We start from the raw sequence: 57,671 nt of genomic DNA, 5'->3' as shown, positions 1-57,671 counted from the left end.
CCGCGCTCGCGCTGCCGATGACCTGCCCGGTGCCGGACCGGGTGCCGTCGGCGGTCTTCATGGCGACCTCGGCCCGCCCGTCGCCGTCGTAGTCGAAGACCTGGAACTGCGTGTAGTGCGCGCCGGCGCGGATGTTGCGGCCCAGGTCGATCCGCCAGAGCCGCGTGCCGTCGAGCCGGTAGGCATCGACGTAGACGTCACCGGTGTAGCCGGACTGCGAATTGTCCTTGGCGTTGCTCGGATCCCACTTCAGCACCAGCTCGTACTGGCCGTCGCCGTCGAGGTCACCGACGCTCGCGTCGTTCGCGCTGTAGGTGTAGCTCTCCCCGGACGGCGTCGTGCCGCCCGGCGGAATCTGGATCGGCACGTCCCGGGTGCTCGCCGCGGCCGTGCTGTCGAGCGTCAGCGAATCCTCGGCGGCGAAGGCCGACATCCGCTCGACGCCGCCGACGACGGCGCGAACGGTGTACTTCGCCCCCGCGGGAGCCCCGGCGTCCAGGTAGCCGGTCGGCCCGCCCGCCGGAGTCCGGGTCACCCTCGTGCCGTCGCGGTAGACGGCGAACGTCACGCCGGCGGGGTCGTCGGCGAGCAGCCGCCAGCCGACCTGGTTCCCGGCCGCGGTGTGGACGCTGACCACCCCGCGGTTCAGCCGGTCGAACCGCGGCGCGGTCTCCCCCGCCGCGGTGGCGGGGATCAGCCCCACCAGCAGGACACCCACGGCGGCCACGACCAGCCGCCGGCTTCGCGCGAACTTGCGCATGCTTCTCTCCTTGTCTGAAGTGGACGGACTCAGCTGGTCGTGCAGGTGCTTCCGTTGAGGGTGAACGAAGCCGGCGCCGGGTTGGACCCGCTGAACGTGCCGTTGAAGCCGATGCCGGTCGACGCGTTCGGGGCCAGCGTGCCGTTCCAGGCCAGGTTGGTGGCGGTGACCGCGGCGCCGGTCTGCGCGAAGTCGGCGCCCCAGCCGGGCAGGGTCACGCGCTGGCCGGCGGTGTAGGTGAAGGCGAGGGTCCAGCCGGTGAGCGTGCTCGTGCCCGTGTTCGTGATGGTCACGGAGGCGGTGAAGCCGTTGCCGCCGCCCCAGGCGGGCGCGGAGTAGCCGATCTTGCACGTCCCCGTGCCGCCTGCGCTGGTCGTCACCGTGGCGGCCGCGGAGTTCGCCGAGACGTTCCCGGCGGCGTCGCGGGCCCGCACCTGGTAGCGGTAGGTCGTCGACGCCGTCAGGCCGGTGTCGGTGAAGGTGGGGGTGCCGGTCGAGCCGACCTGGCTGAACGTGCCGCTGCCGGTCGCCCGGAGGACGTCGTAGCCGGTGACGCCGACGTTGTCGGTCGAGGCGCTCCAGGTCAGCGTGGCTCCGGTGGCCGTCACGGCCGAGGCGGACGGCGTGCCCGGCGTGGTCGGTGCCACCGTGTCCGCGCTGCCCCCGCCGTAGATCGTGGCTTCCTTCGAGGTCTGGCGGACGCCGTTCGCGCCGTTGAGAAAGCGCTCTCCCCAAGCGGTGAGACTCGCCGGGTTGAAGCCGTTGACCAGGTCGAGGTAGGCGACGTCACTGCTGTTGCCGCTCCACGACCAGCCGAGGTAGCCGAGGCCCCTGGCCTGCGCCTGGGCCATGATCGTGTCCTCGTCGGGGTTGCCGTCGGTGTGCATGTTCCCGAACTCGCCCACCACCAGCGGCAGGCCGGCGGTGCGGAAGGCGTCGAAGTACCCGGTGATCTCGGCCGCGGTGTCGTAGACGCCGTACATGTGGATGGAGAACACCGTGTTGTGCTGCGGATCGGCGGCGAGCACCGAAGCGGCGTTGTCGCGCATGATGTTCTGCCAGTCCTGGCCCCACATCGGCGCGTCGGCCATCAGCAGGTGCTGGAGCCCCGCGCCGCGCAGCCGGGTGATCGCGCTGCTGGTCGCACTCGCCCAGGTGGCGCTCACCTGCTGGTTGTTGCCGAACGGCTCGTTGCCCAGGTTGATGACGACGTAGTTCTCCTGGCCCTTGAGGGCACTGGCCACGCTGATCCAGTAGCTCGCGGCCTGGTCCAGGCTCGCGGCCGCGCTTTCCTCGCCGTAGCCGGTGGTGTCGTGGGCTTCCAGCACGCAGATCAGCCGGGACTGCTTGCACAGCGAGATGACGTTCGTGACCTCGACCGCGGAAGTCGGTCCCCACCGCTGGCCGCTGCCGAGCACGACGCGCACGGTGTTGGCGCCGAAGGACTTGATGTCCGCGAAGGCGCCGGTCTGGCTGGGGTACCAGGCGTACGGGTGGTTCACGCCGCGCATCACGAAGGCCGCGCCGTTCGCCTCGGCGACCTGGGTGCCGCTGACGTGCAGGCCGGCGGCCGCCGTGGCGGTGGGCAGGGCCGCGACCAGGGCCGGGTACCAGCGGCTTTCCATCTTCTGGATGCCGGTGGTGCTGTTCGGGTGCACGCCGTCGGTGGTGTCGGCCGCGGTGTCGAACCCGGTCCACTGGTCGGCGACGGTGATCGGCGACGCGGCGGTGCTGTGCGCCTGGGCCCAGGCGGGGATGGCGCCGTTGAGATCGACGACCCGCTGGGCGCAGGCGGCGCAGTTGGCCGGGTTCATCGGGATGATCTTGGCGACGACGAGCTTCGTCGCCGGGTTGCTCGCGCGCATCTGGCCGAGCAGCGTCGTGTAGGCGTCGAGGATCGTGCTGGCCGGGATGTTGTTCCAGACGTCGTTGGTGCCCAGGTGCATCAGGACGATGTCCGGGCGGGTGGCCGAGAGCCAGCCGGGCAGCTGGTTGTCCCGCACGATGCCGGTGGCGAGGAACCCGCCGTGGCCTTCGTTTTCGCCGTCGTAGGTGAAGCCACAGCCCTGGGCGGGGAGCGTCCCGACGAAGTCGACGTCGGTGTGGCCGGTGTCCTGCAGGTGCTTCCACAGCAGTGCGCGCCAGCACCCGGGCGAACCGGTGATGGAGTCGCCCAGCGCCATGATCCGCGTGGGCGCGGCGGCTGCTGTGCTTGGGGTGTGCGGCAGGGCGACGAAGCAGGCGGCGAAGAGCAAGCCGACCACGAGCGCCCGGAGAACACGCCGGGTCATACCGACCTCCTGGAGAAATACGACAGGGACAGTCGACCTGGGAGCGCTCCCAGCACGGGAGTGTAACGGCTCGGCCGCCTCGAGCGAAAGTATCGGCTGATTCGACCACGTCGTCGAAAGCGCTTTCAGTCCACAATGGACGTTTCGGCTGCCCGCGCGCCAGCGGTCCGACGCCGGCCTGGCCGAAGCACCCGGGCACCGGCGCCGGGAGAGCATCCCCGCGTCAGCGCATGATCGTGGTGAGCACGTCGACGCCGAGCTGCATCAGGCGCGGGAGGTCCAGGCGGTGCTGGATCATCCGGCCGTCACGCCGGGAGACCAGCAGGCCCGCCTCGCGCAGGCGGCCCAGGTGGCGGGAGACCTGCGGGACCGTCATCCCGGTGCGGGCGGCCAGGTCGGACGTCGTGATCGGCTCGTTGACCAGGTGGCGGCACAGGGACAGCCGGGCCGGGTCGGCGAGGATCGCCAGGCGCAGGCGGACCTGGGCCAGGGTGTCGCGGGCGCCGTCGCCCTCGACCGGGAAGTGGACCACCACCGGGAACCCCGGGTCGATCTTGACGATCAGGTGGGGCCGGGCGTGCACGGACGGCACCAGCAGGCAGCGGCGGCCGCGCAGGTCGGCGTGCAACGACTGCAGCTTGTCGAACACCACCGACGGCGGGTCCTGCCGCGCCGCCGCGTTCGGGCTGAGCGAGGCCAGCGCCTCGGCCACCGGCAGGGCACTGACCCGCGCCCGCACCGTCGCGCACTCGCTCTCCAGCCGGTGCGCGACGCGCGCCCACTCGTCGGCGAAGAACTCCTCCGCGCAGGCGCGCAGCACGTCCAGCAGGTCCGCGCGGAACGCCTCCGGGTCGCCGACGAGGTGCCGGGCCAGCTCGCCGCGGGCGAACGACCGCCGCTCGCACGCCACGACGTACGCCTCCCTCGCCGCCGCGTCACCCAGCAGGTCGCCGATCTCCACGAAGCCGCCGTGGATCGCCTCGGCCGCGGTCGCGGCGAAGGTGCCCACCGGGAGCTGCTCGATCCGGCCCAGCTCGTCCTCGAACGTCCGGCCCAGCGGCAGCTCGAACGGCAGCAGCAGCCGGCAGCGGCGGCGCGCCCACAGCGGCGCGTAGGTCTTCAGCCGGCTGTGCAGGGCCGCCGAGGTGTCCGCGCGGACCCGGGTGAGCCACGGCCGCACCTCGAAGTGGTGCTCCGGCTCGGCGATCGAGTGCAGGCACGCGAGCAGCTCGGCCAGCGGCGAGACCCCCGCGACGAGGTCGGCCGCCCGGGCCCCTTGCACGGTCAGCACCACCGACATGCGCCCAGCTTAGGCCCCATGCTTACCGCGGTCGCGGTAAGCGTCGGCGGCGGTGCGGGGAATCGGACCTAGCCTTCCGTGATCCGGCCGCCACCGCGACACGAGAGGCCAGGTCATGCTCGACTTCCTGCGCACCTTCTTCGACCTGCACGAGATCCTGGACGTCCTGCCCGCGCTGCTCACCGAAGGGCTGCGCAACACCCTGCTGATCGCCGCGCTGGCGATCGTCTTCGGCGTCGTCGCCGGGGTGCTGCTGGCGATGCTGCTGCTGTCCCGGCGGCGGCTGGTCCGGCTGCCCGCCCGGATCTACGTCGACGTCTTCCGGGGACTGCCGGCGATCGTCACCGTCAGCCTGGTCGGCGTCGGCCTGCCGGCGGCCGGCCTGCGCCCGTTCGGCCGCGAGCCGCTCGGGTACGCCGTGCTCGCCATCGCCCTGATCTCCGCCGCCTACTCGGCCGAGATCTTCCGCTCCGGCATCCAGGCCGTCCCCGCCGGGCAGCTGCACGCCGCGCGCAGCCTCGGCATGCCCTACCTCACGGCCATGCGGGTGGTCGTCGTGCCCCAGGGCGTGCGCAACGTCCTGCCCGCGCTGGCCGGCCAGTTCATCATCGACATCAAGGAGAGCGCACTGGTGTACCTGCTCGGGCTCGGCTTCGGCCAGCGGGAGCTCTACTTCATCGCCCAGGAACGGCAGGCGGCGACCTACAATTCGTCGGCGCTGGTCGCCGCGGGCCTCTGCTACCTGCTGCTGACCATCCCGCTCACCTACGCGGTGAACAAGCTCGACCGGCGCATGCGCGAAGGCCGCCGCTTCACGGCGGTCCCGGCGGCGGTCGCGCCCGTCCCGGCGAAGGCGGCCGTCTGATGACCGCGGTGTCCGTGCGCGGCCTGCACAAGAACTACGGCCCGATCGAAGTGCTCCGCGACGTCGACCTCGACGTCGCCGCCGGCGAGACCGTCTGCGTGATCGGGCGGTCCGGCTCCGGCAAGTCGACCCTGCTCAAGTGCCTCAACCTGCTGGAGGAGCCGACGTCCGGGGAGATCCGGATCGGCGGCACCGAGATCACCGGCGCCCGGGTGGACGTCGACGCCGTCCGCGCCCGCGTCGGGATGGTGTTCCAGCACTTCAACCTGTTCCCGCACATGAGCGTGCTGAAGAACGTCACGGCCGCGCTGCGCCACGTCCGGGGCCTCGGCAAGGAAGCCTCCGAAGCCTCGGCGATGACCCAGCTCGAGCGGCTCGGCCTGGCGCACCTGGCGCAGCAGCGGCCCGGGCGCCTGTCCGGCGGGCAGCAGCAGCGCGTCGCGATCGCCCGGGCCCTCGCCGTCGAACCCGAGGTGATGCTCTTCGACGAGGCCACCTCCGCCCTCGACCCCGAGCTGGTCAAGGACGTCCTCGACGTCATGCGCACCCTCGCCGGCTCGGGCATGACCATGCTCGCCGTGACCCACGAAATCGGCTTCGCCCGCGAGGTCGCCGACCGCGTGGTGTTCATGGACGACGGCCGCATCGCCGAATCCGGTCCCGCCCGCGCCACCCTCGACGATCCGGAAACCCCGCGGCTGCGCGACTTCCTCGCCCGCGTCCTGTGACCGCCTTCCGAAAAGTCCGGAAAGGACAGACCATGTTCCGCATCGCTTTCGCCGCGTTCGCCGGCGCCCTGGTGCTCGCCGGCTGCGGCAGCACGTCGTCCGCCGACGACCCGTACGGCCTGCTCGAACCCGGCACCATCCGCGCCGCCACGCAGACCAGTCAGCCGCCGTTCGCCTACGGTGATCCCACCGGGAAGCCGGTCGGGTTCATCATCGACGTCACCGACGAAGCCGCCAAGCGGCTCGGGCTGAAGGTGGACTACAAGTCGACTTCGGTGACGTCGTCGCTGGCCGGGCTGACCAGCCACCAGTACGACCTCGCCGCCGCCGGCCTGGGTGTCACCGACGAACGCCAGAAGAGCGTTTCCTTCACCAAGCCCCTGTTCTGGAGCACCACGGCCGTGCTCACCACGGCGAACTCGGCCGCCGCGAAGCTCACCGACTTCGCCGGCCGGAAGGTCGGCGCGGTCACCGGGTCGACGCAGGAACCGTTCGTGCCGGCCAAGATGCCCGGCGCGCTCCCGATCGGCTTCCCCAACGCCAACGCCGCGGTGAGCCAGCTGCTCAACGGCGCCCTCGACGCGTTCGTCGTCGGCGGGCCGGACGCCGAGCAGTTCCTCAAGCAGTACCCCGCGCTGCGGCGGGCCGCCTCGGCCCCGGTGGAGCACCCGACGTCGATGGCCGTGCCCAAGGACCACGGGGCGCTGCTGACCGCGCTCGACCAGCAGATCGGCGCGATGGTCGCCGACGGCACCTACGCCCGGCTCTACCGCAAGTACTTCACCACCGCCCCGCTGCCCCAGCTCGTCGCCGCCTGGCCCGCGCTCGGCGCGCAGTTCGCGGGCGGGCTCTGATGGGCGGCTGGGAACGGCTGGCGCTGCCCGGCGGCCGGGACTGCTGGCGGCTCGTGCTCGACGTGCCGGCCCGCGACGGCGTCGTCCTGGTCGCCGACCTCTACGCCGACCGGCCCGATCCCCCGCCCGGCCCGGTGCTGCTCGAGCGCACCCCGTACGGCCGCCGGCTGGCCCGGCCGTCCGACGGCGTCCTCGGCCCCGACCACCCGCCGGCACCCGAGGTGGCCGCGCAGCGGTTCGTCGAGGGCGGGTACCTGGTCGTGCGCCAGGACTGCCGCGGCCGCGGCGACTCGGGCGGCACGTTCACCAAGTACCTCAACGAGGCCGAGGACGGCTACGACACCGTCGAGTGGATCGCGGCGCGGGACTGGTGCGACGGCCGGGTCGCGACGATGGGCGTCTCCTACTCCGCCCACGCGCAGGCCGCCCTGGCGTCACTGGGCGCGCCCCACCTGGCGGCGATGTTCCTCGACTCGGGCGGCTTCGCCAGCGCCTACGAAGCCGGCACGCGGATGGGCGGCGCGTTCGAGCTGAAGCAGGTGACCTGGGCGTTCCACCGCGCCCGCACCAGTGCGAAGGTGCTCGCCGACCCGGTGCTGCGGGCCACCCTGGAGGCCGAGGACCTGCGGGCGTGGTTCACCCGGATGCCGTGGCGGCGCGGCGCGACGCCGTTGCGGTTCGTCCCGGACTACGAGGACTACCTGCTGGAGCAGTGGGAGCACGGGGTGTTCGACGAGTACTGGCGCCGGCCCGGCATCTTCGCGCGCGGCTTCTACGACCGGTTCCCGGACGTCCCCAGCCTGCACATCTCCAGCTGGTACGACCCCTACATCCGCACCGCCACGGAGAACTTCCGCGAGCTGGGCCGCAAGAAGCACAGCCCCGCCTACCTCGTGCTCGGGCCGTGGACCCACGGCGCCCGCAGCGCGCGGCACGCCGGCGACGTCGACTTCGGCCCCGAGGCACCGCTCGAGGGGAACCTCGACGACGACTACGTGACGATGCGGCTGCGCTGGTTCGACGCGCACCTCGCCGCGTCCGGCGAGGCCCCGCCGCCGGTGCGGTACTTCCTGATGGGCGGCGGCTCCGGGCGCCGGACCCCCGACGGACGGCTCGACCACGGCGGCCGGTGGCGCACCGCGTCCGCGTGGCCCCCGGAAACCGCCGAGGACCAGGTCTTCCACCTGGGCGCCGACGGCAGCCTCGCACGCACACCGGCTTCGGCGGACGAGGCGTACCTGGAGTACGACTTCGACCCGGCCGACCCGGTGCCCACCCTCGGCGGCCAGGTCACCTCCGGCGAGCCGGTGATGAGCGGCGGCGCGTTCCACCAGCACCCCGACGAGCGCTTCTTCGGCGCGTCGCAACCATTTCTGCCGCTGGACAGCCGCCCGGACGTGCTCGTGTTCCAGACCCCGCCGCTGACGCGGGACGTCGCGGTCGCCGGGCCGGTCACGGTGCGGCTGGCCGTGTCGTCCACGGCGGCCGATACCGACTTCACGGTGAAGCTGATCGACGTCCACCCGCCCAGCGCGGACTATCCGCAGGGCTTCGCGATGAACCTGACCGACGGCATCCTGCGCTGCCGCTACCGCGACTCGTTCGCCGAACCGGCGCCGATGGTCCCGGGCGAGGTGTACGACATCACGGTCGAGGCCCCGGACACGGCGAACCTGTTCCGGGCCGGCCACCGCATCCGGCTCGACGTGAGCTCGAGCAACTTCCCCCGCTTCGACGTCAACACGAACACCGGTGCCCGGGAGGTCGGCGACCGCCGCAAGGTGGTGGCGACCAACCGCGTCCACGTGGGCGGGCGGTCGTGGCTGACGCTGGCCGTGCTGCCGGACGACACCGATGCGTGAACCGCGGCCGATTACTCCGAGTGCACCAATACCCGGCGTCCCCATCACCGGTTCGTGTGATTCAGGACGGCTTTGGGTATGTGGGCACCATGGCTGTCAGAGCACCGGAGAGACCCACGGCGACGCCCGTCGTGTCCACGCCCCGGCGGATCAACCAGTTCGCCCACTGCGTTCCGCTGTTCGACGAGCACAGCCGGCTGGCGGCCGAAGACCCCCGCCGGACCGGCCTGCGTGACCGGCTGATCACCGAGCACCTCGAACTCGCCGAGAACATCGCCAAGCGCTTCGGCGGCCGCGGCGAGTCCTTCGACGACCTCGTGCAGGTCGCCCGGACCGGCCTGATCCACGCCGTCGACCGCTACGACCCCGGCAAGGGCCGCGACTTCCTGTCCTTCGCCGTGCCGACGATCATGGGTGAGGTCCGCCGGCACTTCCGCGACACCGCCTGGTCGATGCGCGTGCCCCGCGGGCTCAAGGAGCTGCAGCAGACCCTCGCCCGGGCGACCGGCGAGCTGGCCCACGACCTGGGCCGCTCCCCCACCCCGAGCGAGCTCGCAGCGCACCTCGACATCGACGTCGAGACCGTCCGGGAAGGACTGCTCGCCGCGGAGGCCTACAAGCCGGCGTCGCTCGACGCCCCCACCCGCGGCGGCGACCACGGCACGGTCGCCGACCAGCTCGCCGATCGCGAATCCCCGTACTCCAAGGCCGACGACCACCTGACGCTGCAGGCCGCGATGGCGGTCCTCCCGCCCCGCGAACGCGCGATCATCGAGATGCGGTTCGTCGAGGAGCTCACGCAGAGCCAGATCGCCGAGCGGGTCGGCGTTTCGCAGATGCAGGTTTCCCGGCTGCTGACCAAGACGCTCCAGCAGCTGCGCGGCCGCATCGTCGAGGAGTAGCGGGAGAAGAGCCGCACGGGGACAGGATTCGCAGGATGGCGGACATGTCCCCGCCGCGCCGGCCGCAATCGCGCCATGCTTCCGGAAGTCCCGGGTCGTCGTGCTCTCGACCGCGGCCCGCCGACCTTCGAACCCGTAAGCACACCAAGGAATCGGAGCACGGGCGTGAACTTTCGGAAGCACGGTTTCTTCGTCGTGGCACTACCCGCACTGGTGCCCGCCTTCGGAGACTTCGCCACCGGACGGCAGGTCGATCTCGTGGCCTGCGACCCCGGATTCAGTGGCGCTCCTTGAGGTAGCCGGCCAGCTCGGTCACGGTGGGCCGGTCGAAGACGACCGTGGCCGGCAGGTCCCTTCCCGACAGCGCGGCGAGGCGGGTGCGCAGCTCGATCACCGTCAGCGAGTCGAAACCCAGCTCCGGGAACGGCTGGTCGTCGGCGATCACCGCCGCGTCCGGGTGGCCGAGCACCGCCGCCACCTCCGCGCGTACCAGCTCGCGCAGCTCGGGCTCGGCCGGGTTCTCCGGCCACGCGGGCGGCGGTGCGGCCGCGCGCGAACCGCCGGCCGGCGGGGCCATCGCCGCCGACGGGTCGAACCGGACCGGCACCAGCACCGGTTCGGCCGAGCCGAGCGCCGCGTCGAACAGCGCCAGGCCCTGCTCCGCCGTGAGTCCGCCGACGCCGGACGCGTGGATCCGGCGCCGGGCCGCCGCCGAGATCCGGTCGCCGAGGCCGGTGCCCAGCTCCCACAGCCCCCACGCCAGTGACAACGCGGGGAGCCCCGCGGCCCGGCGGCGGCAGGCCAGCGCGTCCAGCGCCCGGTTGGCGGCCGCGTAGTTGGCCTGCCCCGCCTTGCCGAACACGCCGGCGATCGACGAGAACAGGACGAACGCGGTCAGCGGCAGGTGCCGGGTCAGCTCGTCGAGCACCAGCGCCGCGTCCACCTTCGGGCGCAGCACCGTGTCCAGGCGCTCCGGCGTCTGCGCGGCCAGGACACCGTCGTCCACCACGGCCGCGCTGTGCACGACGGCCGTCAGCGGCGGGTCGCAGCTCTCGACCAACGCCGTCACGGCGGCCCGGTCCGCGACGTCGGCCGCGACGATCCGCACCTGCGCGCCCAGCTCGTCCTGCAGCTCTTGCGCGCCGGGGGCCGCCGGCCCGCTCCGGCTCACCAGCAGCAGGTGCCGGACGCCGTGCGCGGTCACGAGGTGCCGGGCCAGCGCCCGGCCGAGCGCGCCTGTCCCGCCGGTGACCAGCACCGTCCCTTCCGGACCGAACGGCCGTCCGTCCGACGGCGCCGCCCGCGCGATCCTCAGCACGTGCGGAATCCCTTCGCGGACGGCGATCTGCGGCTCCGCGCTGCCGCCCGCGAGGCCGGCCACCCGCTCCACCGGGAAGCCGGGCTCCAGGTCGGCCAGGCTGATCCGGCCCGGGTACTCCGCCGCCGCGGCGCACCCGAAACCCCAGACCGCGGCGGCGGCGAGGTCCGGGACCGGCCCGGTCGCGTTCCTGGTGACGAGGACGAGCCGGTCGCCGCGCTCCTGCCAGTCGTGCAGGACGGCGAGTGCCCGGCCGGTCGCCGCCCGGACGTCGCCGGGCTCGATTTCCACCACCCGGACCGGTTCCCGGGCCGCGGCCGGCGTCATCGGAATCCACTGTGGACGGTAGAGCATCGTGTCCCGCGGCGCCATCGGCCGCGTCATCAGGGACTCGACCCGGGCGACCGGGTGCCCGTCTTCGCCGTACAGCTCGACGCGGACGGCGCCGGGGCCGAGGCGGACGCCGTGCACCCGCGCCCGCCGCGCACCGGGCGCGTAGACCTCGACGCCGCTCCACAGGAACGGCACCCTCGGCTCGGCCGCCGGTCCCTCCGCGAGCGCCGTCGCGTGCACGGCCGCGTCCAGCAGGACGGGGTGCAGCTCGAACCGGCCGCCGACGTCCGGCGCGAGGTCGACCTCGGCGAAGAACTCCTCGCCACGCGTCCACAACCTTTGCACAGCTTGGAAAACGGGCCCGTAGGCGTGCGCGCGGTAGGCCTCGGCGACGTCGACGTCCACCGCGCCCGGCGGCGGCCATTCCCCGGTCCAGCCGCCGGGGAGGGCGCCGCGCGGGCGCAGGCTCCCGGAGGCGTGCTTCCGCCAGCGCTCATCCGCCGGACGCCGGGCGTACACGTCGATGCGCGGCCCGTCCACGACGACCTGGACGTGGACGTCCTCGGCCGCGTCGAGCCGCAGCGGCGCTTCGATCGTCAGCTCTCCGACGGCCGCCCCGCCGGCGTGCAGGGCCAAGTCGACGAACGCCGTGCCGGGCGCCAGGACCGCTCCCCCGATGACGTGGCCTGCCAGCCACTGGTGCCGGCGGACGCCGAGCGAGCCGCCGTGCACGATCCGCGGCGAGTCGGGCGCGACCAGGGCCGGGCCGAGGACCGCGTGGTCCCCGCCGGCCGGCTCGAGCGACGGCGACGGCGGGTCGAGCCAGTACCGGGTGCGCTTGAACGGATACGTCGGCAACGGCGTGATCCGCGCGCCGCTGCGGGCGAACACCGCGGTCCAGTCGACGGGGACCCCCGCGGTGTGGATCGCACCCGCCGCCGCCAGCACTCCGGCGCCGGACATCGTCGCCGCGGTCACCGGCAGCGCGTCGGCCGCCGCGCGGCTGAGCACGGGCGCCGGGCCGATTTCGAGGCCGACGACCGGGCCCGGTGCGGTGATCGTGGCGAGCGCGTCGGCGAACCGCACGGCCGAGCGGGCGTGCCGCCGCCAGTGACCGGGCTCGAGCTCGTCGACGAGTAGTCCGGTCAGGCCCGACACCAGCGGTATCGACGGCCGGTGGTGCTTCAGCCCGGTGGCGATGTCGTGGAACTCGTCGAGCATCGGGTCCACGAGCGGCGAATGGAACGCGTGGCTGACGCGCAGCCGCGTCCCGCCGCCGAAGCGTGCGGCCAGGGTCGTCGTCGCGGTGTCCGCGCCGGAGAGGACGATCGAACGCGGGCCGTTGATCGCGGCGATCGCGACACCGTCACCCAGCAGCGGCGCCACTTCCGCCTCGGTGGCTTCGACGGCGATCATCACGCCGCCGCCGGGCAATGCGGCCATGAGCCGGCCACGCGCGGCCACGAGCGTCGCGGCGTCGGGCAGGGCCAGCACTCCGGCGACGTGCGCGGCGGCGATTTCGCCTATCGAGTGCCCCATCAGCACGTCCGGACGCAGCCCCCAGGACTCGAAGAGCCGGTACTGGGCGACTTCGAAGGCGAACAACGCCGCTTGGGCGTGGTCGGTGCGGTCCAGCGCCTCGCCACCGGCATCCGCGATCTCACGCACCGGGCCGCCGAGCGCGTCGCACGCTTCGTCGAAAGCGTCGGCGAACACCGGGAACAGTGCGGAAAGTTCCCGTCCCATCCCGGCGCGCTGCGCGCCCTGCCCGCTGAACAGCAGGGCCAGCCGGGTCCCGCCGCGCACGGTCCGGCCGGGCACGCGGCCTTCGGCGACGGCGCGCAGGGCTTCCGGGTTCCCGGCGGGCACCAGCACGCGGTGCGCGAGCGGCGTCCGGCGGGCCAGTGTGAAGGCGACGTCCACGGTGTCGGCGGCCCCGGCCAGACCGGCCGCGACCTGCCGAAGACCTTCGCCGTCGGCCGCGCTGAGCAGCCACGGCGCCGCCGGGAACGCTTGCCGCGCCGGGACTTCCGGTGCCGGTGCCTCTTCGACGAGCACGTGCGCGTTGGTGCCGCCGATCCCGAAGGCGGACACCCCGGCCCGGCGGACCCGGTCCGCGCGCGGCCACGGCCGTGCCTGGTCCAGCAGCGCCACCCCGCCGCCGGCCCAGTCGACGTGCGGGCTCGGCTCGTCCGCGTAGAGCGACGGCGGCAGCTGTTCGTGCTGCAAGGCCGCCACCACCTTGATCACGCCGGCGACCCCGGCGGCGGCCTGGGTGTGGCCGATGTTCGACTTCACCGACCCGAGCCACAGCGGGTCGCCGCCCCGGCCTCGCCCGTACGCGGCGATCACCGCCTCGGCCTCGATCGGGTCGCCCAGGGACGTGCCCGTCCCGTGGCCTTCGACGGCGTCGACGTCGGCCGCGGCCAGCCCCGCGTCCGCGAGCGCCGACGCGATCAGGGCCTGCTGCGCGCGCCCGTTCGGCGCGGTCAGCCCGTTCGACGCGCCGTCGGCGTTCACGGCCGAGCCGCGCAGGAGCGCGAGCACCGGGTGCCCGTTCCGGCGCGCGTCGGACAGCCGCTCGAGCAGGAGCACACCGGCGCCCTCGGCCCAGGCCGTGCCGTCCGCTCCGGCCGCGTACGACCGGCACCGCCCGTCCGGGGACAGGCCGCGCTGGCGGCTGAAGGCCAGGAACGTCCGCGGAGTCGCCATCACCGTCGCCCCGCCGGCGACCGCGAGCGAACACTCCCCCGCACGCAAGGCTTTCGCCGCGAGGTGGAGGGCGACCAGCGACGACGAACAGGCCGTGTCGACGGTGAGCGCCGGGCCGGTCAGCCCGAAGGTGTAGGAGATCCGGCCGGAAGCCACCGCGTGCGACGACCCGATGCCCAGCCACGCCTCGAGCTCGTGGGGCGTGGTGAACCGGCTCGCGTAGTCCTCGTTCATCACGCCGACGAACACGCCGGTGTCGCTGCCGCGCAGCGTCCCGGCGTCGATGCCGGCCCGCTCGAACGCCTCCCACGACGTCTCGAGCAGCAGCCGCTGCTGCGGGTCGGTCGCGAGCGCCTCGCGCGGCGAGATGCCGAACAGGCCCGCGTCGAAGTCGCCCGCGCCGTCGAGGAACCCGCCGCGCCGCGTCACCGAACGGCCGATCCGGTCCGGGTCCGGGTCGTAGAGCTCGCCGGTGTCCCAGCCGCGGTCGGCCGGGAACTCCCCTGTTGCGTCGATCTGGTCCGCGACGAGCCGCCAGAGGTCTTCCGGCGAGCGCACACCGCCGGGGTACCGGCACGCCATCGCCACGACGGCGATCGGCTCGGCGGCGGGTGCCGGCGTTGCGGGCGCGTGCGTGCTCGCCGCGCCCGAGGCGAGCCGGGCCAGCTCGGCGATGACCTCGCCGGGCGTCGGGAAGTCGTAGATCAGCGAGTGCGGGACGGGCACGCCGGTGAGCGCGGTGATCCGGTGCCGGAACTGCACTCCGGCCAGCGACGACAGCCCGAGGTCGGTGAAGGGCCGGTCCCGCCAGCCGTCGCCGCCGTCGTGGCCGCAAAGCGCGATCAGCTCGGCTCGCACCACCGCGGCGAGGTCCGGCGGTTCCGGCGCGCTCGCCAGGACGTTCCGGCGTGGCTTGCCCGACGGCGTCCGCGGGACCTCGTCGACCTCGATGTAGGCGACCGGCACCTTGTACAGCGACAGCCGGCTCAGGCACAGCCGCCGCAGCTCTTCGGCGTCGAAGCCGTCGGGCCCGGGGACCACGAACGCGACGGGGACCGCGCCGACGACGGCGTCGGGCCGGCCGGCGACGAGGACGTCGCGCACCGACGGCGCCTCTTCGAGCACCGCCTCGATCTCGGTCGGGTGGACGTTCTGGCCGCCGCAGACGATGACGTCGTCGACCCGGCCGTCGAGCACCAGCCGGCCGCCTTCGAGCCGCCCCGCGTCGCCGGTGGGGTACCAGCCGTCGCGCACCGGCGAGGACTGGCCGTGGTAGCCGAGCATCAGCCCCGGCCCGCGGACGAGCACCTCACCGGCGTCGATCCGGATCTCGACGCCGGCCACCGGCTTCAGCCCGGCCTCGCCGGGGGTTTCGACGGCGATCTTGCCGCCCGTCTCGGTGCTCCCGTAGCCGTTGAGCAGCTCCTGGCCGAACAACTCCCGGGCCGCGGTCCGGGCCGCCGGCGTGCACGGCGCACCGGACGTCAGGCACCGCCGCGGAGTGCCCAGCGGGCCGTCGTGCTCCTGGCGCAGGCGCAGGTAGGTGGCCGGCACCCCGGCCAGCACGCAGCCGGGGTGGGCGGCGAGCAGGTCCGGGGAAAGGCCATCGGCGAGCCGCGTGTGGGAGCCGACCGCGATGGTCGCGACGAAGGCCAGCGACAGGGCGTAGGCGTGGTGGGTCGGCAGCGGCCACAGGACGGTGTCGTCCGCGGTAAGCCCGAACATCGGGACGTAGCAGGCGGCGGTCGACCACAGCATCGCGCGCTGGGAAAGCAGGACGCCCTTGGGACGGCCCGTGGTGCCGGAGGTGTAGAGCAGCCAGGCCGGTTCGTCGAGGCCGAGGTCGTCCCGCGGCGGTCGCGCTCCGGGTTCCGGCGGGTCCTCGACGAAGAGAACGCGCAGGTCGCGGTGCTCGCCGAGGCGGTGCGCGAGGTCGGCGTGGCGCGCCTCGGTGATGAGCAGAGTCGCGCCGGAGTCGTCGGCGATGTGGGCGAGTTCGGCTTCGGTCGCCCGCGTGCTGACCGGAACACCGACGGCCGAGGCCCGCAGCACGGCCAGGAGGTATTCGGCGAACTCGACCCGGCTGCCGACGTGGACGAGCACCCGCTCGCCTCGCGCCACGCCGAGCGCGGCGGCGTACTCCGCGCTGCGGCCGGTGAGCTGTCCGTAGGTGATGGTCCGCGTGTCGTCCGAGTAGGCCGGCCGGTCGGCGGGATGGGCGGACAACGCGGCGGTGAGCGGCCGGACGAGCCCGGCCCGGATTTCTTCCACTGCTCCGGGTATACCGCAGTTTTCGCCTCGACGGCCACGGGGACGTTTCCGCGACGCCCGGGTGACGGCCGGCTGCGACGCTGTCCAGGGTTCCCGTCGCGGGAGGAGAGCCGTCCCATGCCGCCGCCACCGAGGGCACGAGCGAAGCTCCCCGCGCTGACAGTGGACGCGGCGCCGGCGGCTGTGAAGGAGCGCTCACCGCGGCCGAAACCGGCCCCGCTGCCGCCGTCGAACGCGGCGGCGCTGGCGGCGCTGCGGGCCGGTGACAAGAAGCCGCTCGCGGATCCGTCGCGGAAGGAGTCGCAGGACAAGGTCGGCAACGGTGCGGTGGCGGCGGGCCTGGCCAGGAGTCCGGGCGCCGATCCGAAGTTCGCGGTGCTGAAGAAGGACGTCGCGCACAAGAAGCACACGGTCGCGAAGTCCCATCCCCCGGCGAACAAGGAAGCGACCTCGGCGCAGGCCGCCTCGGTGCCGCCCAAGGACGACGAGGTGGCGCAGGGCAAGACGGCCAACGCCGAGAAGATGAACGAGGCCAAGCCGAAGGACTTCGACAAGGAAGCGTTCGTCAAGGCCGTCGAGAAGGCCATTGCCGAGAAGGCGCCGAAGAACCTCGAAGAGGCCGACGAGTTCTCCGAGTCCGGCAAGCCGGCCGAGGTCAAGGCCGAAGTGGCCGACAAGGTCGGCGAGGGCAAGAACGACTCGGCCGAGCAGATCGCCGACACGACCGCGGCACCCCCGGACACCTCGGCCGCCGAGGTCAAGCAGGTCGTGCCGATGACGGGCGACCGCCCACCGGGCACCCCGGCCACGCCCGACCCGGCGAAGGCGACGCCGGACAAGCTGCCGCCGTCGGCCACCGACATGTCCGCGGGCCCGGCCGCCGTCGACAAGCAGATGGCCGAGAACCAGGTCACCGAAAAGCAGCTGTCGACGGACCCGGCGTTCAGCCCGGCTTTGAAGGACAAGAAGGCCGCGGAGAAGCATTCCGAGGCGACACCGCCGGAGCTCCACAAGAACGAGTCCCAGCAGCTGCGCCAGACCACGGCCCAGGCCAAGCAGTTCGGCGCGTCCGCGATGGGCGCGATCACCACCCGGCGGGCGGGCGCCGGTCGCCTGGTCGACCGCGGGAAGGAAGCCACCAAGAGCGACGACCAGGACAAGCGCGCCAAGGTGACGGCCATTCTGCAGAAGGTCTTCGACACGATGAAGACCGACGTCGAAGGCATTCTCACGGGTCTCGACAAGCTCGTCGACGACCAGTTCACGAAGGGCGAGAAGGAAGCCCGCGACGCGTTCACCGCCGAGCACCGGCGCAAGATGGACGAGTACAAGGACCGGCGCTACAGCGGTGGCTGGGGCCTGGTCAAGTGGGGTCACGACAAGCTGTTCGGGTTGCCGGAGGAAGCGAACCAGATCTTCGTCGAGGCCCGCGACCACTACGTCAAGGCGATGCGCGGGGTCATCTCGGCCGTCGCGGACACGATCGGCCGTGAGCTGACGCGGGCCAAGCAGCGCATCGCGACGGGTCGTACAGAGCTGCAGAAGGCCGTCGACAGCCTGCCGAAGGACCTCAAGGCGCTGGGCAAGGAGGCGGCGGCCGGGTTCGCCGACAAGTTCGACGAGCTGACCCAGTCGGTCGACGACAAGAGCACCGAGCTGGTCGACACGCTGGCCACGAAGTACACGGACGCGGTCAAGGCGGTCGACGCCGAGATCGACGCGGAGAAGGAGAAGAACAAGGGGCTCGTCGACAAGGCACTGGACGCGGTCAAGGGCGTCATCAAGACGATCCTCGAGCTGAAGGACATGCTGCTGGGGGTGCTCGCGAAGGCGGCGCAGGCGGTGATGGGCATCCTTCGCGATCCGATCGGTTTCTTGGGCAATCTGGTGTCGGCGGTCGGCGGCGGGTTGAAGCAGTTCAAGAACAACGCGGTGACGCACCTGCAGCAGGGAGTGTTGTCATGGCTCCTGGGCACGGCGGCGACGGCCGGGATCACGTTGCCCACCAGCTTCGACGTCGTGGGCATCCTGCTGATGATCGCCAGCCTGCTCGGCTTGACGTGGGCCAACTTGCGGGCGCGGATCGCCCGGAAGGTCCCCAAGGAGGCAATGGCGGCGATCGAGGCGGGCGAGCACGCGCTGCCTCTGGTTCTGGAGGTCCGGAAGCGCGGAATCCGGGCGCTTTGGGACGACCTCCGCGATCGCGTCGGCGATTTGAAGAAGACGTTGATCGACAATCTCGTGTCATATCTGCTGCCGACGATCATCATGGCCGGGATCACGTGGATCATTTCCCTGTTCAACCCGGCTTCGGCGTTCATCCGCGCGTGCAAGATGATCATCGACATCATCAAGTTCATCGTGACCAATGGTCGTCAGATCATCGAGTTCGTGAACACGGTGCTGGATGCGGTGATCGCGATCGCCAAGGGCGGGGCCGGCGGGGTGGCCGGTTTGGTCGAGAAGGCTCTCGCGCGGTCGATTCCGGTGTTGATCGGGGCTTTGGCTGCGCTTCTCGGGGTTGGGGGTATCGCGGGGAAGGTCAAGGAGATCTTCCAGAAGCTCGCTCGGCCGGTGAACAAGGCTATCGACTGGGTGATCGGGAAGATCGTCGGGTTGGCCAAGAAGGTTTGGGCCAAGGTCAAGGCGCTGGCGAAGAAGCTGAAGGACAAATTCAGCAAGAAGAAGCCCGAGAAGAAGGGCAAGCCCGGCGCCGACGACAAGAAAGACGCTACTGTCAAGCTCCAGCCGGAGCAGGAAAGCCTGTCGATGACCGGCGAAGGGCACACCCTGATCGCGACACCCGGCGAAGGTGTCGACATCGCGAGCGCTCGGCTGAAGGTGTCCGTCAAAGCCGATCGCGTGATCAAAAGACTCCAGGCAAGGAAGCGAAAAGACCCGAAAGAGAAAGAGAAGGTCAACGACCTCAAAGCGATCGTCCGGGTCGCAAAGAAAGTCGAGAAGCTGGTCGGGGCAGCGGAGAAGCAAAAGGGCAAGCAGGCCAAGAAGCTCCTCGAATACCCGGGCTTCCCGGCCGCGTTCCGTGACCTCAAGGCCAAGATCGTCCAATATGGGAGCGACTACGGCGTCAAGGACCTGGCCGAGGGTGACCTGGGCGATCAGGTCAAGATCGAGAAGGAGATCCGCGCCGACATCGTTTCCGTGGCCAGAGACCACGACAAGGGCGGCCGATACGAAGACGTCATCGACGAAGTGGTCAAGAAGGTGAACAGCGACAAGAAGATCGCGAAGTACACCTCTTACCACGCCTCACCTCCGGAGTGGCGCGGCAAGGACGTGATCGAGGGCGCGAACTACCTCGTCGTCGGGGAGTTCGCCCGGGACTCGGGCCGCACGTACCGGATCCTGGTCGGCGATCAGAACCTCGTCGGCGAGGAAGCGAAAAAGGCCTTCGCCGAGCTGGTCAGAGTGACCGCGGCGGCCGGCAACCTGTCGGCAACCATGTTGAAGGCGGAAATGACCGAGGGGATGCTCGAAGCAGGCAAGCACAGACCGGACCTGCGTACGCGGTTCATCGGAATGGCAGTCGAGAAGTACGTGGCCAGGACCGTCTCTCACCCCGACATCAAGCGACTGGGCGCGAGCCGGCCAGGAGAGAGTGTTCCTGACTTCCTGATCAAGGACGGCAAGCGGTCCTTCCCGGTGGACGTCACCGGCTCCAGCCGCACGTCTACGATGGAACATCTGCAACGGGCGTACATAAGCCGCGAGAAGCAGATCGTCGCGTATCGCCCGATCCCGGCTCGTACCATCGATGCCGTGTTCGGATGAGCGCTGGAGAGGACGGGTTGTGACCACCAGACTGGTTGGCGAGAGTTTCGAGGATGTCCGCGCTACCAGCCCCGGGCAGATCGTCGAGGACTTCGAGCTCGACCGGTGCACCTTTGTCGCTTCCACGTTGGCTCAGCGAACCGACTTGGTTCCGAGTCTTGTCGTACGCCGAGTCAACGCGACCAGATGCATACTGGACAACTGCCTGGCCGTCGGCATCCGCTTCGAGGACGTCACCGTCGACAACCTCGTCACCAAAGGCGGCTTGATGCACCTGAGCGGCTGCGTCTTGTCCCACGTCACGTTCAAGGGCAGGGCGGGCGCAGTCATCGCCAGTCCACCCGTTCCGAGGCCGGACGAAGACCTAGTAAGCCCGGAAGCTGACCGAGCCTTGGTGGAGGCCTACAAGTCGGTCGACTGGGCCTTGGACATCACGCAGGCCGAGTTCGTGGACGTGAGCTTGGACTACGTGCCGGGGAACCTGATCAAGCGAGACCCTGAGACCCAGTTCCTCCTGCGCCGCGAGCATCGGGCGGAGCTGGACAACCGGGACGTCCCCGACGGAGCGCACCGCGTCTTCAGTCGGTTCGACATCAGTCCGTTTGATTCGATGGTGGTAGTCGCCCCCAAGAGATCCAAACAATTCCGGCGTCTGATGGATATTTTCGAGGGTCTCCGTGAGGTCGGCTTGGCCGAGTGACCTTTGGTTCAGGCAGCGTCAGCAGCCGGGGCAGGCGTCCTTGTGGGGAACCGCCATCGGCACCACCCGCATCGCCGCCCCCGCGATCGCCGCGTTCCCCACCCGGTCCTGCCCAGCCGCCATCGTCGACGCCAAATGCGACGGCACCGTCTTAGACGAACCATCCATCGCCGTCTTCGCAGCCTGGGCGTTCCCGACCACCGCCGGCACCAAAACCAGCTTCTGGTGACCGCGATCGGAAGCAGCGGCAGTCCGCAGCTCCTGCGCCGTCACCGGGACAGCGGGCTTCGTCTGTGGGGGTACCAGCTCAGGCATGCGAACTCCCCTCGGTCAGAAGCCCAGCATACCGGCCCAGCTCGGCCGGGCGGAACAACCGCGCCTCGCGCTGGAACTGGCGCGACACCCCGCGGACCACGTGCTGCATCAAGATCGACTCGCTAGCAGAGTCAGCGGCGGCAAGAGCCGCCGTTCGGGCCGCCGAGGTGATGCCCGCTCCCGTCATGTCCAAGCGGCACAACGCCTCCAAATCGACCTCCGGGGCCAACGGCGCCTCCGGGGGAAACGCCAGCTGCCACAGGCGGCGGCGCTCCGCCAACGACGGCCGCGGGAAGTGGACCACGAAGTGGAACCGGCGGGTGAACGCCGCGTCGATGTTCTCCTTGAGGTTGCTCGTCAAGATGATCAGGCCGTCGCTCGCTTCGAGGCGCTGCAACAGGTAGCCGACCTCCAGGTTGGCGTAACGGTCTGTCCCCTGCTTGACCTCGCCGCGCTTGCCGAACAGTGCGTCGGCCTCGTCGAACAACAACACCGCGTGGCTGTCCTCCGCCTGGCGGAACACCTCCTCCATGTTCTTCTCCGTCTCGCCCACCCACTTCGACACCACCTGCGCCAGATCCACCTTCAGCAACTCGAGCCCCAGCATCCCGGTGACGACCTCCGCCGACATCGTCTTGCCCGTGCCCGGCTCGCCGGTGAACAACGCCTTCACCCCACCCGTCGAGGTGCGACGGGCGAATCCCCACGACTCCGCGATGCGCGGCCACGCGCGGAACGCCGACGCGATCTCGCCGATCTGGCCCAGCTGGGCCTCCGGCAGCACCAGGTCGTCCAGCGTGCGGCGCGGGGTGATCGCCTGCACGACCCCGCTCGTGCGCCCCCGGGTCACCGTCGCGATCGCCGGCTCCACGTGCTCGCCCGGCTGGCCGTTGCCGGCCAGGCGCGCGCCCGCGTCGGCGACCGCCGCCACCGCGCGGAGTTCGCCGCCGCTCATGCGGTAGCGGGCGGCCAGGTCCGTCAGCACCTCCGGATCCAGCACCGGGAACGCCGACGACCACATCTCCCGGCGCTCCGGGAAGTCCGGCGCCGGGATCGTCAGCTCCGCGTACGTGCGGGAAGCCAGCAACCCGGGCGGGCGCCACGGGTTCACGCCCGTCAGGCACAGCGGCACGCTCGATCGCACCAGCGCCTCGTCGTACGCGCGGTCCGTCGGCAGCCACAGGATCGCGTCCAGGGCGGCCGCGGTCCGCAGGTCCTGCGCCACGTCGGCGGTCACGCGCCGCAGGGGCCTCCCGGCCGCGGCCGCCAGCGCCTGCGCCGCGTCGATCTGGCTGTCGGCCGGGCACCCCCACAAGCCGACCACGTCGACGTCGCCCGCGGCCAGCGCGCGGCCGAGGGTGCCCAGCCGCTCCGACCGCAGGTACGGGGACGCCACCTGCCGCTCCGGTCCCGACACCTCGCCGGGGTCGTGGCCGAGGATCCCGACGTCGCCGCCCCAGCCCATCAAGTACTCGAACACCCCGCCACCGAGGGCCAGTTCCCGGGCCGGCTCGCTCGGCGCTTCGCCGTACGCCTGCAGCAGGCCGTAGCGGCGCAACCGGCCCGCGGAGCCCAGCGCCCGGCGCGCCGCCAGGCGGTCCGCCGGGGTCTCCGCGACCACCGTGACCAGCAGCTCCACGCATGGCGCCCGCCGGTTCAGGTTGTCCACGACGTACGCGTAGACGCGCTCGTAGCCCGGGTCCAGCTCCGGCGCGGCCACCAGCAGCAACGCGTCCTGCTCGACCCGGGACAGGCCGTAACGGGTCGCGAGGGCGTCCAGCGGCAGCGTCACCCCACGGGCCGCGGCCAGGCGGCGCAGGTGCTGCTCGGACTCCGGGTCCGGGCTCGGCGCGGAGGGCGGCTCGGTCATCGCCTCGGTGAAGGCGTCCACACGGTCCAGCAGCGCGTCGACCTGCTCGTCCGTCACGCAGAACGGCGTCAGGTCCGGGCGCGTCAGCATCGCCGCGGCCTCCGCTTGGCGGGCGACGGCGACCCGCAGCGCCTGGTGCAGCTCCGCCAGGCGCACCCGGAGGTGCTCGACCGCCAGTCCGCTCATCTCAGCCACCAGAGAAGGTCAGGGTCCGGCCACCCAGCCAGACCACGTTCGGCACGTCGGCGAGGGCGCCACCCCGCCACAGGTCCGCGTGGCGGCGCCCCAGGGGCATCTTGACGCGCACCGCGTCACGCTCGAACCGCACCGTGGCCTCCAGGTCGGCGAACCGGGTCATCGTCAGGACCGGTGTCTCCCCGCCCCACAGCTGCCCGGCGATCATGCCCAGCGCCAGGGACGCGGCGAGCGCGACGCTGTGGTCGAGCGCGTGGTCCCCGGCCAGGGGCACCGCCCGGTGGCCGGCGAACAGGGTGCGGGTCAGCTCGTCCAGGTGCTCGGCGGAGAATTCCGCTGCCAGCCGGGGTTCCACCCCACCGGTTGTCCACAGTGGAGTCCGCGACCGCAGCCGGGTCAGCGGGTCGTCACGCAGCGGGCGCGCGTCCGTCAGGAACCGGACGCCCGCTGCCGCCAGCTCCCGCAGGCACGCCGGCGGCAGCGGGCCGTCCCGGACCACGACGGGTGGCCGGCCGCACGCCGCCCAGTGCGGCAGCAGACCCTCCACTGTGGACGCCCAGGCCATCGGGAAGAGGCCGGGGGTGTCGACCAGCAGCAGGCCGTCGTCGACGCCGGCGATCAGCAGCGGAGCGTCGGGTTCGTGGCCGCGGCACAGGGACAGCGCCAGCACGCCGTCCAGCACCGGCAGCGCGGGACCGACCTGCCGGGCGAACGCGGTCAGGTCCGGCACCGACTCCAGGCCGGCGAACGTCGCGGCCGCGAGGTCGTCCTCGGGCGTCCGCCGCCAGCCCCGCTGCGGCTCGCCCAGGACCTGGTAGGCCAGGGCTGCGGCGAACAGCGGGGCGTCGCCGAGCAGGTCCACTCCGGACAGTGCCGGGCCGATCGCGTCCAGGTAGCCGGTCCGCGCCAGCGGGCCCGCGAGGAGGAACGGCAGCACCGAGCCGACCCTCGTCTCCCCCGCCGGCCTCGGGACGGCGGTCACACCACCGGACGCGCTCTCGCCGACGGCGGCGGAACCGGCTCGTTCGCCGGGCGGCGACCCCAGCAGCTCGAGGATTTCTTCACGCGTCGCGGGCGACCCGGGGAGAGCCAGCCGGCGGGCCAGTTCCGCCGCCGGCCCGGCCAGCGGTCCCGGAGCGCCCGGATCAGCCGGTCCGCCGGCGCCCTCGGCGAGCAGCGCGGCCAGGTACCGCCGCACCGTCTCCTCGGGAAGCAGGGCGAGCAGCGCGGCCAGCTCGTCCCGTGCGGTGAGTTCCTCGAACAGCACGGCCGCCGTCGGGGCCGCCACGTCCGCGACGAAGGCGGGCAGCTCGGCCGGAGTGTCCGTTGTGGACGGTTCGACGAGCGGTCCGGCCTGCCCGGGAGCCGGCACGGGTACCGGCATCGGGATCGGGATCGGGATCGGGATCGGGGCGGACAGCGGGTCCCCGCTCGCCGCCCGATCCAGGACGAGACTCGCCGGCACCAGCCCCCCTCCCCCGCGTGCGGCCAGCCGGACGGACAGGCGCACCGGCTCGGTGATCTCCAGGTCCGGGCCGTCGCCGGTGAGGTACTCGCCGAACTCCGCGGCCAGCAGGTCCGGCAGCGCGTCGAGCACGCGCTGGACGAGCCCCCGCGGGTCGGGTCCCCAGCTCCACCCACCGCGCCGGACCACGCGCACCGCGCAGCGGTGCACGGTGATCTCGCCGCCGGTGGGGGCGCTCACTGCTTCTCGACCTCGTCCAGCCGGCCCGCCCAGCCCGCCACCAGCAGCAGCACGGCGTGCGTGCCCGGGCTCACCGTGACCGGGATCGCCACGTGGCCGGTGCCCTTCGTGATGGTCCCGGTGATCGGTAGTGTCCCCTGGCCCTCGGAGACCAGCGCGAACACCGCGGTGTCCTGGGCCGCGTCCCCCGGCAGCGCGACGAGCAGCCCGGTGCCGTCGAACGTGGGCGGGTCGAGCGTCGGCAGTTTCGCCAGCGCGGGCTTGGGCGGCTGGCTCGGCAGCCGCGTGACCCCGTACGCAAGGGGGTCGACGAACACCTCCGGCTGGTCGTCCGCCTCGTGCACGGCCAGTTCCCGGCCCGAAAGAGACAAGGTGGCCGCGCCCGCGCGGACCGGCAGCGCGGTACCGACCAGCGCGTCCACCGCCGGCACCGGGACGTCGATCGCCTTGACCGCACCCACCACGACTCCGGTGCTCGACTCGTACACCGCGAAAACACTCACCTCAGCCACCCCCACTCGTCGCCGCGACCGTCGCCAGGACCAGGAAGTCGACCGAGCCCGTCCGTTCGGTGACCGCCGGACCGGTGCCGGGGTCGTAGGACCGCAGCAGGCACCGGACCCGCCGGTCACCGTCCACAGTGGCTTCCGCCGGCACCGTGAGCCCCGCGCCGGACGGCGGGATGCGAGGAGTCACGTACACGTGCAGCGACACCCGGCCGTCGGCGACCTCCTCCGGTGTCACCCCGGCCGGCAGGGGCAGCACCATGCCGTCGGTCGCACTGCCGGACGTCGCCAGCACGCTGCCCGCGGAGATCCGGCCGGAGAAGCTCCCGGCGATGGTCAGGTTCCCGTTGGACTCCACCGTCATCAGCGGATCGACTTGGCCGGTTCCCCGGTACAGGCCGTAGACCAGCGTCGGGGTGTCCGATCCGGACAGCACCAGCGCCGGCTCGCCCTCGCCGGCCAGCGGCCGGGTCCGCAGGGACAGCGAGCCGGACCGGGCCGACACGGTGTCCGCGCGCACCCCGGCGAACCGCGGGCCGACGTTGCGGGCTTCCGGGACCGCCGCCGTGAAGTGACCGGCGGTCCACTGGACGAAGCCCAGCAGCACCAGCCACGGGACGGGCGGGGCGGCCGGGACGGCGTTCACCGCGGGCGGCTGCTGGTCGGCGACGAGCCGCTCGTCGCCGAGTCGTTTGAAGAGGATCTGGTACGACTCTTCGACGCGCGACGGCCCGGCGGATCCGGCGCACGAGGCGGGCCCGGTCGCCGGCTGGGCCCGGTCCGCGGCGGTGAGGAACACCGGGTACGGCTCGGACGTCGGCCCGTCGGCACCGTTGACGGCTTCGAAGTCCGCCTCCGACAGCACGACCGGCGCCGGCACCACGATCTCCCGGCCGGTCCCGTCGACCGCGAGCCCGGCCTGCACGCTCACCTCGACGAAGCGGGCGCCGGTCACCGGGTCGGTCCGGTTCACGGTCGTCAGGGCGAGCCCGTCGGCGATGCCCCACTCGTGCGCCAGGCGCGCGTGCCGGACGGCCGCGGCGCGGGCGTAGGTGACGGTCGCCGCCAGGTCCGCGGCCGCGAGCACCTGCCCTTCGCGGAACTCCGGGCGCAGCGGACCGGTCACGACGTCTCACCCGACCGCGGCTTGCGGGCGGACCCGCCGCTCCGGCTCGACGACGACCGGGTCCGCCGCGGCGGCGGTTTCGGTTTCACCGTCTCCTCCTCGTTCTCCGCCGCCGACGACGCCGACGCCGATTCCGGCTCCGGTTCGGATCCGGGTTCGGCGGCCGGGGCGCTCTCCAGTTCCGACAGCCGGTCGGAGAGCCGGTCCGGCAGTTCCTCCCGCACCCGCGAGACCTGCTCCCGCGCGGTGTCCAGCTGTCCCCGCAACGCCTCCACGGTCGCGATCAGGTCGCTCACCTGCCCCCGCAGCGCGTTCATCTCCTGCAGGCTGTCGGTCACTTCGGCGGGCACCGTGTACACCTGGTCGCGCACGGGCTTGGGCACGGTCTCCCCCGGCGCCGGGGTCACCAGGAGGTCCCACATGTGCTCCAGCGGGCCTCGCTGCCGCCACGGTTCGAGCAGTCCCGGCACGTACGGCCGCGGGATCGGGCCCGACGCCGGCACGCCCGGCGGCTCGTACACGGGCGTCGGCTGGCAGCACACCTGCTCGGCGAGGTGCCGCAGCTGGTAGAGCTTCGGCAGCCACTCGCCGTAGGCCGAGCCGCCCGGCAGCACCTGCTCCCGCGTCGCCGAGCACACGCGCACGACGTCGCAGCCGTCGAGCTCCAGGTGCGCGAGCAGCACGTCGTCGTCGGCGCAGTCCACGCACGGCGGGTTCAGCGTCGAGCAGGCCGCGTCGGTGACGAACCGGCGTACGCAGGTGGTCAGCTTCCCGGCCGCGTCCGCGAGCAGCCCCAGGTCGGCGAGGGCCAGCCGCTGCGTGGGGTCCGGCTCCGGGACGGGCACCGGCTGCGGGACGGCGACCTTGCGCACGTCGTCGTGCAGCCGGCAGTCCGCGACCCCGGCCACCCGGTCCAGCCGGCCGAGCAGCCACTCCCGGATCCGCACGAGATCGCCCCGGAACTCCGCTTCCAGCACGTTGTCCAGCGGCGTGCCCTGGGCCAGCAGGCGGACCTCGAGCGGCGCGTCCGGGTCGGCGGTCGCCACCCGGTTCTTCGCCTCGGCCACGACGGCCAGCGCGACCGCCCGGTGCGCCGGCTCCGGCCACACCTCCTCCGGGTTCGCCCCGGCCAGCCGGTCGCACGCCGCGCCCAGCACCTGCCGGGCGGTGTCGATCTCCCCGAGGTCGTGCTTGGCCTGCAGGTCCTTCTGCCCCGCCGCGTCATAGGTGTCGTACCGGGCGATGGCACTCGCCAGGGCCCGCACGTACTCGGTCTGCTGCCGCGCCACGGGCGGTTGCGTGACCTCGTCGCCGCCGTCCCGCAGCAGCCGGAGGTTGTCGGCGTACCGGACGGCGTCGGCGTCGTCGAACCGGATCGTCCGGGTCGAGGACGAGCTCGCGACCGACATCGGGTCGAGGTAGCGCTCGAGCCGACGGCTCAGCAGCCGGACCCGCTCGTAGGCGTCCTTGTCCCCGATCTGCGCCAGGAGCTTGGTGGCCGGGTTGTACCGGTGGTCGTCGGCGGTGTCGCACTTGACGACGAACCGGAAGCCCTCCTGGACCCGCGAGGGCACGCAGCCCGGCGCCGGGCACGGCTCCTCGGTCGCGAACGGCGAGACGGGGTCGGCCATGCTCTCCTCGTACCGCACGAAGAGCCCGTAGTGGCGCTGGTCGTCGTCGCACGGGTCGCCGCACGAGACGCCCGGCGAGGACACCCGCAACTCGCGCACGAGCGCCTGCACGTCGACCTTTTCCTTGCAGGACAAGACGATGTCGTTGCCGCAGCAGTCGAGGGCGTGCCCGGGGTGGACGGAGACCGTCCCGCCGGCACACGAGTCGCACGTGACCTCGAGCCCGCACACGACACCCGGGCCGGACACCATCCGGTTGTGCAGCCGGTCCTTCCCGGCCACGTAGTCGGTCAGCAGGCCGAGGTCGTCCTCGGTGAGCAGCTGGCCGGCGAAGAACCGCGGCCGGACGAACGCGGCCGGGAAGGCGGGCGACCCGCCGCACCCGCAGCCGCAATCAGGCTTGCTCATGAACGCTCCTCGGTGACGAAGAACCAGCTCTCGAAGACGTCCCCACCCGCGCCGGTGCCGGACGTCCACGGCCCGATGCCCGTCGGCGGGACGAGGCAGCCGGTCGGTTCGGGCTCGGGCTTGGGGTCGTGGCCGTGGTCGGTCTCCGCCTCGGCGTCGGCCTTCGCCCGGCCTATGAAGGGCACCCGGCCGCCGACGTTGGTGCCGTCGACCGGACGGCAGCAGTGGTCGAGGATGAACGCCGCCCGGACGGTGATCAGCACGCGGTCGCCGTCCTGCAGCGTCTCGCGAGTCGTCTGCCGGTAGCGGAAGTGGTCGGTGAACTCGCCGTCCTTGCCGCTGGGCTCCTCGAACTGGCCGCCCATGTACCAGGTGTCGGCGTTGCGGCCGGCGCCGCCCTCGATCACCTGGATCTCCACCACGCCGCGGCGCAGGCTGTCGACGCGGACGCCGTCGGAGAACTCCACGACCAGCCCGCCCGAGTTCTTCTGCGTGCCGAGCAGCTCCTTGGCCTCGTTCACCGAGTAGGTGTGGCCGTGCCGCCAGTTGACGCCGGTGATCACGGTCGGCACGCGGCGGCCGAAGAAGCGCCGCACGTCCAGGTGGATCTGCTCCTCGCGGACCGGCTTGCCGAAGTCGACGTCGTCGATCCTGGCCAGCCACAGGACCTTGTGCTCGCACGGGGTGCAGCAGGTCTCGCAGCGGTCGTCCTTCGGGGGCGTCTTGGTGGTGACCCGGACGCAGTAGGTCTCCTCGGTGTAGCCGAAGTCGCAGTCCGACGTGTCCGCGCACGCGGAGTTGAAGACGGTCCGCGTCGGCTCGACCGCGCGCTCGGTGTACTCGACGCCGACCCACACCGTCGTGGTGCCGGTGCGCTCGTCCTCGTGCAGCGCGTCCCACAGGTCGATCGCGCAGCCGCCCGGCACGACCACCTCGTTGCCGTCGCAGTCGACGCCGAGCCCGGCGGTGATGCGCACCTTCACCTGGTGTTCCGTCTTCTCCTTCGGGTCCCCCGGCGGAGCGGGTTCCACGAAGAGCCCGCACACCACGCCGTAGCCGAGCAGGCAGCGCATCCGCAGCTTCAGTTTCTCGCGGAAGTACTCCTGCTCGCGCTGGAAGTCGCGCGCGGTGAGCAGCTGGCCGTGGAAGTACCGCAGCCGGCGGAAGGGCTGTTCCTGTGTCGTTGCCTCGGTCATCTCTTCTGTCCTCTCAAGACACTCGCGTGTGGACCCCGACCGCGGACACCACGCCGACGCTCACGCCCTGGCGTGCGCCGTGGGACCCGGGTCTCAGTACTCCGTCGTGGTTCAGGCGCGCCGCCCCGACCACCGGTGGCGGCAGCGGGACGAACGCGGTGTCCACCCCGACCGCCGACCGCGTCCCGACCACGAACCCCGTCCCGCCGGCGCGCACCGATCCCCTCGTGTGCGCGGGCGCCTGCCGGGCCACCAGGCGCCGCACCGCGTCCTCGTCCGCGGAAGCGGCCGGCAGGAGGACCCGGAACCGGTGGGCGTGCTCGGTGAGGGGATCGGTGTCCGGGTCGCCGAACGCCCGCAACGGCGTCGCGCCCAGCGTCGAGGTGCCGAGCCGCAGCCGTGACGACGAACGGCCGAACAGCCGCACCGAGCCGAGACCGCGGGCGGTCGCCGGTCCCGCGGTCGCGCGCACCTGCGCCCAGTGGCGGTCGCCGGCCAGTTCGTCGATCACCGGGGTGACGCCGAAGACGATGCCGATCGCCTCCTTGAGCGCGCGTGGCGTGCCGCGTCGCCGGTACAGACCGGGCGCGGCGGCGATCAGCTTCCGGCGTGTGGCCGCGTCCCAGCCGGCCTCGAACGACAGGCCGAGCAGGCCAGCCAGCCACGGCAGCGCGCCGTCCGGCACGCCGGTCGCGTCGAGCAGCGCGGGGTAGCGCTCGACGACCCGGTCGATTTCGGCGACGCTCGCGTCGAACAGGGACAGGAACCGCTCGGTGAAGTCGTCCGCGGCCGGGTCCTGCCGGAACGCGGCGGGCAGCAGGTCCGCGCTGGTGGAGCGCGGGAAGTCGAGCCGGATCCGGTGCAGGACCGGGGTCGCGGCGGAGTCGCCGGACAGGCGGGCGCGCAGGGTGAGGTGGCGGCCGGGTGGCTGGTCGACGAGGAAGTCGGTGACGCCGGCGGGCGCGGTCTGCCAGTCGCTCTCGGCGAACCGGTCGTCCTCGGACACCACGACGGACACGGTCACCGCCGTGCCGGCCGGCACGTCCGCCTCGACCCGCACCCGGTGCCAGCGGCAGCGCGAGATGCCGCTGTCGATCAGGTGGGTGGTGAACTCGCCTTCGGTGACGAACCGGCCGGCTTCGGGTGCCGGCGTCTCGCGTGGTTGCCCCGCCCAGTCGTAGCAGGAGGTCACGGCGCCCTCCGGCCCCTTCTCCCGCAGGCAGAAGCCGTCCTCGTCCGCGCCGACGAGCGTGCTCGGCGGCAGCGCGGCGGCCAGCTCGTCCACTGTGGACTCGTGGAACCGGTGGTGGTCACGGCGGTGGATCCGGAACCGGCCGTCTTCTTCGGTGAGCAGCCAGATCGTGGGGCCGGGTCCGGTGCGGATCCCGATGATCTCGCCGTCGACGTGGGTCCGGATGACCTCACACAAGGTCCCGTCGGGGCCGTAGCGCCAAAGCCGGTCGCTGCCGGCCCTGGCCACGAGCACCTGCTCGTCCGGCGCGAGCGCGACGACGGTGGCGTGGCGGTGGTGGATCACCGCGGTGAGGTGGTCGCCTTCGTTGCGCCAGACGAAGACGCGGCCGGAGTCGGCCACGGCGATCCGGTGCCCGCGCGCGGCCACGGCGACCGGTTCACGCAGCAGCCTGGGGTCGCAGTGCCGAGGCCAGACGGGCAGCCACCCGCCGGCGCAGGTGTCCCGGCGCAGCAACCGCTCGCCGGAAAGGAGGTACCAGCCGCACGGCCGGCAGCCCGGCGCCAGGCGCGGGTCGGGGAACCACGGCAGCAGCTGGGCCCGCGTCGGGCCTTCCGGGGAAGCACCGGCGTAGGCCAGCCGCACGCCGGCCTCGTCGGTGAACCCGACGACGTCGGTCACGGCGGCTTCGTCCCACCCGACGACGTCGTCGAGGAGCCGGAAGGTGACGGCGGTGGGCGCGCAGGTCATGACTCCTCCACCGGGATGAGCAGCGGGCGGTCCGGCCAGACGAGGTCGTTCGGCGGGATCGCGTGGTCGGTGCACGGCGGCAGCCGCAGGCCGTCGGCGGTGAGCGAGAGCCCGGACACCGCGAGGACGCCGTCCACGGCCAGGAGCCGGCGCACGAGCGGGGTGTGCCGGACCGCGCCGCCGAAGGGCCAGCCACCGCCGTTTTCGCCGCCACGCAACGGGTCCAGGTAGGTCGTCACCGCGTCGGCGGCCCGGGCCAGGACGGCGGCCCGGTCCTGGTCGGCGTCGAGCACGACCCGGGCCTCCACGGCGATCCGGCGGAACGCCACCGGGCCGGTGACCACCGTGACGCCGGCGGGCGTGACCTCGCGGGTCAGGAAGTCCGCCACCGCGCGCAGGGTGGCGGCGGTGGGCACGGGCGGCTCGGTGTCGCCCGAGTCGATCGGCGGCACCACGAGAACGCCGACGACGCCGGGAATGGGCGACCCGGCGAAGTCGGGGTGCAAGCCCGGCACCCCGTTGGCGCGGGCGATCGAGGCACCCGGCGCGCGCAGGGCCAGCAGGCCGTAGTCGGCGGGCGCGACGGCCCGGCCGCGGGACCGCAGCTCCCCGACCCCGCGCCGCACCACGTCCGCGTCCGGCTCGGCGTCGGTGCCGCCGGTGGCGGGGAACGGGTTGTTCACCCCGGTCACGAACGGCCGCGCGGTGACGACGCCGTTGACCGCGCCGGCCGCCACGGCACCCGCCTCGCCGCCGCCGACCCGGTACCGCAGGGCCCGGACGTTGCGGAAGCCCGGCGGCACGGGCGCGCCGTTGACGCCGTCGCCGAAGGTGACCACGCCGGTGTCGTAGTCGACCACGAACACCGGGTCGTCCGGGCCGTACGCGGCCAGGCTCGGGACTTCCTGCCAGCGCGACGCCGTCTCCCCGGCCGTGCCGAAGAGGTCGGCCCCGGGGTCGTCGTCGACCTCGAGCACGACGGTGCCGGCGAGGATCGGGACCTGGCTCAGCCGCAGCTGCCGCCGCTCGGCGGGCGCCGCGGGGTCCTGGACGGGTTCCAGGGGCTCGTCGAAGATCGTGTGGGCGGCGGTGGCGGCGACGGTGTTCAGCCGCAGCCCCGACACGAGCGGCGGCGCGACGGTGAAGAGGCCGTGCGCGACCTGCAGCCGCAGCCACCGCAGCGCCGGGCCGGGACGGGTGGCCGGCGGCCGGCCGGGTGCCCACGTGCGCGGCAGCCTCAGCTCGACGGTGCCGCTGGCGCGCAGCCCCTGGGTCTCGTCGCGGACGACTTCGGCGGGGACGAACCGGCCGCCGTCGAGCACGTCCCAGCGCAGTAGTGGCTGGGGTTCCAGCGGCAGCGGGGTGAGCCCGCCGGCGGCCGCGGGCGCGGGCGGCGCGGCCGCGATCACGAAACCCAGCGACAGCGAGGGGAACGGGCTCGCGGTGCCGTCGAGGCCCAGCCACAGCGCGTTGCCGGGCTGCGGCTCGGTGCCGAACGGCGCGAAGGGCCGGCCGGGCCCGCTCGGCCCCAGCGGGACCGGTTCGAGCGCGCCGCCTCGCTGCACGGCGAGCACGCCCAGGGTGGCCGGGGTGGCGTAGAGGTCCTGGTCGGTCTCATAGACGATGTCACCGCCGGCACCGGACGCGGCGGCCTGGAAACCGGCGGGGACGAGCACCGACGCGCCATCCGGCGGGGTCACGGTGAACTCCAGCAACGCGGCGGCCGCGGTGGCCGGCCGGCGGCGCACGCCCGCGGTGTTCAGGTGCTCGGCGAGGATCTTCTCGGGCAGCCGGTTGACCCGGGCGAGCACGGGTTCGGCCTGGGTGCCGAAGAGCCGCACGAGCGCGACCCCGGCGTCCTGCCGGTCGGGGTTGGTCCAGTCCGGGGTGTAGCCGGGAACGCGGTCGCGCACGGCGGCGCGCACGGCTTCCCTGGTGGCGTCGACCAGTTCGGGCTGCTCCCCGGACGGCCCGGGGCCGGGCACGATGCGGGCTTCTTCGGTGGAGTCTCCCGCCCACCAGACGTCGCCGGTCACAGCAGTCCCTCCCCCGCCTCGACGACAGGCCTCGGCGGCGTCTTGAATGAGTCATTCAGGACCTCCCAAGACCTGAATGAGTCATTCAGGACGTTGGCGGAGCGTGCGACGGGCACGCCGCGCGCCCGGAAGTTCTCCGTCACAGCAGTCCCTCCCCCGCCTCGACGACGGCCACCACGTGTGTGCGGACCTCGCGCGCCACCGGCAGCTCGCCGGCACGCAGGGGTACGTCGTCGCAGGTCTCCGCCGGTTCCGTGCCGTCGATGCCGATCGCGACCGCGGTCACGTCCGCCAGGTCGCCGAGCGCCTGCTGTGCGGCCCGCAGCAACGCCGAAGGCCGCAGCGCTTCGCCGAACGGCCAGCCCGTCCCGTCGTCCCCGCCGACCAAGGGGTCGAGGAACCGGCGCAGCGCGTCACCGACCACAGTGGACACCCGGGTCCGGTCGGCCGGGGTGCCGGCCAGGTCGACCCGCAGGCGGACGTCGCGGTACGCCGGAGCGCGCACGAACACCTCGGCCGTCAGCAGCCGGGCTTCCGCCAGCCGGCCCGCCACCGCGCACAGCATCCCCGGATCCGGCTCGGGTGCGGACCCCGACGGCACCGACGGGACGATGTGGACGGTCACCGCGCCGGGCACCCGCGCGCACGGGAAACCCGGGTGCTCGCCGACCGCGGCGTAGGCCCGGCCGACCGCCACGCCGGGCGTCGTCACGGCCAGGGTGACGAAGTCCTCGGCGGTGACGGCCCTGGTCACCTCGCCCAGCGCGCCGGCGGCCCGGTCCCGCGCCCGCGCCACCGTTTCCGGGTCCTCGCCGCCCTCGGCCTGGACCAGGTTCGCGGCGCGCACCGGCGCGGCGGCCGAGACGGGCAGCCAGTTGTCCGTGACACCGCCGTTGCCGCCGCGTCCGCCGCCGATCGTGTACTCGACCACCGCGTCGCCGCCCGGCCGCGGGATCCGGCCGGTCAGCCCGTCGCCGAACACGAGCGCGCCGTCGTGGCGGTCCAGCAGGAAGATCCGGTCCCGGGAGGTGCCGAAGGCGAAGTCCGCCACCGATTCCCACCGCTCACCGGCCAGCTTCAGGCACGCGGTGAGCAGGCGGTCGGCGGCGTCCGGGAGCACGAGGCGCTGGCCGGGCAGCTTCAGCCAGTCGTCGGTCTGGTCCGCGAGATCGGTCACCGTGCGGGTCTCGACGTGACGGGCGCCCGACACGTTGACCGCCAGCCGCAGCAGCAGCGGCGGCGACGCGTAGGTCGCGGCCGGCGTCGACACCAGCAGCCCGCTGTGCATCGTGGTCCAGCCGGCCGGGGGTCGCAGGCGCACCACGCCGGAGCGCCGCAGCCCGCCGGTGCCGTCCTGGACCTCCTCGAACGCCCCGGAAGCGTCGCCGCTGGGCCGGAACCACGACCAGGTCAGCTCGGCGGGAGGCCGCACGCCGGACACGGCGAGCCGCGACCAGGACGGCGGCACCGGCGAGTCGAGCTCGAACAGCAGCGACAGCCAGCCGGACGTGGTGTCGGCACCGGCGAGCGGCAGGGTGAAGCGGGCCGAAGCGGGCGAGCCGTCGGTGGACAGCAGCGGAACCCCGCGGCGGGCGAGCAGGTCCGCGGTGCGGTCGCGGTCGGTCTCCACCGTCACCTCGCCCGACACGGGGAAGACGGTCACGTCGTCGTCGAGGGTGAACCGGATCGCGGCGGCCGGGTCGCGGGCGAAGACGGTCCCGGCCGGCACCTCCGCCGGCTCCGGCGACTCGGTGGTGAGCGCGAGGACCGTGGCCGCGGGCCGCGCGGGCCGGGGCGGCTCGAGGCCCAGTAGCTTCAGGATCGCGACGACGAGCTCGTCCGGCGCCTGGTCCAGCCAGTAGAGCCGCTGCTCCAGCAGGTACGCGAACAGCTCCAGCAGCGTGATCCCGGGGTCGACGGGCGCGTGCAACGTCCACGCGCCGTCCGACTCCGCCGGGATGCGGCGGGTGACGGCCGACATCAGGTCGGCCCAGGTCAGGTCGTCGAGCTTCGGCACCGGCACCGTCATGGCGTCGTCCCCGTCAGACCGGTCAGCCCGAGGTAGAACGGGAACACCAGGTTGGCCTTGGTGTTGGTGCGGCGGACCCGGTACTCGATCGAGACCGTCACGTGGGACTCGTCGGCCGGGTCGGCCTCGGCGAGGACGTCGGAGAGCTCCACCCGCGGCTCGAAGTCGCGGACCGCGTCGGCGATCGACCGCTCCAGCTCGCGCAGGTTCTGCACGCTGCCGGGGGCGAAGACGGACTCCTGGGCCTTGGTACCGAGGTCCGGGCGCATCACGCGCTCGCCGGTCGCGGTGAGCAGCAGCGCGCGCAGGCAGTGCTCGATGCTCGTCTCGCCGACGGCGTAGGAGAGCCGGCCGGCCTCGTCGGGCAGGATCGGGAACCGCCAGCCGGTGCCGAGGAAGGGTTCGGTCACGTCGCTTTCACCTTCTTCGCGAGCACGGTCGGCGGCAGCGGCGTAGCGGGACCGGTGACGCCGCCCGGCGCCGGGTGGGTGTGCTGGACGAAGGCCTGCAGGAGCGCGTTGCCGAGGACGACGGGCTCGGTCGAGCCGCCGCCGAGGTCGATGTCACTCGCCTTGACGGTCACCGTCCGGGCTTCGAGGGTGATCTCCCCGCTGTCCTTCAAGACCACCTTCGCGCCGGTCGCGGTGCTGATGGTGATCTCCTTTTCCTTGTCGTCGAAGAGGATCTGGTGCCCGGCCTTGGTGCGGATGATCTTCTGGTCGCGCCCGTCCTTGTGTGCCGTCGGCGGCTTCTTCTTGCCGTTGTAGAGCCCGCCGAGGACGTACGGCTGCCGCATGTCGCCCTGGAAGAACGCGACCAGCACCTCGTCGCCGACCTCGGGCACGAACACCGAGCCGTAGCCGGGGCCCGCGTAGAGCTGGCTGACCCGGATCCAGGGACTGATCGACGCACCGCCGTCCAGCCAGTAGTACTTGACCTTGACGCGGCCCTCGTCGTCTCCGTCGTTCTGCACGACTTCGGCGGGCGCGACGCCGTAGTAGCGCTGGTCGCTCGCCATGGCGCGTGGCATCGCCGTCATTTCTTGTCCCCCTGGAAGATCTTCCGGCTGGTGAACGTGGTGAAGAAGCCGCTCGAGTTGAGGGCGTGCTCGACGCGCTTGACGAAGTAGGTGCCGGAGAAGCGCTTGCCGAGGCCGAAGATCTCGAGGTTGTCCCCCGGCCGCAGCTCCGGCAGCCCGGCCACGCGGCCGGTCGCGGTGATGAACTCGTACGCCCGCTCCCGCAGCAGCGCGATGGCCAGCTCCTTGGCCTCCTCCTGACTGAGCACCGGGGCGTCGACGATCACTTCCTGCCGGCCGCCGGCCGCGCTCTCCGCCGCCTCCGGCCCGCTCTGCCCGTCGGCCTGGTTCTGCCCGCCGGGCAGGTCGTTCGCGGTCGCAACGTACTCGATCGGCTGCGCCTTGACCGGGTCCCAGCCGTGCACGGTGAGCTTGCTGACCTGGTTGGACACGGTCATGGTCGGGGTGAAGTCGATGAGGTTGGGCACCAGGCCCGCGGGCTGCCCGCTGGGTCCGGTGGCCAGTCCGGGTGCGTAGGCGAGGCGGAACAGCCGGATGGGCCGGCTGTCGCGGCCGTCGGTGGGCTTGATGAAGTAGAGCGTCTGCTCGCCCGTCCGCGGGTCCGGCAGGATGTAGCAGTCGAAGTCGATCCGCTTCGCCCGCTCCATCAGGAACTGCGCGTCGGACTGGTTCTTCTGCACCACCAGGTCGTGCCGCGGGCCCTCGTGGGTCGTCTTGAACGCCAGCTTGTTGCGCCGCGCGATCTGTTCGGCGATCTCCCAGTCGGTCTTCCCCACGAAGTTCTTGTCCTCTTCCTTGGTGGGCTTGCGGTCCTTGAGCGCGAGCATCCCGTCCACGCAGGTGATCGAGACGGTCGGCGACCCGCCGTCGGGGAACTTGGGCGCGAGCGAGCTGATCGTCCCGGTGCCGACGGTCAGCAGCTTGTCCGCGTAGCCGAGCCGGACGGAGACGCGCGTGCCGATCTGCAGCTTGTCCGAGTCGCTGTGCTTGAACTTCAGCGTGACGTCGTCCCAGTTGTTCAGCTCGAGGTCGAAGCCGGACATCTCGTCGAGGTCGCGGTGCACCTTGACGTCGAGGATGTCGTTCTTGGTCGTCGGGTCGGCCTGGAGGCCGTCGACGACCACCTCGAACCCGGGGGCGTAGCGGTCCGGGTCGGCGATCTCGGGCTGGGTGCCCGCGGGCGCGGTCATCGCACACCTCCTCTCACGGCAGCCGGGGCACGGTCAGCACCAGCCCCGGCTTCAGGTCGCGGGGATCGGAGATCCCGTTGGCACGCGCCAGTTCCCGCCACGCGTCCGGGCGCCGGTAGACGGCGGCGGAGATGCGGTCCCAGGTGTCGCCGCGGCGCACCACGTAGCTCTTCTCCACCGTCGGCGACGACCGGGGCGGGTCGTTGGCCTGTTCCTTGGCCGGCCGGTACTCCTTCAGCGTGAGGTCGAGCTGGGCCCGCAGCGGCACGCCGTTCTTGGCGAACAGCACGTAGTTCACGTCCAGCTTCTCCAGCACGCCGCGGAACACGGTCCGGTCCCAGACGAACTTGACGATCGGCGGTGCGTGCAGGGTCTCCTGGGGCCGCATCAGCTTGCGGATGTTGTCCACATAGGTCTTCCGGACGTCGTCGAGCGTGTCGGAGGTGTCCACCAATGCCTGTACCGACAGCGACTCGCTGCCGCCGCGGATGTACTGGATCGGCGGGGTTTCGAGACCGGGGATGGTGATCTCGGCGAAGGTGTTGCTCTTGCTCAGCTTGTACTCGGTCGGGTTGAACTTCAGCGGGATCCGCTTCGGCACGTTCTGCGGGTTCTCGGGCTGCTCGATCTCCAGGTGCGCGTCGGCGCCCTGGCTCACGAGGGAGAACGGGGTGACGCTCACCGCCGGCCTCCCGGATCCCCGAGCTTGCGGTCGTTGTCGCTGCGCTCGGCGCGGGCGCACTCGTCTTCGTACAGCCGTGACCACGCCTGGATGTGCTTGTTGAACAGGCGGGTGAACAGGGCCCCGTCGTCGCCTTCCACCTGGAAGCGCACCTCGAGGTTGTGGATGATCAGGTTCTTGGGCACGGTCTGCTCTCCTAGAGGACGGCCGTCAGGCCCTCGTGGGCGATTTCCAGTGACTCGATCGCGACCGCGTTCTGCTCGCCGTGCAGGTCCGGGCCGGTCCACTTGGCGGCCAGCCCGCCGTGGAAGATCCACGACTTCGCGGGCACGCCGGCCTGGTCGAGCATGATCACGGCACCGTCGCGGCGGGCGCCGAGCGAGTCGTGCAGGCCGGTTTCGTACCAGGACCACAGGAGCCGGTCGCGGACCACGCCGCGCTTGAGGGTGATCGGGTTCCACGAGTGGCGCAGCGGCAGCCGGTGCACGGAGTCGTTGCGGCCGCCCTCCGCGTACGTCACCACCTCCAGCTGCGCGCCCATCCCGGTGACCTCCTGGAACGCGCCCGCCGCCACCGCCTGCAGCAGCAGGGCCTGCGCCGGGGGCAGGTACACGTCCGCCGGCGCGAGCGTCACGAGGAAGCGGAACTTGGTCAGCGGCTCGTTCAGCGCGAGCAGCTGCTCGCCCGGGGTGCTCACTGTTCGATCACCTCCAGGCCGCGGTCCTGGCCGAGCACCAGCCGCAGCGCGATGAACTCCATGGGCACGGCCGGCGCGACATCGATCTCGCACACGACCTGACCGGGGTCCTGTTCCGGCGGGTTGTTCGACTCGTCGCACACCACGCGGAACGCGTCCTCGGGCCGGCTGCCGGCGAGCGCGCCGGTGCGGAACGCCTCCAGCAGCACCGAGGTGATCGCGCGGACCAGCGACAGCCGCAGCTCCGGCGAGTTCACCTCGAACACCAGCGGCGCGGCGGCCCGCCGGATGGCCCGCACCAGCAGGTGCAGCAGCCGGCGGTGGGCGACGTACACCCGGCGCGGGTCGCCCGACAGCGTCCGCCCGCCCCACACCACGAGACCCCGGCCGCGCAGGCACCGCACCAGGTCGACACCTCCCTCGAACAGCCGGACCTGCTGCGCCTCCGGGTACTCGACCGCCAGGTCCACGGCGTCCAGCAGGGTGGCGTTCGCCGGGGTGTCGGCGGGGCCACGCTCGGCGTCGAGCCGGGCGATCAGCCCGGCGACGTGCCCGGACGCCGGCACGGTCCGCAGGCCGGTCCCGTCGAGCGACGGCGCCCGCAGCGGCGGGTGGTACACCGCCGCCGCGGCGAGCAGCGCCTCGTCGCCGAACCCCGCCAGCTCGCCTGCCCAGGCCACCACCGCGTCCACTGTGGACACCGACGGCGGCACGTCCAGCAGCACCAGCCGGTCCAGCAGCGGCGCCACGGCCGCCAGCAGGTCCAGCACCAAGCTCGTGTGCTCGGTGCCGCCCAGGTCGGCGCCGAGGTCCGGCAGGGCCACCAGGGCGGGTTCCGGCAGCTCGGCCTGCGTCACCACCGCGGACGCGTAGTCGGCGCGTTCCGGCGGGCTGTCCGTGCCGCCGGTGAGCGTCAGGTCCCAGGACCGCGAGATCGGCCCGTCCGCCGGGATCGGGTTCCCCGCCCCCGCCGGAACCACCCGGATGAGGTGGGACGCGGCGATCCGGCCGACGACCTCGCCGGGTGCCATGCCGGCGAAGATCTCCGCCGGCTCACCCGGCACGAGCACCCGCACGGTGACCACCGGCGGGCCCGCGACGCTGCTCGCCCGGTACCGCACGCTGACCCGGCCGCCGTTCGCCCACGCGCCGGGACTCGCGGCCACCACGCGGAAGCCGTCCGTCCACTGTGCACTCGCGAGTTCGGCCGGCCCGGAGACCCGCAGGACCCAGGCCGTCCGGCCCTGGTTCTCGAAGAACCCGCGCAGCGCGTACGGCGTCGCCGACGTGCCGTCCGGTGGGCCGAACGCGCCGACGACGTCGTTCCAGCTCTCGACGCGCACGGGCCGGCCGACCGGGCCGCGACGGGTGCGGCCGAGGAACACGGCCACGTCCGTGCGCAACGGCTCGTCGCCGGTGGCCGCACGCTCGAAGGTCAGGGAGACGCCGGGAAGCGCCGTGCTGGTCATGTCCGCCCGCTCACGCGTCGATCACGAAGCTCTCGACGGCCAGCACGAGCGTCTCCATGGCGATCTCGTTCTTGGTCGCGTTGAACGAAGGTCCGGTGTACTTGGTCGGCCAGGCCCGGTCGAAGTTCCAGCGCATGACTTCCTGGCGGTTCTCGTCGAGCATCACGATCGAGCCGGCCGTGCGCCGCACACGGCCGTCGAGGGCTTCCTTCACCCAGTTCCAGAAGCCGACGTGGCCGGTGACCCCGCGCTTGAACGTCAGCGCGCTTGGGGCCTTCTTCAGCCCGACGAGCTTGCGGACCGTGATGTCCTCGCTGCCGGTGCGGTACTCGATCACCGGCAGTTCCACGTCGAGCCCGCTGGCCTCGGTGAACGAGCCACTCACCGAGATGCCGTCGTCGCTGACGTTGGTCACGATGACCAGGAAGTTATACGCGGCATACGGGTCGTCCCGCGTCACAGGTGGCATTTGCCTTGCCTTTCAGTGGTCAGACGAGCTGGGTCTCGCGGGTCTTCTGCTGGATCCGGAAGATCACGAACTCCGCCGGGAACACGGGCGCCACCCCGATCACGCAGATGAGCCGTCCGTTGGCGATGTCGTCGTCGGTCATCGTGGAGCGGTCGCAGTGGACGAAGAACGCCTCGTCCGCGGTCGTGCCGGCGAGCGCGCCGGTGCGCCACACGGTGGTCAGGAAGTTCGCGACCGTCTGGCGCACCAGCGCCCACAGCGGCTCGTCGTTCGGCTCGAACACGACCCACTGCGTGCCCTCGTCGATCGACTCCTCCAGGAACAGGAAGAGCCGGCGCACGTTGACGTACTTCCACGAGGTGTCCGACGACAGCGTGCGCGCGCCCCACACCCGCTGACCGAGGCCGGGGAAGAACCGCAGCGCGTTGATCCCCCGGGGGTTCAGCAGGTCCTGGTGCCGCTTGGTGACGTCCTGGGCGATGCCGTCGGTCAGCCGGATGCCGCGGATGACCGCGTTGGCCGGTGCCTTGTGCACCCCGCGCTCGGTGTCGGTGCGGGCGTAGATCCCGATGACGTGCCCGGACGGCGGCGCCTCGACGAACTGGCCGGTCGAGGGGTCGTTGACCACCAGCCACGGGTAGTACAGCGCCGCGTACTTGGTGTCGAACGGCTCGCGGAACGCCTGGATGCCCTCGATGTCGAGGCCGTCCTGCGGGTCCAGGACGGCGAAGCGGTCCTTCAGCTGCTCGCAGTGGGTCACCAGCGCCGACTCGACCGTGCCGGCCCACACGCCGGGCACCGCGCAGATCGCGACCTCGTCGATGTCCTCGAGGGCGACGATGCCGGTGCGCTTGCCGCTCCCGCCGTCCGTGCCGACGAAGTCCGCGACCGTGAGCCCGTCGAACGCGTCCGAGCCGTCGTCGGCGAGGCTGATCCAGGAACCGGTCCCCGGTGTGGGGAAATGGGCCGGATCGGTGCTGATGCCCGTCAGTGTGGCCGCCCGGACCAGCCGCGACTGGCTCGCCAGGGTGCCCACCACGGTCCCGGGCGCGTCGCCGGTCAGGCGCAGGTTGCGGAAGGTCTCGGTGACCGAGCCGCCGCCGGGATCGGCGAACCGGGTGTCCACTGTGGACTCGACCAGCCGGACCTTGGCGGTCTCGAAGACCAGCTCGGGGGTATCGGCGTCGAACGTGACGAGGTCGTCGGGCCCGATCGACACGACGTTCAGGGTGCTCAGCTTGTCCCCGGTGTCGAGCTGCGCGACCGCGCCCTCGTACAGCCGGGAGGAGCCGCTGACCCGCAGTTCGGGACCGGCACCGGCGCTCGCCCGGCGCACCCGGCGCACGGTGAGGCCGGCCTGCCACGGCGCGTGCGTGGTGCCGCCCGGGAACGTGAGCGTCACCTTCCCGTTCGCCGGCTGCGCGACGGTGACCTCGAACCGCCGGTTGTTGATCAGGATCCAGACGTCGTCGGGAAGGGGGCCGGGGTCGAGGCCGGGCACCGCGTTCACCTCGACCGACGCAGCGTCGCGGCCGGCGTCGGCGGCGAGCGCGGTGATGAACAGCGGGCCCTCGTTCGGGTCGGGCAGTACCGGCAGCGAGGCGCTGACCGACGGGGAGATCCGGACCTGGACCGCCTTGCCCCAGGAGCCGGGGCTCGACGCGGAGAACCGCACGCTCGGCGTGGCGTCGCGGTCGCCCACCTGCACGTAGTCGCCGCGGGCCGCCTTCACCTCCGCGGCCGGCCCGGTGCCGAGTGTGACCCGCCCGGTGCCGGCGTTGTACGCGGTGATCGTCACCGTGCCGATCTCGACGTTGTCGCTGCCGCGGAAGACGGTGACCTCGTCCGTGCCGGTGAAGCCGACCAGGTGGGCCAGCTGCAGGCTGGTGGCGCCGGCCGCCGCGTCCTGGGTGACCGCGCTGACCAGGCCCGTGCCGACCGTGCCGGAGGCGGCCTCGGCGTCGCCGCTGACGACCCGCTTGACGTAGAGGCGCTGGCCGCCGTTGTCGAAGAAACCCTTGACCGCCAGCGGGAACAGCCACCAGCGGCCGCCCTCGGTGGGGTTCTCCGCCCAGGCGTCGCGGATCGCCGGGTCCGGCTCGGGCAGGAACCCGCCGAAGGTCGTCTGGTACTCCAGGAAGTTCGTGACCAGCTTCGGTTTCCCGGTGGTCGGGCCGCGCTGGGTGACCCCGACCATGCCCGCCGTGCTGGTGCTCACCCCCGCGATCGGCCGCGGCCCCGCGTCGACCTCCTCGACGTAGACGCCGGGGCTCAGGTACTCGGGCATGGCTTGGCTCCTTCTCTACTGCCGCTACTGCTGGACGATTTCGATGACGTGCCGGCGGTCCCGCTCGGCGGGCAGCCGGACGTCCAGCGCCCCGGCCCGGCCCGGCCGCTCGGTGGCCGTGAGGGGGAAGATCTGCACGGGTGTCGGCCCGGTGACCGGCTCGCCCTCCCAGCGCAGGGCGAGCCGGAACGCGCCGTCGGGGTTGGTGAGGGTCCGCTCGAGCCACGCGATCCCGTCCCGGATCGTGGTGCCGCGCGCCTCGACCAGCGCGTTCGCCACCGGCGCCCGGGTGACCGCGTCGACGACGACGCCGTACACGGTGCGGACGCCCGGCCCGTACGGGAACGCGATGCCCGGCAGCAGCCGGACCAGCCTCGGCTCGCTGCCGACGGCGGGCGGGTGCGCGTCGTCGTACGGGTACGCGGTGAACTCGACCCCCGCCACGGTCGCGTCGAAGTCCACGCCGTCCGCCGGGTACAGCGGCGCGAGCCCGGTGCCGGCGAACCGGACGCGGAACCGCTCCGGCTCGGCACCCGGCGCCCGGCGGCGGCCGAGCTCCGGGTAGGCGATCGCGCCGCTCGGCGTCCGGATCGCCGGCGTGTCCTGCGGCACCCAGCCGTTCACGTCCGGGTCGAAGAGGTCCAGCTCCGTGGCGATGTCGGCGGCCCGGACGCGCTGGGCGAACTCGTCGAACGGCACGAACCACGCCGGGCTATGCAGGACGGAGGTCTCGACGGGGTAGAAGCGGGTCATGGCAGCGTCGCCCCGCTGATCGTGCGGCTCCGCACGAGCCTGAGCTCGGCGATGTCGAGGGAGTCGAGGTTGACGACCCGGACCTCGTAGTTGAGGGACAGCTTGTACGGCTTCTGGATCGCGTACCAGATCCACGACTTCTGGTCGAGCGTCAGCGGGGTCAGCGTGAACTGCAGCGCCTCCGTGGTGCCCGCCATGCTGCCGGTCAGCTCCCCGCCGGACCAGATCGCGTCGTCGTAGAAGACTTGGAGGGCGCGGCCGATCATCTGGTGCTGGGTTTCCTGGTTGCCGCCCCACGGGGTGATCAGGTAGCGGAGCAGGAGCGCCATCGGCGGTTTGCGGCTGGTGGGCGCGTCGGGCGGGAGGGACCGGACCGGCGGCCGGTTGCGCGAGGTCGGGTCCTCCGCGATCTCGTACAGGAAGACCGTGAGCGTGGCCCGGCTCGGCCGGTCCTCGAGGTCGCTCAGCACCGCCGTCGGCGGGTCGTTCGGGTCCAGGCTGCGCAGCGCCTCGGTGAGCCGGTCCACGATGATCGTCGAAACGTCGGCGACGACGCCGAAATCCCCCATGCCAGTCCTCCCCTGTGGCCCGCCGGGAGGTGGCTCCGGCGTACCGGGGCGCAGCATCGCAGGGGTGGCGTGGCAGGACCGCGTTCCGCGCGTCGCACCGGCGTCACGGCGGCGTTGCCCGGACACGCGTTGACGTGTCCGCGACGGGGTGGTGACACACCGGCGCGCATCCTGCGGTGGTGGAGGCACCCGAGGAGCGTTCCGGCAGCATGGTTCTCCGTGCGTGGCTGGAAGGCGGCGAGCCCGACGCCCTCCGGGTCCGCATCCTCTCCACGATCGGCACCACCGAGGCCAGGCAGCTGGCCGTGACGTCGCCGGAGGCGGTGCTCGAGGCCGTGCGAAACTGGCTGGAAGACCTCGGATCAGGCCCGATGACGTTTTCGTGACGCCCTGTTGACGCCGTGCGCGCGATAATTCCGGTAACGTTTCGCACCGGGGTCGCGAATTGCTCAAGGGTGGGGTCGATCCGATCGGTGCCGGGCATAGGTTGGGGAGCCGATGCGCACTGGAGAAACGCAGATCGTGACACTGCGGCTGTTGAAGGGTTTCGCGCTGCTCGTGGACGACGACCGGGTGGCGCTGTCGTCGAGCGCGCAGCGATTGCTCGCGTTCCTGGCGCTGCAGGACCGGCCGCGGACCAGAACGTACGTGGCGAGAACGCTGTGGCCCGAGGCGCCTACGCCCCGCGCGAACGCGAACCTGCGCTCGTCGCTGTGGCGCGCGTCGCGCACCGGGTACCGGGTGATCGAGGCGTCGGTGCAGGAGATGGCGCTGGCGGGCAACATCACCGTCGACATCCACGACGCGGTCGCCAGCGCGCACCGCCTGCTCGACCGGACCTGCGGGTGCGACGACATCCTGGACCGGCGGACCCGCGACGACCTCTCCGCCGACCTGCTGCCCGAGTGGTCGGACAACGAGTGGGTCCTGCTCGAGCAGGAGCAGTACCACCAGCTGCGGCTGTATGCGTTGGAGGCCATGGCGAAACGCCTCACGACGGCCGGCCGCCACGGCGAGGCGGTGGCGGCGGGGCTGGCCGCGGTCCGCGCCGAGCCGCTGAGGGAGAGCGCGCACCGCGTCCTCATCGACGCGCACCTCGCCGCCGGCAACCGGGCCTCGGCCCAGCACCAGTACGACCAGTGCCGGCGCACCCTGCTCGAAGAACTGGGACTCGAGCCGTCGGACGCCCTCCGCGGCGTCCTGCCGCACTAGTCGCGGTATTTCCGGAATTGCGGACTGTGATCATTACCGGAATGGCAAATCGCCGGAAGGTCACGGATTTCCTGTGATCGTCCGGCGGCCGCGACGAATTCGGCGCGAAACGAGCGGCCGCCGACGAGATCCGCACGCCTCAGCCGGCCGGGAGGATCCTCCCCAGGACCTCGCCGAAACCGATCCGCGAGCCGTCCGCGCCCGGGGCCGTGCCGGTGATCACCACTTCGTCGCCGTCGAGGAGGAAGCTGCGCTCCTCGCCCTTCACGGTCAGCGGCTCCTTGCCGCCCCAGCTCAGCTCGAGGAACGCGCCGCGCTGGTGCTTCTCCGGGCCCGAGATCGTGCCGGAGCCGTACAGGTCTCCCGTGCGCGACGACGCGCCGTTGACCGTCAAGTGGGCCAGCATCTGGGCCGGCGACCAGTACATCTCGCGGTACGGCGGGCGGCTGACCTCCTCGCCGTTCCACTCCACGACCAGCTCGACGTCCAGCCCCCACGGCCGGCTCTCGCGCAGGTATGGCAGCGGCTCCGGGTCCTGCCCCGGCAGCGGGATCCGCGCCGCCTCCAGCGCGAGGATCGGGACGACCCACGCCGAGACCGACGTCGCGAAGCTCTTGCCCAGGTTCGGGCCCAGCGGCACGTACTCCCACGCCTGGATGTCGCGCGCGGACCAGTCGTTGAGCAGCACCGCGCCGAACACGTGCCGCGCGAAGTCGTCCGGGGCGATCGGCGTGTTCAGCGGCGTGCCCGTGCCGACGACGAAACCCAGCTCCGCCTCGATGTCCAGGCGGGTGCTCGGGCCGAACACCGGCGCCGGGTCGCCCTTGCGCTGACCGCTCGGGCGGACGATGTCCGTGCCCGAGACCAGGATCGTCCCCGCGCGGCCGTGGTAGCCGACCGGCAGGTGCTTCCAGTTGGGCAGCAGCGGTTCCGCGTCCGGCCGGAACAGCCGCCCGACGTTGGACGCGTGGTGCTCGGACGCGTAGAAGTCGACGTAGTCCGCGACCTCGAACGGCAGGTGCAGCGTGACACCGTCGACCGCGTGCACGGCGTCGTCGGGCACCTCGCCCGCGACGAGCGCCGTGATCCGCGAGCGGACCGCCACCCAGCGGTCGTACCCCTGCGCCATGAACGGGTTCAGCGTCGGCGCGGCGAAGACGTCGTCGCCGAGCGCGCGGGCCAGGTCGAGCACGGAGTCCCCGACGCGGACGCCGACGCGCGGGGTGTCGCCGCCGGCGGAGAACACGCCGTAGGGCAGGTTGGCGATCCCGAACGGGGAGCCTTCGGGGATGTCGATCGTGGTCATGCCTCTCCTCGGGGCAGCAGGCCGAGGGCGGCCAGCTCGGTCAACGGGTCGGTGATGCTGCAGGTGCCGAACGACGTGAACCGCGCGCGGACGTCCGGCGCGAGCTCCCGGACCGCGGCGGCGACCACCGCGCCGTCGCGCTCGGAGAGCAGGGCTTCACCGCGGTCCGGGTCGGCGGCCGCGAGCAGCAGGTTGAGGAAGCCGTGCTGCTCGAACCCCGTCTCCGGGTCGGTGTTGCGCAGCGCGTGATGCAGCCCGGCGGTCGCCTTGAACGGGACCCCCGCCTCGACCGCGCCCCGGATCGACGCGGCCAGCTCGGCCTCGCCGGGGTAGAGGTCCGCGCGGACGCCGCCGGTGCGGAACTTCGCGCGGTGACCCGTTCCCGCGAGCGCCCGCAGCAGCGGCCCGCGGCGGTCGTCGCGCGGGATCTCGACGTACACCGGCGCGGTGGCGGCGGAGATCGCGTCGAGCAGCTCGGCCGGCCTCAGGCCGTCCGGCACGGCGATCTCCAGGGCCCGCAGGTCCACCGGCAGCGTCTTGACGGCGTCGAGCACGGCCGGCAGCCGGTCGGGGCCGCCGGGCAGCGTCACCGCGACCGGCAACGGCGTCTCGCGCGGCCCGAGCAGGTCGCCCAGCGCGTCGAGGGCCGGGGCCGCGAGCACCAGCGGGCCGACGAGGTCGGCGTACCAGGCCCGCTCGTACGCGTCGTGCGCGGCGATCGCGTCCGGCAGGGGCGCCAGGCCGGGCGGGAACACCGCGGCGTCGTCGCAGAGCCCGGCGAAGAGCGCGGGGATCACGCGACCGGCCCCCGTCCGGCCCAGGTCCACGCGTAGCCGGGGTCTTCGCTCGCCAGGCCGCCCTCGCCGAGCTCGAGCGGGCGGAAGGTGTCGACCATGACGGCCAGCTCGTCGAAGAACTCCGCGCCGAGCGAGCGTTCGACGGCGCCGGGCTGCGGACCGTGGCTGTGCCCGCCCGGGTGCAGGCTGATCGAGCCCTGCGTGATGCCGGATCCCTTGCGGGCCTCGTAGTTCCCGCCGCAGTAGAACATCACCTCGTCGGAGTCCACATTGGAGTGGTAGTACGGCACCGGCACGGCGAGGGGGTGGTAGTCGACCTTGCGCGGGACGAAGTTGCAGATGACGAAGTTGTGGCCTTCGAACACCTGGTGCACGGGCGGCGGCTGGTGCACGCGGCCGGTGATCGGCTCGAAGTCGGCGATGTTGAACGTGTACGGGTAGAGGAACCCGTCCCAGCCGACGACGTCGAAGGGGTGCGTCGGGTAGACGTAGCGCGTACCGGTGATGCCGCGCGAGCCGCGGTGCTTGACCAGCACCTCGACGTCCTCGCCCTCGGCCAGGAACGGCTCTTCGGGTCCGTGCAGGTCGCGCTCGCAGTACGGCGCGTGCTCCAGCAGCTGGCCGAAGCGGGACAGATAGCGCTTCGGCGGCGTGATGTGCGAGTTCGCTTCGATGACGTACGCCCGCAGCGGCTCGCCACCGGCCGGCACCCAGCGGTGCGTGGTGGCGCGCGGCAGGATCACGTAGTCGCCCTGACGCGCTTCCAGCACGCCGAACACCGTCTCGACCCGCGCTTCACCGGACTCGACGTACACGCACTCGTCGCCGACGGCGTTGCGGTAGAGCGGAGACGCCTCCCCCGCGGCGACGTACGAGATCCGGACGTCGCCGTTGCCCAGGACCAGCCGCCGGCCGGTGACGACGTCGGCGCTCTTCCAGTCCTGGCCCGCGAACAGCTCGTGCAGCTTCAGGTGGCGCGGCACCAGCGGGCGGTTCTCGGTGAGTGTCTGGTCCGGCAGTTCCCACGGCGTCGCGCCGACGATCGCCGACGGCACCCCGCGGTGGTAGAGCAGCGACGAGTCCGACGAGAAGCCTTCCTCGCCCATCAGCTCCTCGGAGTACAGCCCGCCCTCGGGGGTGCGATGCTGGGTGTGCCGCTTCGGCGGGATGGTCCCCGCTCGGCGGTAGTACGCCATGGTTCGCCTCCTGACCGATCCGGCCACATAGTTCATGCTTTTACTATCTTGAGTCCAGACTAGCCCCCGGCTCGCACCACGGGTAGGGGCTAGCGACGGCTGCGGGTGTCGGCCGCCGTCCGGCCGGTGATGAGCTTGCCCAGCAGCATCACCAGGATCCGCTGTTCTTCCTCGGTGAGGGCGTCGGTCCAGCCGAACTCGCGCTCGTTGTGCTCGCGAAACACCGAAACCATCTCTTCGCGGCCGGCCTCGGTCAGCGAGAGCTGGACCGAACGGCCGTCACGCTCGTCCGGAACGCGATCGAGCAGACCGTCCGCGACCAGCGGTTTCATCAGGTTCGACACCGCAGCCCGGCTCATCCCGGTGAGCCGAGCGGCGCTCTTCGGCTCCAGGGGCCCGGCCAGCCAGACCACGAAAAGCAGCCGAAACGCCGACCACGACCGGCCCCGCGGCCGGTGCACCGAGGCCTCCAGATCATAGGTGACCAGGTCCGACGCCCGGTTGAGCGTCAGCAGCACCTCAGTGGCCAACTGGTGCCGAAAGCCGTACTCCGTCGCAAGCCGCCGATTGGCCAGCTCGACGAACGACCAGAAGTCCAGCTCCTCTTCCATCGAAGCACCCTAACAAACAGTCAATCTCGAAACTTGTTTCAAGCACGCGGCACGCGGCGTTCCGGACAGGCCACCCGAACCACAGCCCCACGCAACCCAGACCCCCCGCAACCCCGATCCGAAGCCAGAACACGGCCGGCAGCGCCGGGTCAAGGCATCTTTCCCGCCTTGACGCGGTGCTGCCGGCCGTAGTCACAATCAGGCTTCGGGGTTGAGAAGACGGAAATCGGCAGGGCTAATCACTCCACCAAGCAGCCTCAACCACGAGTCTGCCCACGCGCCAAGGTCTCCGACAGAGCATGAGCCTCCCGCAACAACAACGCCCCCAGCTGAGGAATCCGCTCAGCCCCAAAACGATGCGCCACCCCAGTCAAAGTAAGCGCCCACCGAGGCACCCCACCCTGATCGAAAACAGCAGCCGCCAACCCCCAACTACCCTCCACCACCAGCCCAGGATTCACCGCATACCCGTTCACGCGGGTCACCGCGATGTGCCGCCGAATCTCGGCAACATCGTGCTGCGGCCCGTAACTCCCGAGGTCCACCCGCCCGAGATACTCCTCAACCTCCCGATCAGGCAGATGAGCAAGCACCACCATCCCGGCCGACACAACACCGAGCGGAAAACGAGCCCCCTCGAAAAGAACATGACTCCGAATGGGAAAAGCGCCGTCCTCCCGGATCAGGCAGATCGTCTCCTCCCCCCGCCGCGCCGAAAAGAACGCACTCTCCCCGGTCGCCACCGCCAACCGCCGAACCACGGGCAACGCCGCCTCGGTGACGTCGTACCGTCGAGCCGCCGCCACACCGAGAAAGTAAAGCTCCGGCCCCAAGACCCACTGATCGGTCTCCCGCTCCACCAGCCCGACACTCTGCAGCGACATCAGCAACCGGTGCACAGTCGGCCGAGGCAGCCCCGCCTCCCGGGCCACAGCCGTCGTCGTCGCACCACCAGGCTCATGAACCGCGACCGCACGCAACGCGCGATGGGCCCGTCCGACGAGGTCTCCAGGAGCGTCCACTCAGTGAACACTACCCCACCCGAGTCGACCGCGAGACGAACAATCCGCTGGTAGAACGCGTTCACTGGTTGACCACACAAAAGCCGTCCAGTCTGATGTCGGCCATGGACAAGGTGATCGTGTCGGCCGCGGAGGCCGTCGCCGACATCCCCGACGGCGCCACCCTCGCGGTGGGCGGCTTCGGGATGTGCGGCGTGCCCGCCGTTCTCGTCCAAGCGCTGTTCGAGGCGGGGACCGCGGACCTCGAAGTGGTCTCGAACAACGCCGGCGTCGACGGCTGGGGCCTGGGGATCCTGCTCGGCGCCGGCCGCCTGCGCCGGGTCGTCGCCTCCTACGTCGGGGAGAACAAGGAGTTCGCGCGCCAGTACCTCGGCGGCGAGCTGGAGGTCGAGCTGACCCCGCAAGGCACGCTCGCCGAACGGCTGCGTGCCGGCGGCTCCGGCATCCCCGCGTTCTTCACCGCCACCGGGGCCGGCACCCAGGTCGCCGACGGCGGCCTGCCGTGGAAGTACGACGCCGCCGGCGCCGTCGAGAAGGCGAGCCCGCCGAAGCAGAAGCAGAGCTTCGACGGCAAGGAGTACGTCCTCGAGCACGCGATCGTCGCCGACTACGGCCTGGTCCGCGCCTGGCGCGGCGACCGGCACGGCAACCTCGTCTTCAAGGACGCGGCCCGCAACTTCAACCCGCTGGCCGCGATGTCCGGCCGCGTCACGATCGCCGAGGTCGAGCAGCTGGTCGAGCCCGGCGAGCTCGACCCGAACGACGTCCACCTGCCGGGCGCGTACGTCCACCGCGTGGTGGCGCTGACGCCGGAGCAGGCCGCGGACAAGCCGATCGAGAAGCGCACCGTGCGCACCGGAACGGAGGCCGGCTGACATGGCGTGGAACCGCAACGAAATGGCCGCCCGCGCCGCCGGCGAGCTGCGCGACGGCGACTACGTCAACCTCGGGATCGGCCTGCCGACCCTGGTGCCCAACTACGTGCCCGACGACGTCGAACTCGTTCTGCAGTCGGAGAACGGCATCCTCGGCGTCGGGCCGTACCCGGAGGAAGACGCCGTCGACCCGGACCTGATCAACGCGGGCAAGGAGACGGTCACCGTTCGGAAGGGCGCGTCGTTCTTCGACTCGGCGTTGTCTTTCGGGATGATCCGCGGCGGCAAGATCGACGCGGCGATCCTCGGCGCGATGCAGGTCTCCGCTGCGGGCGACCTCGCGAACTGGATGATCCCCGGCAAGATGGTCAAGGGCATGGGCGGCGCGATGGACCTGGTCCACGGCGCGAAGAAGGTCATCGTGCTGATGGAGCACGTAGCCCGCGACGGCTCGCCCAAGATCGTCGAGGAGTGCACGCTGCCTTACACGGGCCGCGGAGTGGTCCAGCGGATCATCACCGACCTGTGCGTCCTCGATGTGACGCCGGACGGACTGTCCCTCGTCGAACTGGCCCCGGGCGTCGACTTCGAGCAGGTGCGGAAGCAGACCGAACCGCGGATCCGCGTGGCCTGATCCGGAGGCCCGTTCCGCGGCCGCGCCCGATGCCCTGTACTGCGAGTACGGCCGGACGAGAGGTGCTCGAGGGCGCGGGGGTCCGGCCGGGGACGGCGCTGCCGCCGCCCGGATCCTGGCCGCGAATCGCGGTTACGCCGCCGTTCCGGGCGGTGTCGCCGTGCCCGGTCGCGCGCCCGGAGGTGCTGTCATCGCCGCGCTGGCCGCGACGCCACCCCGGGCCGGAACCCGCTCACCCTGGTGCCCGGGCCGCCGAGCACCGCGCGGGCGCTGGGCGCGTTGATCAGAGGACGCCTTGGTGCTCCGAGCCGGTGTCGAAATGGCGGTCCAGGTACTGCTCCGGCGGCAACGGACTGTCGCGCAGCAGCGAGAACACCTCGCTACCGGACTGCAGGACTCCCTCCCCGGTCGCGTACGCCTGCGCGAGCCCGAGGTAGGTCACCCCGGTGTCCGCCGCGTACTCCCCGGCCTCCGCCTCGGCCCGGGCCACGGCCGCGGCGAAGTCGGCCGCCTGCCACAGCGTGATCCGCTCCTCGTACGGCCGGCCCTCGGATCCGGTCCACCGGAAGACGCACCGCACCGCGTACCACTCGTCCGTCATGACGCCATCCTCTCCAGCCGGCCCGAGAAGCGACTCAACCCCAGCCGACCCTCGCGCGTGTGAACGACGGAATCCTCCAGTCGAGTGTTGATTGTCTGGTGGTTTCTGAGTTATTCCGTTTGCCCGTGTTACCTGTTATGTTCGATTTTCGAGCCCGCGGTAGTGCTTGAGGGAGTCCGATGCGTCGTCTCGCCGTCCTGGTTCTCGCGCTGCTTTGCACGATCTCCCTGGCGCCGGTGGCGGACGCCGCCGTCGCGCCCAAGCCGCCGCCACTGTCCACGCCGTGGACTTCGCAGGTGAGCACCACCGATCCGCTGCCCGAATACCCGCGGCCGCAGATGACGCGGCCCGACTGGCAGTCGCTCAACGGGGAATGGGAGTTCCTCAACCCCGCCACCGGCGCGGGCGGCAGCGTCGACCGCTACGCCGCGCCGCCGCTGGGCCAGACGCTGCCCGAGCGCATCCTCGTGCCCTACCCCGTCGAGTCGGCGCTGTCGGGCATCATGCGCAACGACAACCGCGACCTCATGTTCTACCGCCGCACCTTCACCGTGCCGCAGGCGTGGGCCGGCCGGAACGTGCAGCTGCACTTCGGCGCCGTCGACTACGAAGCCACCGTCTGGGTCAACGGCGTCCAGGTCGCTTCGCACCAGGGCGGGTACGACCGGTTCGAGGCCGACATCACCGCCCGCCTCACCGGTGGCGCCAACGAAATCGTCGTCCGCGTCTACGACCCGACCGACGGCCGCGGCGAGAAGCAGCCCGTCGGCAAGCAGGCCACCACGCAGTCGAACATCTTCTACACACCGTCTTCCGGTATCTGGCAGACGGTCTGGCTCGAACCGACCGCGCCGTCGTCGATCTACTCCGTCGACATCTACCCGAACCTGGCGAACAACACCGCGCGCGTGCGGGTGTTCGGCCGCGGGGACGTCGGCGGGTACTCCGTGCTCGCCGAGTCGATGACCGGCGGCGCCGTCGTCGGCAGCGCCACCGGCGGCTTCACCGAGTTCTCCGTGCCCGTGCCGAACGCGCGGCGCTGGTCACCCGACGACCCGTTCCTCTACGACCTGCGCGTGTCGCTGCGCAACGCCGCGGGGACGACGATCGACCAGGTCGTCAGCTACTTCGGCATGCGCGAGGTCGGCACGAAGAACGTGAACGGCGTGCTGCGGCCGACGCTCAACGGCGAGTTCGTGTTCCAGATCGGCACCCTGGACCAGGGCTTCTGGCCGGACGGCCTGTACACGGCGCCGACCGACGCGGCGCTGGCCTCGGATCTGCAGAAGCACAAGGAACTCGGCTTCAACATGGTCCGCAAGCACATCAAGGTGGAGCCGGCGCGCTGGTACTACTGGGCCGACCGGCTCGGATTGCTGGTGTGGCAGGACATCCCGTCGACGCCGACGGCGGACTCGAACCGCACACCCGCGCAGATCGCCGAGTTCGAGACCGAGGCACGCGAGATCGTCGACGAGCACCGCTTCTCCCCCGCCGTCGTGACGTACGTGCCGTTCAACGAGGGCTGGGGCGAGTGGAACCTCGACGAGACCCGGCGCGTCACGACCAGCCTGAAGAACTACGACCCGACCCGGCTGGTGAACGCCCACAGCGGGTTCAACTGCTGTGTGTCCAAGGGTGACCCCGGCACCGGCGACATCATCGACTGGCACATCTACACCGGCCCGGACGCGCCCCGGCCGTCCGCGACCCGGGTGTCGGTGCTCGGCGAGTTCGGCGGTCTCGGCCTGCGCAACCCCGGCCACGAGTACAGCCCGACCGGCGGCTTCTTCGCCTACGAGCAGATGGCGAGCGCGGCGCAGCTGAACGACCGCTACACCGGGATGGTCCGCGACGCGAAGCAGCTGATGACCGCCAAGGGCCTGTCGGCGTCCGTCTACACCGAGATCACCGACGTCGAAGGCGAGTACAACGGCCTGCTGACCTACGACCGGCGGGTGCAGAAGGTCGACACCGCCCGCGTTCGCGCGGCGCACGCCGAACTGATCGCCGCGTCGAAGAACCTGAACGCCGCCGTGCCGCTGACGCTCGGGCACGTCCGGTCGTTCCGGGTGACCACGCCCGGGTTCACCGACCGGTACCTGCGGCACGCGGATTCCTTCGCCCGCACCGACGTCCTGACCACGGGCAGTGCGGACGGACCGCGGCAGGACGCCTCCTTCCGGACCGTCGCGGGGCTCGCTGACCCGCGCTGCTACTCCTTCGAGTCGGTCGACTTCCCCGGCAAGTACCTGCGCCACGCCGACGGCCGGGTCCGCATCGACAGCGACACCGGCGGCACGTTCGCCGCCGACGCCACCTGGTGCTCCCGGCCCGGGCTCGCCGCCGGCGGGACGTCGTTCGAGTCGCTGAACCTGCCCGGCCGGTACCTGCGGCACTACAACGACAACGTCTACCTCGCCCTCAGCGGCGGCCCGAACCCGTGGGACACGGCGACGAGCTTCGCCGCCGACGCGACGTGGGACGTCTCGGCGCCGGCGCTGTGGCGCAGCTCGGTGCCCCTCGCCGTCAACGCGCGGCAGTCGTTGCGGGTGACGACCTGGGGGTACACCGACCGGTACCTGCGGCACGCCGGCGGTCTCGCCTACACCGAGGTGGTGACCGGCAGCAGCAGCGCGTTGCTCAAGCAGGACGCCACCTACACCGTGCGGCGCGGGCTCGCGGAGTCGTCGTGCTACTCCTTCGAGTCGGTGAACTACCCCGGGCAGTTCCTGCGCCACCAGGACGGCCGCGTCCGCAACTCCCCGGACGACGGCTCGGCCCTGATGCGCGCGGACGCGACGTTCTGCACCCGGCCGGGCCTCGGCGGCACGGGCGTGACGTTCGAGTCGCTCAACATCCCGGGCGCGTTCCTGCGGCACTTCGACTCGCAGGTCTACATCGCCTCGGGCGGCGGCACGGGCTCCGACCGTCCCCAGACGGTGACGGCCGACAGCAGCTGGACCGTCGCGGCGCCCTGGGCTCCGTAAGCCCGCCATCCCGTTGTCGCGGGTGCCGGAAATCCGATGTATTCCGGACCGGCCCCGCGACTCCGTCCTCGATGACGGAAGGGGAGAAACCGTGGGCGCCGTGCTGATCCTTCTCATTCTGGTGCTGGTGGTCGTGCTGCTCGCGCGCCGGCGCCGCCGCAAGCGGACCTCGGCGGTGCTCGCCGGGCCGCCCGGCGGCGTCCCGGCGTTCCGGATCGTGACGCTGGGGCTGCAGGGCTCGGGCAAGACCCTGCTGCTGACCGGGATCTACCGCCGCCTGCAGACCCCGGGCGACCGCGGCTTCTACCTGCGCGTGCCGCACGAGCAGCTGATCGAGCTGAACCGGTGGTACCGCAAGGCGGCCGACGTCCAGGAGGAGTGGCCGCGCGGCACGACCCGCGGCGAGCTGCGCGAGTTCGAGTTCAGCGTGATGACCGACGTCGGCGGGGCCACCGAACCCGTGGTCAAGCTGGGCTACCTCGAGTACCCGGGCGAGCTGCTGACCGACCCGGACGCGCCGGGGTCGACCGCCCAGGCGACGCTGCTGCAGGCGATCGCCGGGGCCGACGCGCTCGTCGGCATCATCGACGGGTTCCGCCTGCTGCAGGCGGACCAGGGCGACCAGCGCGGCGCGCTGATGCTCGAAGCGTCCCTCGACGCGATGATCAACGCGATGCTGCCGGTGCGCAGCCCGATCGTCTTCGTGATCACCAAGTGGGACCTGCTCGACCACCTGCACCCGGACGAGAACGAGCGGCTGCGGATCGTGCGTGACCGGCTGATGGCGACGCCGGGGTTCGCCGACCTGGTCAAGGTGCACAGCGCCCGGCGGATCGTCCGGCTGATCCCGGTGACCGCGGTCGGCCACGACTTCGCCGTCTTCTCCGGCGGCGTGGTCCGCAAGAAGCCCGACGGCCGGTTCCGGCCGGGCAACGTCGAGGCCGCGTTGTCGGTGGTGGTGCCGGACATCCTGCGCCAGACCGAGCTCGCGCTCGACCGCGCCACCCGCGCGGAGCTGCTCGCGGCCGCGCAACGGCGGCTGCGGATGGGCCCGGCCGAGGCGCTGCGGACGCTCGGCGCCCACTTCACGGCGCACGCCGCGCGGGTGCTGGCGTCCAGCCTCGGCGCGGGTCTGGTCGCCGAGTCCGGCCTGATGCTGCTGCTCGACACGCTGACCCCGTACGGCGACCCGGCCGAGCGCGCCGGCCGGCTGGCGAAGCTCGGTGAGGCCGACCGGATGGCGGAGCACTACGTCCAGGCGCGGCGCCGGGTGGTCGGCGAGCTGCAGCGGCAGGTGGCGGTGCTCGAGGCGAAACTGCCGGTGTCCCGCCTGGGCGGCGACCGCTGGGGCGACTGGTGACGGGCCGGGCGTGGCCGTTCCTGATCGCCCGCGGCCGGCGGCGCGGCTATTCCGCGCTGCTGGTCCCGGGTTTCCTGCGGGAGCACGGGTTCCTGGAGGCCACGGCAACCCCGCTGGACGAGGTGCCTTCACGCGCGGCCGCGACCCCGCATGGAGTGCTGGTCTGGGCCGAGCACGCGGTGACCACGGCGGAGGCCGGCGGCGAGCCCCGGGACGAGTACGGCCGTCCGCTCGTGTTGCTGCACGGTTTCCTGTGCCCGGACGG

At 72.1% G+C, this 57,671-nt stretch carries 45 protein-coding genes (2 of these 45 cut by a window edge); 14 read left to right on the top strand and 31 right to left on the bottom strand.

All coding sequences use genetic code 11. The features are described 5' to 3' along the window. From QQ657_RS08835 to QQ657_RS08825, 3 genes are all read right to left on the bottom strand, one after another. Positions 1-760: the 5' portion of a rhamnogalacturonan lyase gene (locus QQ657_RS08835; RefSeq protein ID WP_284741610.1), read on the bottom strand. It extends 1,061 nt beyond the left edge of the window; 760 of the gene's 1,821 nt are visible here — the first part of the coding sequence; it begins with the start codon at positions 758-760; its stop codon lies off the left edge, out of view. Between the two features lie 29 nt (positions 761-789). Next, on the bottom strand, positions 790-3,051 hold the full coding sequence (locus QQ657_RS08830) for a cellulase family glycosylhydrolase (RefSeq protein ID WP_284741609.1): 2,262 nt from the start codon (positions 3,049-3,051) through the stop codon (positions 790-792). 223 nt (positions 3,052-3,274) lie between these two features. Next, positions 3,275-4,351 carry a DUF5937 family protein gene (locus tag QQ657_RS08825; RefSeq protein WP_284741608.1) on the bottom strand — a complete coding sequence of 359 codons (1,077 nt, stop codon included), beginning with the start codon at positions 4,349-4,351 and terminating at the stop codon, positions 3,275-3,277. 115 nt (positions 4,352-4,466) lie between these two features. Between QQ657_RS08825 and QQ657_RS08820 the strand changes: the two genes are divergently transcribed. From QQ657_RS08820 to QQ657_RS08800, 5 genes are all read left to right on the top strand, one after another. After that, a complete protein-coding gene (locus QQ657_RS08820; RefSeq protein WP_284741607.1) occupies positions 4,467-5,216 on the top strand; it encodes an amino acid ABC transporter permease in 750 nt (249 codons plus the stop codon). Continuing rightward, positions 5,216-5,944: an amino acid ABC transporter ATP-binding protein gene (locus QQ657_RS08815; RefSeq protein ID WP_284741606.1), complete on the top strand. Its 729-nt coding sequence runs from the start codon at positions 5,216-5,218 to the stop codon at positions 5,942-5,944. The genes QQ657_RS08820 and QQ657_RS08815 overlap by 1 nt, the downstream gene beginning before the upstream one ends. 32 nt (positions 5,945-5,976) lie before the next feature. Further along, positions 5,977-6,798, top strand: a complete 822-nt coding sequence (locus tag QQ657_RS08810) for an ABC transporter substrate-binding protein (protein WP_284741605.1) — start codon at positions 5,977-5,979, stop codon at positions 6,796-6,798. Next, positions 6,798-8,660: a CocE/NonD family hydrolase gene (locus QQ657_RS08805; RefSeq protein ID WP_284741604.1), complete on the top strand. Its 1,863-nt coding sequence runs from the start codon at positions 6,798-6,800 to the stop codon at positions 8,658-8,660. The genes QQ657_RS08810 and QQ657_RS08805 overlap by 1 nt, the downstream gene beginning before the upstream one ends. Before the next feature lie 89 nt (positions 8,661-8,749). After that, the gene (locus tag QQ657_RS08800; RefSeq protein WP_284741603.1) at positions 8,750-9,562 is read left to right on the top strand and encodes a SigB/SigF/SigG family RNA polymerase sigma factor; all 813 of its coding nucleotides are present in this window, start codon (positions 8,750-8,752) and stop codon (positions 9,560-9,562) included. Positions 9,563-9,839: 277 nt separating this feature from the next. Here QQ657_RS08800 and QQ657_RS08795 read toward each other — a convergent pair whose 3' ends face one another. After that, positions 9,840-16,196 (bottom strand): type I polyketide synthase, encoded by a 6,357-nt coding sequence (locus QQ657_RS08795; RefSeq protein ID WP_284741602.1) that lies wholly within the window; start codon positions 16,194-16,196, stop codon positions 9,840-9,842. A 117-nt stretch (positions 16,197-16,313) separates the two neighbouring features. Here QQ657_RS08795 and QQ657_RS08790 point away from each other — a divergent pair, with 117 nt between their 5' ends. Then, complete coding sequence (locus QQ657_RS08790; protein ID WP_284741601.1) at positions 16,314-19,988, top strand: hypothetical protein; 3,675 nt, start codon at positions 16,314-16,316, stop codon at positions 19,986-19,988. Between the two features lie 19 nt (positions 19,989-20,007). Continuing rightward, entirely contained in the window at positions 20,008-20,688 is a 681-nt protein-coding gene (locus QQ657_RS08785; protein ID WP_284741600.1) for a hypothetical protein, read from the top strand. 18 nt (positions 20,689-20,706) lie between these two features. Here QQ657_RS08785 and QQ657_RS08780 read toward each other — a convergent pair whose 3' ends face one another. The 21 genes from QQ657_RS08780 to QQ657_RS08680 all read right to left on the bottom strand — a co-directional run bounded on the left by QQ657_RS08780 (position 20,707) and on the right by QQ657_RS08680 (position 44,802). Beyond that, complete coding sequence (locus QQ657_RS08780) at positions 20,707-21,003, bottom strand: hypothetical protein (RefSeq protein ID WP_284741599.1); 297 nt, start codon at positions 21,001-21,003, stop codon at positions 20,707-20,709. Next, on the bottom strand, positions 20,996-23,059 hold the full coding sequence (locus tag QQ657_RS08775; protein WP_284741598.1) for an ATP-binding protein: 2,064 nt from the start codon (positions 23,057-23,059) through the stop codon (positions 20,996-20,998). The genes QQ657_RS08780 and QQ657_RS08775 overlap by 8 nt, the downstream gene beginning before the upstream one ends. 1 nt (position 23,060) lies before the next feature. Further along, the gene (locus QQ657_RS08770; protein ID WP_284741597.1) at positions 23,061-24,773 is read right to left on the bottom strand and encodes a hypothetical protein; all 1,713 of its coding nucleotides are present in this window, start codon (positions 24,771-24,773) and stop codon (positions 23,061-23,063) included. Beyond that, on the bottom strand, positions 24,770-25,276 hold the full coding sequence (locus tag QQ657_RS08765) for a hypothetical protein (protein WP_284741596.1): 507 nt from the start codon (positions 25,274-25,276) through the stop codon (positions 24,770-24,772). Before QQ657_RS08765 ends, QQ657_RS08770 begins: the two co-directional genes overlap by 4 nt. Position 25,277: 1 nt before the next feature. After that, complete coding sequence (locus QQ657_RS08760) at positions 25,278-26,405, bottom strand: hypothetical protein (RefSeq protein WP_284741595.1); 1,128 nt, start codon at positions 26,403-26,405, stop codon at positions 25,278-25,280. Beyond that, positions 26,402-28,444: a coiled-coil domain-containing protein gene (locus QQ657_RS08755; RefSeq protein WP_284741594.1), complete on the bottom strand. Its 2,043-nt coding sequence runs from the start codon at positions 28,442-28,444 to the stop codon at positions 26,402-26,404. Before QQ657_RS08755 ends, QQ657_RS08760 begins: the two co-directional genes overlap by 4 nt. Then, positions 28,441-29,640 carry a hypothetical protein gene (locus QQ657_RS08750; protein ID WP_284741593.1) on the bottom strand — a complete coding sequence of 400 codons (1,200 nt, stop codon included), beginning with the start codon at positions 29,638-29,640 and terminating at the stop codon, positions 28,441-28,443. Before QQ657_RS08750 ends, QQ657_RS08755 begins: the two co-directional genes overlap by 4 nt. Before the next feature lie 13 nt (positions 29,641-29,653). Next, positions 29,654-31,582, bottom strand: coding sequence for a phage tail protein (locus tag QQ657_RS08745; RefSeq protein WP_284741592.1), 1,929 nt, complete (start codon positions 31,580-31,582; stop codon positions 29,654-29,656). Beyond that, positions 31,579-33,618, bottom strand: coding sequence for a putative baseplate assembly protein (locus QQ657_RS08740; protein ID WP_284741591.1), 2,040 nt, complete (start codon positions 33,616-33,618; stop codon positions 31,579-31,581). The genes QQ657_RS08745 and QQ657_RS08740 overlap by 4 nt, the downstream gene beginning before the upstream one ends. Positions 33,619-33,757: 139 nt before the next feature. After that, positions 33,758-35,647 (bottom strand): putative baseplate assembly protein, encoded by a 1,890-nt coding sequence (locus QQ657_RS08735; RefSeq protein ID WP_284741590.1) that lies wholly within the window; start codon positions 35,645-35,647, stop codon positions 33,758-33,760. Next, positions 35,644-36,057 carry a GPW/gp25 family protein gene (locus tag QQ657_RS08730; protein WP_284741589.1) on the bottom strand — a complete coding sequence of 138 codons (414 nt, stop codon included), beginning with the start codon at positions 36,055-36,057 and terminating at the stop codon, positions 35,644-35,646. The genes QQ657_RS08735 and QQ657_RS08730 overlap by 4 nt, the downstream gene beginning before the upstream one ends. Beyond that, positions 36,054-36,686 carry a phage baseplate assembly protein V gene (locus QQ657_RS08725; protein WP_284741588.1) on the bottom strand — a complete coding sequence of 211 codons (633 nt, stop codon included), beginning with the start codon at positions 36,684-36,686 and terminating at the stop codon, positions 36,054-36,056. Before QQ657_RS08725 ends, QQ657_RS08730 begins: the two co-directional genes overlap by 4 nt. After that, a complete protein-coding gene (locus QQ657_RS08720; protein ID WP_284741587.1) occupies positions 36,683-37,876 on the bottom strand; it encodes a phage late control D family protein in 1,194 nt (397 codons plus the stop codon). The genes QQ657_RS08725 and QQ657_RS08720 overlap by 4 nt, the downstream gene beginning before the upstream one ends. A 13-nt stretch (positions 37,877-37,889) precedes the next feature. Next, positions 37,890-38,558 (bottom strand): CIS tube protein, encoded by a 669-nt coding sequence (locus QQ657_RS08715; protein WP_284741586.1) that lies wholly within the window; start codon positions 38,556-38,558, stop codon positions 37,890-37,892. Continuing rightward, positions 38,555-38,743, bottom strand: coding sequence for a putative phage tail protein (locus QQ657_RS08710; RefSeq protein ID WP_284741585.1), 189 nt, complete (start codon positions 38,741-38,743; stop codon positions 38,555-38,557). The genes QQ657_RS08715 and QQ657_RS08710 overlap by 4 nt, the downstream gene beginning before the upstream one ends. An 11-nt stretch (positions 38,744-38,754) precedes the next feature. Continuing rightward, positions 38,755-39,255: a phage tail protein gene (locus QQ657_RS08705; RefSeq protein ID WP_284741584.1), complete on the bottom strand. Its 501-nt coding sequence runs from the start codon at positions 39,253-39,255 to the stop codon at positions 38,755-38,757. Continuing rightward, positions 39,252-40,724 carry a phage tail sheath family protein gene (locus QQ657_RS08700; RefSeq protein ID WP_284741583.1) on the bottom strand — a complete coding sequence of 491 codons (1,473 nt, stop codon included), beginning with the start codon at positions 40,722-40,724 and terminating at the stop codon, positions 39,252-39,254. Before QQ657_RS08700 ends, QQ657_RS08705 begins: the two co-directional genes overlap by 4 nt. Positions 40,725-40,734: 10 nt before the next feature. Beyond that, positions 40,735-41,193, bottom strand: a complete 459-nt coding sequence (locus QQ657_RS08695) for a phage tail protein (protein ID WP_284741582.1) — start codon at positions 41,191-41,193, stop codon at positions 40,735-40,737. Between the two features lie 19 nt (positions 41,194-41,212). Further along, positions 41,213-43,480 (bottom strand): phage tail sheath C-terminal domain-containing protein, encoded by a 2,268-nt coding sequence (locus QQ657_RS08690; protein WP_284741581.1) that lies wholly within the window; start codon positions 43,478-43,480, stop codon positions 41,213-41,215. A gap of 24 nt (positions 43,481-43,504) precedes the next feature. Continuing rightward, positions 43,505-44,233, bottom strand: a complete 729-nt coding sequence (locus tag QQ657_RS08685; RefSeq protein WP_284741580.1) for a carboxypeptidase regulatory-like domain-containing protein — start codon at positions 44,231-44,233, stop codon at positions 43,505-43,507. Next, positions 44,230-44,802: a Pvc16 family protein gene (locus QQ657_RS08680; RefSeq protein WP_284741579.1), complete on the bottom strand. Its 573-nt coding sequence runs from the start codon at positions 44,800-44,802 to the stop codon at positions 44,230-44,232. Before QQ657_RS08680 ends, QQ657_RS08685 begins: the two co-directional genes overlap by 4 nt. Positions 44,803-45,011: 209 nt before the next feature. Here QQ657_RS08680 and QQ657_RS08675 point away from each other — a divergent pair, with 209 nt between their 5' ends. Beyond that, positions 45,012-45,188 (top strand): hypothetical protein, encoded by a 177-nt coding sequence (locus QQ657_RS08675; protein WP_284741578.1) that lies wholly within the window; start codon positions 45,012-45,014, stop codon positions 45,186-45,188. A gap of 112 nt (positions 45,189-45,300) precedes the next feature. Next, positions 45,301-46,014, top strand: coding sequence for an AfsR/SARP family transcriptional regulator (locus QQ657_RS08670; RefSeq protein ID WP_284741577.1), 714 nt, complete (start codon positions 45,301-45,303; stop codon positions 46,012-46,014). Between the two features lie 139 nt (positions 46,015-46,153). Here the strand turns inward: QQ657_RS08670 and fahA are convergent, their stop codons facing one another. From fahA to QQ657_RS08645, 5 genes are all read right to left on the bottom strand, one after another. Continuing rightward, a complete protein-coding gene (gene fahA / locus QQ657_RS08665) occupies positions 46,154-47,320 on the bottom strand; it encodes a fumarylacetoacetase (RefSeq protein ID WP_284741576.1) in 1,167 nt (388 codons plus the stop codon). Next, on the bottom strand, positions 47,317-48,117 hold the full coding sequence (locus QQ657_RS08660) for a hypothetical protein (protein WP_434056727.1): 801 nt from the start codon (positions 48,115-48,117) through the stop codon (positions 47,317-47,319). Before QQ657_RS08660 ends, fahA begins: the two co-directional genes overlap by 4 nt. After that, a complete protein-coding gene (locus QQ657_RS08655) occupies positions 48,114-49,313 on the bottom strand; it encodes a homogentisate 1,2-dioxygenase (protein ID WP_284741574.1) in 1,200 nt (399 codons plus the stop codon). Before QQ657_RS08655 ends, QQ657_RS08660 begins: the two co-directional genes overlap by 4 nt. Before the next feature lie 89 nt (positions 49,314-49,402). After that, complete coding sequence (locus QQ657_RS08650) at positions 49,403-49,924, bottom strand: MarR family winged helix-turn-helix transcriptional regulator (RefSeq protein ID WP_284741573.1); 522 nt, start codon at positions 49,922-49,924, stop codon at positions 49,403-49,405. A gap of 257 nt (positions 49,925-50,181) precedes the next feature. Continuing rightward, complete coding sequence (locus QQ657_RS08645) at positions 50,182-50,946, bottom strand: IclR family transcriptional regulator (protein ID WP_284741572.1); 765 nt, start codon at positions 50,944-50,946, stop codon at positions 50,182-50,184. Positions 50,947-51,050: 104 nt separating this feature from the next. On the opposite strand from QQ657_RS08645, the gene QQ657_RS08640 reads away from it, so the two are divergent. After that, positions 51,051-51,821, top strand: a complete 771-nt coding sequence (locus tag QQ657_RS08640; protein WP_284741571.1) for a CoA transferase subunit A — start codon at positions 51,051-51,053, stop codon at positions 51,819-51,821. Between the two features lies 1 nt (position 51,822). Beyond that, positions 51,823-52,455 carry a CoA transferase subunit B gene (locus tag QQ657_RS08635; RefSeq protein WP_284741570.1) on the top strand — a complete coding sequence of 211 codons (633 nt, stop codon included), beginning with the start codon at positions 51,823-51,825 and terminating at the stop codon, positions 52,453-52,455. 283 nt (positions 52,456-52,738) lie between these two features. Here QQ657_RS08635 and QQ657_RS08630 read toward each other — a convergent pair whose 3' ends face one another. Further along, positions 52,739-53,056, bottom strand: coding sequence for a hypothetical protein (locus QQ657_RS08630; protein WP_284741569.1), 318 nt, complete (start codon positions 53,054-53,056; stop codon positions 52,739-52,741). A gap of 179 nt (positions 53,057-53,235) precedes the next feature. Between QQ657_RS08630 and QQ657_RS08625 the strand changes: the two genes are divergently transcribed. The 3 genes from QQ657_RS08625 to QQ657_RS08615 all read left to right on the top strand — a co-directional run. Beyond that, positions 53,236-56,046 carry an AbfB domain-containing protein gene (locus tag QQ657_RS08625; RefSeq protein WP_284741568.1) on the top strand — a complete coding sequence of 937 codons (2,811 nt, stop codon included), beginning with the start codon at positions 53,236-53,238 and terminating at the stop codon, positions 56,044-56,046. 100 nt (positions 56,047-56,146) lie between these two features. Continuing rightward, on the top strand, positions 56,147-57,406 hold the full coding sequence (locus tag QQ657_RS08620; RefSeq protein WP_284741567.1) for a hypothetical protein: 1,260 nt from the start codon (positions 56,147-56,149) through the stop codon (positions 57,404-57,406). After that, positions 57,403-57,671, top strand: partial view of a hypothetical protein gene (locus tag QQ657_RS08615; protein ID WP_284741566.1) — the 5' end (the start) only. Its footprint extends 409 nt past the window's final position; only the first 269 of its 678 coding nucleotides appear in the window; it begins with the start codon at positions 57,403-57,405; its stop codon lies off the right edge, out of view. Before QQ657_RS08620 ends, QQ657_RS08615 begins: the two co-directional genes overlap by 4 nt.

Source organism: Amycolatopsis ponsaeliensis, from assembly GCF_030182635.1.
Lineage (GTDB): Bacteria > Actinomycetota > Actinomycetes > Mycobacteriales > Pseudonocardiaceae > Amycolatopsis > Amycolatopsis ponsaeliensis.
This window is presented reverse-complemented; position numbering and strand designations above follow the sequence as displayed.

Excerpts from the sequence above, each read along its gene's own strand:
- QQ657_RS08830 (WP_284741609.1), bottom strand. The coding sequence starts at position 3,051 with ATGACCCGGCGTGTTCTCCGGGCGCTCGTGGTCGGCTTGCTCTTCGCC.
- QQ657_RS08825 (WP_284741608.1), bottom strand. The coding sequence starts at position 4,351 with ATGTCGGTGGTGCTGACCGTGCAAGGGGCCCGGGCGGCCGACCTCGTC.
- QQ657_RS08820 (WP_284741607.1), top strand. The coding sequence starts at position 4,467 with ATGCTCGACTTCCTGCGCACCTTCTTCGACCTGCACGAGATCCTGGAC.
- QQ657_RS08815 (WP_284741606.1), top strand. The coding sequence starts at position 5,216 with ATGACCGCGGTGTCCGTGCGCGGCCTGCACAAGAACTACGGCCCGATC.
- QQ657_RS08810 (WP_284741605.1), top strand. The coding sequence starts at position 5,977 with ATGTTCCGCATCGCTTTCGCCGCGTTCGCCGGCGCCCTGGTGCTCGCC.
- QQ657_RS08805 (WP_284741604.1), top strand. The coding sequence starts at position 6,798 with ATGGGCGGCTGGGAACGGCTGGCGCTGCCCGGCGGCCGGGACTGCTGG.
- QQ657_RS08800 (WP_284741603.1), top strand. The coding sequence starts at position 8,750 with ATGGCTGTCAGAGCACCGGAGAGACCCACGGCGACGCCCGTCGTGTCC.
- QQ657_RS08790 (WP_284741601.1), top strand. The coding sequence starts at position 16,314 with ATGCCGCCGCCACCGAGGGCACGAGCGAAGCTCCCCGCGCTGACAGTG.
- QQ657_RS08780 (WP_284741599.1), bottom strand. The coding sequence starts at position 21,003 with ATGCCTGAGCTGGTACCCCCACAGACGAAGCCCGCTGTCCCGGTGACG.
- QQ657_RS08775 (WP_284741598.1), bottom strand. The coding sequence starts at position 23,059 with ATGAGCGGACTGGCGGTCGAGCACCTCCGGGTGCGCCTGGCGGAGCTG.
- QQ657_RS08755 (WP_284741594.1), bottom strand. The coding sequence starts at position 28,444 with ATGAGCAAGCCTGATTGCGGCTGCGGGTGCGGCGGGTCGCCCGCCTTC.
- QQ657_RS08750 (WP_284741593.1), bottom strand. The coding sequence starts at position 29,640 with ATGACCGAGGCAACGACACAGGAACAGCCCTTCCGCCGGCTGCGGTAC.
- QQ657_RS08745 (WP_284741592.1), bottom strand. The coding sequence starts at position 31,582 with ATGACCTGCGCGCCCACCGCCGTCACCTTCCGGCTCCTCGACGACGTC.
- QQ657_RS08735 (WP_284741590.1), bottom strand. The coding sequence starts at position 35,647 with ATGACGGTGCCGGTGCCGAAGCTCGACGACCTGACCTGGGCCGACCTG.
- QQ657_RS08725 (WP_284741588.1), bottom strand. The coding sequence starts at position 36,686 with ATGACGGCGATGCCACGCGCCATGGCGAGCGACCAGCGCTACTACGGC.
- QQ657_RS08720 (WP_284741587.1), bottom strand. The coding sequence starts at position 37,876 with ATGACCGCGCCCGCGGGCACCCAGCCCGAGATCGCCGACCCGGACCGC.
- QQ657_RS08700 (WP_284741583.1), bottom strand. The coding sequence starts at position 40,724 with ATGACCAGCACGGCGCTTCCCGGCGTCTCCCTGACCTTCGAGCGTGCG.
- QQ657_RS08695 (WP_284741582.1), bottom strand. The coding sequence starts at position 41,193 with ATGCCACCTGTGACGCGGGACGACCCGTATGCCGCGTATAACTTCCTG.
- QQ657_RS08690 (WP_284741581.1), bottom strand. The coding sequence starts at position 43,480 with ATGCCCGAGTACCTGAGCCCCGGCGTCTACGTCGAGGAGGTCGACGCG.
- QQ657_RS08685 (WP_284741580.1), bottom strand. The coding sequence starts at position 44,233 with ATGACCCGCTTCTACCCCGTCGAGACCTCCGTCCTGCATAGCCCGGCG.
- QQ657_RS08680 (WP_284741579.1), bottom strand. The coding sequence starts at position 44,802 with ATGGGGGATTTCGGCGTCGTCGCCGACGTTTCGACGATCATCGTGGAC.
- QQ657_RS08675 (WP_284741578.1), top strand. The coding sequence starts at position 45,012 with ATGGTTCTCCGTGCGTGGCTGGAAGGCGGCGAGCCCGACGCCCTCCGG.
- QQ657_RS08670 (WP_284741577.1), top strand. The coding sequence starts at position 45,301 with ATGCGCACTGGAGAAACGCAGATCGTGACACTGCGGCTGTTGAAGGGT.
- fahA (WP_284741576.1), bottom strand. The coding sequence starts at position 47,320 with ATGACCACGATCGACATCCCCGAAGGCTCCCCGTTCGGGATCGCCAAC.
- QQ657_RS08655 (WP_284741574.1), bottom strand. The coding sequence starts at position 49,313 with ATGGCGTACTACCGCCGAGCGGGGACCATCCCGCCGAAGCGGCACACC.
- QQ657_RS08650 (WP_284741573.1), bottom strand. The coding sequence starts at position 49,924 with ATGGAAGAGGAGCTGGACTTCTGGTCGTTCGTCGAGCTGGCCAATCGG.
- QQ657_RS08640 (WP_284741571.1), top strand. The coding sequence starts at position 51,051 with ATGGACAAGGTGATCGTGTCGGCCGCGGAGGCCGTCGCCGACATCCCC.
- QQ657_RS08635 (WP_284741570.1), top strand. The coding sequence starts at position 51,823 with ATGGCGTGGAACCGCAACGAAATGGCCGCCCGCGCCGCCGGCGAGCTG.
- QQ657_RS08630 (WP_284741569.1), bottom strand. The coding sequence starts at position 53,056 with ATGACGGACGAGTGGTACGCGGTGCGGTGCGTCTTCCGGTGGACCGGA.
- QQ657_RS08625 (WP_284741568.1), top strand. The coding sequence starts at position 53,236 with ATGCGTCGTCTCGCCGTCCTGGTTCTCGCGCTGCTTTGCACGATCTCC.